48 protein-coding genes, 2 tRNA genes and 1 other RNA gene (1 of these 51 running past the window's edge) are annotated in these 57,671 nt (G+C 30.7%); 42 read left to right on the top strand and 9 right to left on the bottom strand.

All coding sequences use genetic code 11. From position 1 onward, the window contains the following. The 6 genes from ACO6OL_RS04365 to ACO6OL_RS04340 form a co-directional block, all read left to right on the top strand. Positions 1–116 carry the 3' portion of a pyruvate, water dikinase regulatory protein gene (locus tag ACO6OL_RS04365; RefSeq protein ID WP_485502256.1) on the top strand. It extends 694 nt beyond the left edge of the window, so the window shows 116 of its 810 coding nt (coding positions 695–810); its start codon lies beyond the left edge, outside the window; its stop codon occupies positions 114–116. 60 nt (positions 117–176) lie between these two features. Continuing rightward, positions 177–2,813 carry a pyruvate, phosphate dikinase gene (ppdK, locus tag ACO6OL_RS04360; RefSeq protein ID WP_485502255.1) on the top strand — a complete coding sequence of 879 codons (2,637 nt, stop codon included), beginning with the start codon at positions 177–179 and terminating at the stop codon, positions 2,811–2,813. A 462-nt stretch (positions 2,814–3,275) separates the two neighbouring features. Beyond that, positions 3,276–5,777 carry a transglycosylase domain-containing protein gene (locus ACO6OL_RS04355; RefSeq protein WP_485502254.1) on the top strand — a complete coding sequence of 834 codons (2,502 nt, stop codon included), beginning with the start codon at positions 3,276–3,278 and terminating at the stop codon, positions 5,775–5,777. 182 nt (positions 5,778–5,959) lie between these two features. Next, on the top strand, positions 5,960–6,820 hold the full coding sequence (gene rapZ / locus ACO6OL_RS04350) for an RNase adapter RapZ (RefSeq protein WP_485502253.1): 861 nt from the start codon (positions 5,960–5,962) through the stop codon (positions 6,818–6,820). A gap of 4 nt (positions 6,821–6,824) precedes the next feature. After that, complete coding sequence (locus ACO6OL_RS04345; RefSeq protein ID WP_485502252.1) at positions 6,825–7,808, top strand: gluconeogenesis factor YvcK family protein; 984 nt, start codon at positions 6,825–6,827, stop codon at positions 7,806–7,808. Between the two features lie 23 nt (positions 7,809–7,831). Next, complete coding sequence (locus ACO6OL_RS04340; protein ID WP_485502251.1) at positions 7,832–9,181, top strand: glucose-6-phosphate isomerase; 1,350 nt, start codon at positions 7,832–7,834, stop codon at positions 9,179–9,181. A 501-nt stretch (positions 9,182–9,682) separates the two neighbouring features. Here the strand turns inward: ACO6OL_RS04340 and ACO6OL_RS04335 are convergent. After that, positions 9,683–10,390 carry a UTRA domain-containing protein gene (locus ACO6OL_RS04335; RefSeq protein ID WP_485489654.1) on the bottom strand — a complete coding sequence of 236 codons (708 nt, stop codon included), beginning with the start codon at positions 10,388–10,390 and terminating at the stop codon, positions 9,683–9,685. A 236-nt stretch (positions 10,391–10,626) separates the two neighbouring features. Here ACO6OL_RS04335 and malQ point away from each other — a divergent pair, with 236 nt between their 5' ends. Genes malQ through ACO6OL_RS04315 form a run of 4 tightly spaced genes read left to right on the top strand, consistent with a single transcriptional unit; the run spans position 10,627 to position 16,793 of the window. Then, positions 10,627–12,117 carry a 4-alpha-glucanotransferase gene (gene malQ, locus ACO6OL_RS04330; RefSeq protein WP_485502250.1) on the top strand — a complete coding sequence of 497 codons (1,491 nt, stop codon included), beginning with the start codon at positions 10,627–10,629 and terminating at the stop codon, positions 12,115–12,117. 1 nt (position 12,118) lies between these two features. Next, positions 12,119–14,374, top strand: coding sequence for a glycogen/starch/alpha-glucan family phosphorylase (glgP, locus tag ACO6OL_RS04325; protein ID WP_485502249.1), 2,256 nt, complete (start codon positions 12,119–12,121; stop codon positions 14,372–14,374). 19 nt (positions 14,375–14,393) lie between these two features. Next, positions 14,394–15,188 (top strand): endonuclease/exonuclease/phosphatase family protein, encoded by a 795-nt coding sequence (locus tag ACO6OL_RS04320; protein ID WP_485502248.1) that lies wholly within the window; start codon positions 14,394–14,396, stop codon positions 15,186–15,188. 18 nt (positions 15,189–15,206) lie between these two features. Next, on the top strand, positions 15,207–16,793 hold the full coding sequence (locus tag ACO6OL_RS04315; protein WP_485502247.1) for an alpha-glucoside-specific PTS transporter subunit IIBC: 1,587 nt from the start codon (positions 15,207–15,209) through the stop codon (positions 16,791–16,793). Between the two features lie 243 nt (positions 16,794–17,036). On the opposite strand, the gene ACO6OL_RS04310 is transcribed toward ACO6OL_RS04315, so the two are convergent. The 4 genes from ACO6OL_RS04310 to ACO6OL_RS04295 form a co-directional block, all read right to left on the bottom strand. Next, the gene (locus ACO6OL_RS04310; protein ID WP_485502246.1) at positions 17,037–17,870 is read right to left on the bottom strand and encodes a MetQ/NlpA family ABC transporter substrate-binding protein; all 834 of its coding nucleotides are present in this window, start codon (positions 17,868–17,870) and stop codon (positions 17,037–17,039) included. Between the two features lie 93 nt (positions 17,871–17,963). Further along, positions 17,964–18,788 carry a MetQ/NlpA family ABC transporter substrate-binding protein gene (locus tag ACO6OL_RS04305; RefSeq protein WP_314160837.1) on the bottom strand — a complete coding sequence of 275 codons (825 nt, stop codon included), beginning with the start codon at positions 18,786–18,788 and terminating at the stop codon, positions 17,964–17,966. A gap of 4 nt (positions 18,789–18,792) precedes the next feature. Further along, positions 18,793–19,464: a methionine ABC transporter permease gene (locus tag ACO6OL_RS04300; RefSeq protein ID WP_003146663.1), complete on the bottom strand. Its 672-nt coding sequence runs from the start codon at positions 19,462–19,464 to the stop codon at positions 18,793–18,795. Beyond that, entirely contained in the window at positions 19,457–20,191 is a 735-nt protein-coding gene (locus tag ACO6OL_RS04295; protein WP_294683107.1) for an ATP-binding cassette domain-containing protein, read from the bottom strand. Before ACO6OL_RS04295 ends, ACO6OL_RS04300 begins: the two co-directional genes overlap by 8 nt. A 429-nt stretch (positions 20,192–20,620) precedes the next feature. Here ACO6OL_RS04295 and ACO6OL_RS04290 point away from each other — a divergent pair, with 429 nt between their 5' ends. Both ACO6OL_RS04290 and ACO6OL_RS04285 read left to right on the top strand, forming a co-directional pair. Further along, complete coding sequence (locus tag ACO6OL_RS04290; protein ID WP_485502245.1) at positions 20,621–21,625, top strand: LacI family DNA-binding transcriptional regulator; 1,005 nt, start codon at positions 20,621–20,623, stop codon at positions 21,623–21,625. A gap of 2 nt (positions 21,626–21,627) precedes the next feature. Then, a complete protein-coding gene (locus tag ACO6OL_RS04285) occupies positions 21,628–22,425 on the top strand; it encodes a Cof-type HAD-IIB family hydrolase (RefSeq protein ID WP_485502244.1) in 798 nt (265 codons plus the stop codon). Between the two features lie 43 nt (positions 22,426–22,468). Here the strand turns inward: ACO6OL_RS04285 and ACO6OL_RS04280 are convergent, their stop codons facing one another. Then, on the bottom strand, positions 22,469–23,992 hold the full coding sequence (locus ACO6OL_RS04280; protein ID WP_485502243.1) for a ClC family H(+)/Cl(-) exchange transporter: 1,524 nt from the start codon (positions 23,990–23,992) through the stop codon (positions 22,469–22,471). 144 nt (positions 23,993–24,136) lie between these two features. Here ACO6OL_RS04280 and ACO6OL_RS04275 point away from each other — a divergent pair, with 144 nt between their 5' ends. The 4 genes from ACO6OL_RS04275 to ACO6OL_RS04260 all read left to right on the top strand — a co-directional run bounded on the left by ACO6OL_RS04275 (position 24,137) and on the right by ACO6OL_RS04260 (position 30,802). After that, positions 24,137–24,862, top strand: coding sequence for a rhodanese-like domain-containing protein (locus ACO6OL_RS04275; protein WP_485502242.1), 726 nt, complete (start codon positions 24,137–24,139; stop codon positions 24,860–24,862). Between the two features lie 253 nt (positions 24,863–25,115). After that, entirely contained in the window at positions 25,116–26,318 is a 1,203-nt protein-coding gene (locus ACO6OL_RS04270; protein WP_485502241.1) for a glycosyltransferase family 4 protein, read from the top strand. A gap of 228 nt (positions 26,319–26,546) precedes the next feature. Beyond that, complete coding sequence (polA, locus tag ACO6OL_RS04265; RefSeq protein ID WP_485502240.1) at positions 26,547–29,186, top strand: DNA polymerase I; 2,640 nt, start codon at positions 26,547–26,549, stop codon at positions 29,184–29,186. Between the two features lie 356 nt (positions 29,187–29,542). After that, positions 29,543–30,802: a Glu/Leu/Phe/Val family dehydrogenase gene (locus ACO6OL_RS04260; RefSeq protein ID WP_314160644.1), complete on the top strand. Its 1,260-nt coding sequence runs from the start codon at positions 29,543–29,545 to the stop codon at positions 30,800–30,802. Between the two features lie 55 nt (positions 30,803–30,857). Here ACO6OL_RS04260 and ACO6OL_RS04255 read toward each other — a convergent pair whose 3' ends face one another. Beyond that, complete coding sequence (locus ACO6OL_RS04255) at positions 30,858–31,685, bottom strand: acetylxylan esterase (RefSeq protein ID WP_485502239.1); 828 nt, start codon at positions 31,683–31,685, stop codon at positions 30,858–30,860. Positions 31,686–31,694: 9 nt separating this feature from the next. Further along, complete coding sequence (locus ACO6OL_RS04250; RefSeq protein WP_485502238.1) at positions 31,695–32,642, bottom strand: alpha/beta fold hydrolase; 948 nt, start codon at positions 32,640–32,642, stop codon at positions 31,695–31,697. Between the two features lie 176 nt (positions 32,643–32,818). On the opposite strand from ACO6OL_RS04250, the gene ACO6OL_RS04245 reads away from it, so the two are divergent. The 19 genes from ACO6OL_RS04245 (at position 32,819) to ACO6OL_RS04155 (ending at position 52,180) form a co-directional block, all read left to right on the top strand. Next, entirely contained in the window at positions 32,819–34,120 is a 1,302-nt protein-coding gene (locus ACO6OL_RS04245) for a hemolysin family protein (protein WP_485502237.1), read from the top strand. Positions 34,121–34,329: 209 nt separating this feature from the next. Further along, complete coding sequence (purR, locus tag ACO6OL_RS04240) at positions 34,330–35,184, top strand: pur operon repressor (protein ID WP_314160648.1); 855 nt, start codon at positions 34,330–34,332, stop codon at positions 35,182–35,184. Beyond that, the gene (gene glmU / locus ACO6OL_RS04235) at positions 35,177–36,559 is read left to right on the top strand and encodes a bifunctional UDP-N-acetylglucosamine diphosphorylase/glucosamine-1-phosphate N-acetyltransferase GlmU (protein WP_485502236.1); all 1,383 of its coding nucleotides are present in this window, start codon (positions 35,177–35,179) and stop codon (positions 36,557–36,559) included. Before purR ends, glmU begins: the two co-directional genes overlap by 8 nt. A gap of 271 nt (positions 36,560–36,830) precedes the next feature. Beyond that, positions 36,831–38,138, top strand: a complete 1,308-nt coding sequence (locus ACO6OL_RS04230) for a DRTGG domain-containing protein (protein ID WP_314160650.1) — start codon at positions 36,831–36,833, stop codon at positions 38,136–38,138. A 16-nt stretch (positions 38,139–38,154) separates the two neighbouring features. Beyond that, on the top strand, positions 38,155–39,144 hold the full coding sequence (locus ACO6OL_RS04225) for a DHH family phosphoesterase (protein WP_485502235.1): 990 nt from the start codon (positions 38,155–38,157) through the stop codon (positions 39,142–39,144). 358 nt (positions 39,145–39,502) lie between these two features. After that, a complete protein-coding gene (locus ACO6OL_RS04220) occupies positions 39,503–40,516 on the top strand; it encodes a methionine ABC transporter ATP-binding protein (RefSeq protein WP_485502234.1) in 1,014 nt (337 codons plus the stop codon). Beyond that, on the top strand, positions 40,516–41,178 hold the full coding sequence (locus tag ACO6OL_RS04215) for a methionine ABC transporter permease (protein WP_485491310.1): 663 nt from the start codon (positions 40,516–40,518) through the stop codon (positions 41,176–41,178). The genes ACO6OL_RS04220 and ACO6OL_RS04215 overlap by 1 nt, the downstream gene beginning before the upstream one ends. A 387-nt stretch (positions 41,179–41,565) precedes the next feature. Further along, positions 41,566–42,444 (top strand): ribosome biogenesis GTPase YlqF, encoded by an 879-nt coding sequence (ylqF, locus tag ACO6OL_RS04210; RefSeq protein WP_485502233.1) that lies wholly within the window; start codon positions 41,566–41,568, stop codon positions 42,442–42,444. Further along, the gene (locus ACO6OL_RS04205) at positions 42,434–43,210 is read left to right on the top strand and encodes a ribonuclease HII (protein ID WP_485502232.1); all 777 of its coding nucleotides are present in this window, start codon (positions 42,434–42,436) and stop codon (positions 43,208–43,210) included. The genes ylqF and ACO6OL_RS04205 overlap by 11 nt, the downstream gene beginning before the upstream one ends. Beyond that, positions 43,203–45,047 (top strand): ribonuclease J, encoded by a 1,845-nt coding sequence (locus tag ACO6OL_RS04200; RefSeq protein ID WP_314395812.1) that lies wholly within the window; start codon positions 43,203–43,205, stop codon positions 45,045–45,047. Before ACO6OL_RS04205 ends, ACO6OL_RS04200 begins: the two co-directional genes overlap by 8 nt. Before the next feature lie 268 nt (positions 45,048–45,315). Further along, positions 45,316–46,524, top strand: coding sequence for a DNA polymerase IV (locus tag ACO6OL_RS04195; RefSeq protein WP_314160900.1), 1,209 nt, complete (start codon positions 45,316–45,318; stop codon positions 46,522–46,524). Positions 46,525–46,537: 13 nt separating this feature from the next. Then, positions 46,538–47,218 carry a tRNA (adenine(22)-N(1))-methyltransferase gene (locus ACO6OL_RS04190; protein ID WP_314160899.1) on the top strand — a complete coding sequence of 227 codons (681 nt, stop codon included), beginning with the start codon at positions 46,538–46,540 and terminating at the stop codon, positions 47,216–47,218. A gap of 26 nt (positions 47,219–47,244) precedes the next feature. Beyond that, positions 47,245–48,015 carry a threonine/serine exporter family protein gene (locus tag ACO6OL_RS04185; protein WP_485502231.1) on the top strand — a complete coding sequence of 257 codons (771 nt, stop codon included), beginning with the start codon at positions 47,245–47,247 and terminating at the stop codon, positions 48,013–48,015. A 9-nt stretch (positions 48,016–48,024) separates the two neighbouring features. Beyond that, a complete protein-coding gene (locus tag ACO6OL_RS04180) occupies positions 48,025–48,474 on the top strand; it encodes a threonine/serine exporter family protein (protein ID WP_314160897.1) in 450 nt (149 codons plus the stop codon). 47 nt (positions 48,475–48,521) lie between these two features. Beyond that, positions 48,522–48,782, top strand: coding sequence for a hypothetical protein (locus ACO6OL_RS04175; RefSeq protein ID WP_314160896.1), 261 nt, complete (start codon positions 48,522–48,524; stop codon positions 48,780–48,782). Positions 48,783–49,042: 260 nt separating this feature from the next. Beyond that, an RNA gene (gene ffs / locus ACO6OL_RS04170) (signal recognition particle sRNA large type) lies at positions 49,043–49,307 on the top strand. A 91-nt stretch (positions 49,308–49,398) separates the two neighbouring features. Beyond that, positions 49,399–50,760, top strand: a complete 1,362-nt coding sequence (locus ACO6OL_RS04165; protein WP_485502230.1) for an MATE family efflux transporter — start codon at positions 49,399–49,401, stop codon at positions 50,758–50,760. A gap of 129 nt (positions 50,761–50,889) precedes the next feature. Then, the gene (locus ACO6OL_RS04160) at positions 50,890–51,318 is read left to right on the top strand and encodes a DUF1836 domain-containing protein (protein ID WP_314395802.1); all 429 of its coding nucleotides are present in this window, start codon (positions 50,890–50,892) and stop codon (positions 51,316–51,318) included. Positions 51,319–51,337: 19 nt separating this feature from the next. Continuing rightward, complete coding sequence (locus tag ACO6OL_RS04155) at positions 51,338–52,180, top strand: DegV family protein (protein WP_485502229.1); 843 nt, start codon at positions 51,338–51,340, stop codon at positions 52,178–52,180. 81 nt (positions 52,181–52,261) lie between these two features. On the opposite strand, the gene ACO6OL_RS04150 is transcribed toward ACO6OL_RS04155, so the two are convergent. Continuing rightward, positions 52,262–52,621, bottom strand: a complete 360-nt coding sequence (locus ACO6OL_RS04150; protein ID WP_485502228.1) for a hypothetical protein — start codon at positions 52,619–52,621, stop codon at positions 52,262–52,264. Between the two features lie 148 nt (positions 52,622–52,769). Here ACO6OL_RS04150 and fsa point away from each other — a divergent pair, with 148 nt between their 5' ends. The 7 genes from fsa (at position 52,770) to rlmD (ending at position 57,653) form a co-directional block, all read left to right on the top strand. Continuing rightward, entirely contained in the window at positions 52,770–53,423 is a 654-nt protein-coding gene (gene fsa / locus ACO6OL_RS04145; protein WP_314160290.1) for a fructose-6-phosphate aldolase, read from the top strand. Positions 53,424–53,574: 151 nt separating this feature from the next. After that, positions 53,575–53,724, top strand: a complete 150-nt coding sequence (rpmG, locus tag ACO6OL_RS04140; protein WP_003145675.1) for a 50S ribosomal protein L33 — start codon at positions 53,575–53,577, stop codon at positions 53,722–53,724. Between the two features lie 389 nt (positions 53,725–54,113). Further along, positions 54,114–54,187: transfer RNA gene (locus ACO6OL_RS04135), tRNA-Gly, on the top strand. Between the two features lie 20 nt (positions 54,188–54,207). Then, positions 54,208–54,281: transfer RNA gene (locus ACO6OL_RS04130), tRNA-Asn, on the top strand. 179 nt (positions 54,282–54,460) lie between these two features. Then, positions 54,461–55,765 carry a GTPase ObgE gene (gene obgE / locus ACO6OL_RS04125; RefSeq protein ID WP_294683152.1) on the top strand — a complete coding sequence of 435 codons (1,305 nt, stop codon included), beginning with the start codon at positions 54,461–54,463 and terminating at the stop codon, positions 55,763–55,765. 12 nt (positions 55,766–55,777) lie between these two features. Continuing rightward, positions 55,778–56,224: an ACT domain-containing protein gene (locus ACO6OL_RS04120; RefSeq protein ID WP_003144896.1), complete on the top strand. Its 447-nt coding sequence runs from the start codon at positions 55,778–55,780 to the stop codon at positions 56,222–56,224. Positions 56,225–56,315: 91 nt separating this feature from the next. After that, positions 56,316–57,653, top strand: a complete 1,338-nt coding sequence (rlmD, locus tag ACO6OL_RS04115; protein WP_485502227.1) for a 23S rRNA (uracil(1939)-C(5))-methyltransferase RlmD — start codon at positions 56,316–56,318, stop codon at positions 57,651–57,653. The last annotated feature ends 18 nt before the right edge of the window (positions 57,654–57,671 follow it).

The following is a 57,671-nucleotide window of genomic DNA, read 5'->3' as shown; positions in this document are numbered from 1 at the left end:
CTCTAGAGATTATGGAAAAACTTGGATGTCCGATAATAGATGTTCAGAATAAGGCTATAGAAGAAACAGCAGAAGTAATAATTGGGATAATGAAAGAAAAAGGTTTAGAGGTTTAAACAAGAATAATATAAAACGAAATTTTATAGAGTAATAAAATTTTATAGGGGGATTTTAAAATGTTTAAAAAATATGTTTATAATTTCAGTGAAGGAAATAAAGATATGAAATCTTTATTAGGTGGAAAGGGTGCAAACCTTGCGGAAATGAAAGGTTTAGGGATAAATGTTCCACCGGGGTTTACTATTACCACAGAAAGTTGTAATAGTTATTATGAAAATGGGGAAAGAATCAAGCCTGAGATTTTAAAACAGATTAATGAGCAACTTGAAATTTTAGAAGAAAATATTGGGAAAAAATTAGGAAGTATAGATAATCCTTTATTAGTATCTGTTCGTAGTGGTGCAGTATTTTCTATGCCTGGGATGATGGATACAATTTTAAATCTTGGATTAAATGATGAAACTACTATAGCATTAGCTAAGAAGAATAACAATTATCGTTTTGCTTATGATAGTTATAGAAGATTTATTCAAATGTTCTCAGATGTCGTTATGAATGTTGAGAAGTATAAGTTTGAGGAAGTTTTAACAAGAGTTAAAAATGTTAATGGCTACGAGCAAGATAGTGAATTAAATGAAAAAGATTTATTCAATATTGTCGAAGAGTTTAAGGAAATCTATAAAAAAGAAGTAGGTAGAGAGTTTCCTATGAGTGTAAAAGAGCAGCTTATGCTAGCTATTGAAGCTGTTTTTAAATCATGGAATAATAATCGTGCTAAAGTATATAGAAGACTACATAATATTAGTGATAAACTTGGTACTGCTGTAAATATTCAAGCTATGGTGTTTGGTAATATGGGAGATAATTGTGGTACTGGAGTTTCATTTAGTAGAAATCCTGTAACTGGAGAGGATGAACTTTTTGGTGAATATCTAATGAATGCACAAGGGGAAGATGTTGTAGCAGGTATAAGAACTCCTAAAAATATTAGTGTCTTAAAAGATGATATGCCACATTTATATAAAGAGTTTGTTGAAATTTCTAAAAAATTAGAACAACACTATAAAGATATGCAAGATATCGAGTTTACTATTGAAGATGGAAAATTATATATTCTACAAACAAGAAATGCTAAAAGAACACCGAATGCAGTAGTTGAAGTTGCGGTATCACTAGCAGAAGAAGGTGTAATTTCTAAAGAAGAAGCGATTCTAAGAGTGGGAACAGAGGAAATTAATAAACTTCTTCATGCTACATTTGAGGAAAAATCATTAAAAGAAGCTAAACAATTAACTCAAGGATTAGCGGCATCACCTGGAGCAGCAGTGGGAGCAATTTACTTCACAGCGCAAGAAGCTGTAGAAGCGGCGAAAATAAAACCTGTTATTTTAGTAAGAGAAGAAACTTCTCCAGAAGATATTGAAGGAATGATTAGCTCGGAGGCTATTGTAACTTTACGTGGAGGTATGACATCACATGCTGCTGTAGTGGCAAGAGGAATGGGGAAATGTTGTGTCTGTGGTTGCCAAAACATGATTATAAATTATTCTGAAAAAACTCTAAAAATTGCTGGGGTAACATTACATGAAGGTGATACAATCTCAGTTGATGGAAGCAGTGGTAAAGTGTATCTTGGTGAAGTAGATAAAGTTGATGCCAAATTTAGCGATAGATTCAATAAACTTTTAGGATGGGCTGATAAAATTAGAGAACTTAAAGTACTAGCAAATGCAGATAATGAAACTGACGCTAAAGTTGCTTTTGAGTTTGGAGCTGAAGGAATAGGATTATGTAGAACAGAGCATATGTTCTTTGAAGAAGGTAGAATTAGTCTAGTTAGAAAAATGATTTTAGCAAGTGATACTCATGAGAGAATTAGATTTTTAGATAGATTGCAACCTATTCAAAGTGAAGATTTTTATAAAATTTTTAAAGAAGCTCAAGGTAAATCTGTTAATATAAGATTATTAGATCCACCGCTTCATGAATTCTTACCAAAAGACGAAAATACTGTAAAACTTATTGCCGAGGAAATAGGAGTTAGTGCTAATCAACTAGAAGCGAAGATAGTTAGTATTTCAGAATTCAATCCTATGATGGGGCACCGCGGTTGTCGATTAGGTATTACATATCCAGAAATTTATTTAATGCAGGCGAAAGCTATTAGTTCAGCAGCGATTAGAGCTCGTAAGGAAGGTATTGAGGTAAATGTTGAAATTATGATTCCGTTGGTAGGATTAGAGAAAGAACTTTCGGTGCTACGTGAACAAATCGTTGAACTTGTGGAAAAAGAAATTCAATTGTACAATGCAGACTTCAAATATAAAGTAGGAACGATGATTGAAATTCCACGAGCTTGTCTGATTGCTGATAAGATTGCAGAACATGCAGATTTCTTCAGTTTTGGTACGAACGACTTAACTCAATTAACATTTGGTTACTCTAGAGATGATGCAGTTAAATTTATTGATATTTACAAGAAAAAAAATGTGTTAGAATCAGATCCATTTATTCATCTTGATGAAAGTGGAGTATTAGAACTTATGAAACTTGCAGTTGAAAAAGCAAAAGCTACTAAACCAGGTATCAAGCTTGGAATTTGTGGAGAACATGGTGGAGATGAAAAATCAATATTACTATGCTCTAAAATAGGATTAGGATATGTATCATGTTCACCATATAGGGTAATTATTGCTAGAATTGCGGCAGCTAAAGCAGCTATAAAAAATGTTGAAGCGGCACTGACTAAATAAAATATTGACAAGAGGTTCATAAGAAAGCGAACAAATCAAGTTAAAAAAAGAAGCTGACCAAAACTAAACTTTAACAAAGTGTATATGAAAACATACAGATGCAGTGGTTTATTGATATCTAAATTCACTTTATAAAAGCTTTTTAGATATATAATAAAGGGGTGACTCAACAAAATCTTATTTCATAAGAAAACATGATTTTTGAGTCACTCTTTTTTTATATTATAATAAAATTTGAAGAATAATAGTAAATTGTTTTAGTTTAATATTAACTAGTAAGTGTATAATTTTAAAATCTTTGTTTATATTACAATCTTGTTAAATAATAGTTAATATTTACAAAGTAAATTGATTTTTTTTTCAATATACATTAAAATTAGTGTAGTATATTGTAACATTTTATTGCGTAAAATAAATATGAATAAAGAGAAAGTTTAAAAATATATAAAGAGAGGATATGCTATGGCAGAAAATAATAACAATCGGTTATCAAGAAAAGATAGACACTCTCAAGAAAGAAAGAGTGTTATGCCAGGTGGATATATATCTAGAGGAAATACTAATCCAACAAATAATGGGCAACCAAGAAGGCCGTTAACAAATGAAGAAATTATGAGAAGAGGACGACCGAGTGCAAGTCGACCTACTCAACCACAAAGACCTCAAGGTGCAAATAAAAGACAAGGATTACCGCAATTCCAACAAAGGAATCCTCAACAGGGTGCTAACGGTAATGGTACAGGAGGTCCGAGAAGACCGATGGGACCAAAAAGAATAAGTAGTCCAAATTTTAAAAAAGGTAATAAAGAATTGTGGTTGAAGATTTTAAGATATGGATTGTATGTAGCGAGTGTTGCTATTATATCAATATTCTTATTATGTGTGTTCTGGATATACCAAGCACCAGCTTTTGATTCGAAGATTTTAGATAATAATTCAAGAACAATTGTTTATGATACAAATAACAATGAAGTGGCAAAATTAGGTAACCAAATAGGTGAAAACCTAGAAACTGTTGATATACCTGAAAAGATGCAAGATGCTATTTTAGCAACAGAGGATAATAGATTCTTTGAACATGGTGCGGTAGACTTTAGACGTTTAGTGGGAGCTGTTGTGTCAAACTTAACTAGTGGTTTTGGTTCACAAGGGGCATCAACTATTTCTCAACAGTTAATTAAGAGAACATTCCTTGACGATAATAAGAGTGTAAAACGTAAAGTTCAAGAAGCATACCTTGCATATAAACTTGAGCAAAACTATGATAAAGAATCAATATTTACAATGTATGTAAATAGAATCTATTATTCAGATGGAGTTTACGGCTTAAAAACTGCTGCGAAATATTATTATGGGAAAGAATTAAATCAACTTACTCTTCCTCAAATGGCTCTTTTAGCAGGAATGCCACAGCACCCTAATACGTATAATCCTTATGATAATCCAGAGGCTGCTAAGGCACGTCGTGATACGGTATTATACTTAATGCAATATCACGGGAAAATTTCAGAAGCTGATTCACAAGCTGCACAAAAAACTGATGTATTATCAGGAATTATACAGCGTGATGAAAGTGAACGTGTATTATTATCAAGTGAGTTTGATTCAAAATATACTTCTTACATGAACCAAATTGTTAATGAATTGAAGAATAGTAAAGAATATAAGGACTATGAAGGAGACGTCTTAAACTTAGGACTGAAAATTTATACAAACTTTGATTCTAAGATTCAAGATACATTAACAGAAAGTGTTAATGCAAACTATGCAGGAATAAAACAAGCAAGTAATGTGGCTATGGTTGTACTGAATAACGAAAATAGTGGTATAGCCGCTCTTTATGGAGGTAAAAAACAAATATTCCATGGATTTAATATTGCAACGCAGGCTAAGTTACAACCTGGTTCATCAATTAAACCAATACTAGCTTACGGACCAGCGATTGAGTATTTAAATTGGGGTTCTGATCATATAGTTAATGACTCTAAACTTCAAGGTTCACAAATTCAAAACTGGGATAGAAGATTTCATGGTAATATTACTATAAATAATGCATTAATATGGTCATACAATATTCCAGCGATTAAAACATACCAAGAGGTTGGGTTTAATAGAGTAAAACAATATGCAGCTAATGTAGGTATGGAAATCACAGATGATTCTATTACTACGCCAATAGGAGGAAGTGGAGATGGATTTTCGCCATTACAAATGGCAGGAGCATATGTTCCATTTAGTAATGGAGGATACTATGCAACGCCGAAAGCTATTAAAAAGGTCTACGATAGTGAAGGTTCTGAAGTGAAGAGCTTTAGCAAAGATGATAGAAAACGTGTTATTAAAGAATCTACAGCATATATTATGACATCAATGTTAAGAAATGGAGTAAATGGTTTAGCTTCGTTTGCTCGTATTAGTGGAGCTGATATGGCTGTTAAGACAGGTACAACTACATTCGGTGAAGGAGAAGCTCAAAAGTATAATTTTGATATAGATAATTATTCTAAAGATTCTTGGACAATTGGATATACTAGTAATTACACGATGGCTGTATGGCAGGGATTTGATGCAATTGATGGTCCGACGAAGTATATGACTCAAGCTGATACCCAAAGAACGCAAGCATTGTATCGAATTAATATGCAAAATATTGTCCGAATACATCCGCCAAAAGGATTTTCTGTACCAGGGAATGTTGGTTCTATAAATGGAGGAGTTAAAGTTATTACAGAAAGTGAACGTCGTCAAATAGAAGAGCAGAATAAACGTAATCAAGAAGAAAAAGAACGTGAAAATAATAACGACGATAATAATCGTAATAATAATTCTGATGACAATAATAATACAAACAGTAATCAAAATAACTCTTCGAATAATAACCAATCTAGAGGAAATAATAACAATACGAATGTTACAACTCCAGGGGGAAGAAACAATAACAATACGAATAGAAATACTAGATAATTAGTATTTGAACTACTGTAGGATGTATTCTTGCAGTAGTTTTCTTTTTAGAAGTTCAAAAATACTACACAAAAATATAGAAATGGTGTACAATATAGGAATGGAGCAGTTTATTTATTCTTTGTTAAACTGGATATATTATTCCATAAAACGTATATTATTATAAAGATGGATGTGAAACTATGAAGAAGAAATTAGTTATAATTACAGGAATAAGTGGAGCAGGGAAAAATACAGCATTAGAAATTTTTGAAAACCAAGGATACTTTTGTACAGATAATTTACCTGGGTTAGTTGTAGAGGATTTTTTAAGAATAATAGAAGAAAAAGAAATTGATAAAACAGCAATAAGTATTGATATAAGAAGTAAACACATTTTTGTCGATTTAAAAGAATTACTAAAAAAGATACAACATAGTGAATATTTTGATGTTAGAATAATATTTTTAGATAGTGATGATCAAGTACTGGTTAATAGATATAAAGAAACTAGGAAGAATCATCCATTATCATCTGAGTTTAGCTTACTTGAAGGTATATCTCAGGAAAGAAAAGATATGAATGATATTAAAGGCATTGCAAATTATATCTACGATACTACTAATACAACTGTAAAAGATTTGAAACAGAAAATATTAGAAGATTTTGGAATTGAGAAAAAAGATAGTTATCATATTACAATCTCTAGTTTTGGATATAAATATGGAGTGCCAATAGATGCAGATAATATTGTTGATGTTCGTTTTTTAAAAAATCCATTTTATGTTAAGGAACTAAGAGAAAAAACAGGTCAAGACAGTGAAGTATATGATTATGTTTTTGAGGATGAAGTTACTCAGGAATTTTATGATAAGTATTTAGAACTTATGACGTTTATGGTAGATAAGTATCAATATGAGGGTCGCGATAAAGTTGCTATTGCAGTAGGATGTACAGGTGGGAAACACCGCTCTGTAAGTGTAGCTCGAAAATTACATGAAGATATTTCGAAACTAGGATACAGGGTGTATTTAGAACATCGCGATATTAATAAGGGTAGGTAGGAAAATGAGAGCTAAAGTAAAAGTAGTTACTATAGGTGGGGGAACTGGATTGTCAGTCCTTTTGAGAGGATTGAAGAAATATCCTCTAGAGATAACAGCTGTAGTAACGGTAGCAGACGATGGGGGAAGTTCAGGAAAAATCAGAAGTGATATGAATATTCCTTCTCCTGGAGATATAAGAAATGTTATTGCGGCATTATCTGATGTGGAGCCATATTTGGAAAAAATGTTCCAATATCGTTTTGATAGTGGAGAAATTAAAGGACATCCAGTAGGTAATTTAATGATAGCAGCTATGACGGATATTCATGGAGATTTTTCTACAGCTGTAAAAGTGATGAGTAGAATCTTAAATGTCCGTGGAACTGTATTGCCGACAACTAATGATATAGCGACTTTAAATGCGGTGTTATCAACAGGAGAAATTATAAGAGGTGAATCTTCAATTACTGAAGCGGGCGGAGTAATAGATCATGTTTATATAACTCCATCTAGAGTTAAACCTAATGAGGATGTACTTAAAGCAATAGAGGAGGCAGATTATATTATTATGGGACCAGGAAGTCTATATACTTCTATAATTCCTAATCTTGTAATCTCTAAAGTCTCTGAAAAAATAAGAGAAAGTAATGCAAAAAAAATATATGTTTGTAATGTTATGACTCAACATGGGGAAACAGATAATTATTCTGTTTCAGATCATATCGTTGCGATAAACAAACATGTAGAAGAGAATATTTTTGATTTGGTTATTGCTAATTCACGTGAATTTGATGATAGTATTTTATCGAAATATCACAAAGAAAAACAAGAACCGGTCAAAATCGATCAAGAAAAAATAGAGGAATTAGGAATAAAATTAATAAAAAATAATGACGTTGGAATTGTTGATAATAATACGATTAGACATAATGCGGATAAAGTTTCTGAATTAATTTATGATTATATTATAGACGATAAGCCAACAATGATTTATAATAAAAGGTGAGAAAACAAATAAGGAGAACCAAAATGCACTTAAAATTTGATTATTCGAAAGCACTAAACTTCTTTAACGAACAAGAAGTGAAAAATATGGAAGGTTATGTGAAAGTTGCTCATGATCAATTACACAATAAAACTGGAATCGGAAGTGACTTCTTAGGATGGGTTGATTTACCAACTAACTACGATAAAGAAGAATTTGCTAGAATTAAAGAAGCTAGTAAAAAAATTCAAGGTAATTCTGAAGTACTTGTTGTTATCGGAATTGGTGGATCTTACTTAGGAGCTCGTGCAGCAATTGAAATGCTAAATGATAGTTTCTATAACTTTTATGAAAAAGATAGAAAAACTCCTCAAATCTTCTTTGTAGGTCATACTATTTCTTCAAGTTATACTCAAGAATTAGTGAATTACTTAAAAACTACAGGAAAAGATTTCTCTGTAAACGTAATTTCTAAATCTGGTACAACTACTGAACCTGCGATTGCATTCCGTATCTTCAAAGAATTACTTGAAGAAAAATATGGAAAAGAAGGAGCAAGAGAAAGAATCTTCGCTACTACTGATAAAGCTCGTGGAGCATTAAAATCATTAGCTGATGATGAAGGATATGAAACATTTGTAGTACCTGATGATATCGGTGGACGTTTCACAGTTCTTACTGCGGTAGGGTTACTTCCAATTTCTGTAAGTGGAATTGATATTGATAAAATGATGGCTGGAGCTAAATTAGCTCAAGATGAGCTTTCTTCACCAGATTTAAGTACTAATATTGCTTACCAATATGCTGTAATGCGTAATGTATTACAACAAAAAGGTAAATTAATCGAAATTCTTGTTTCTTATGAACCATCAATGGTTTACTTCAATGAATGGTGGAAACAACTTTACGGTGAGTCTGAAGGTAAAGATGGAAAAGCATTATATCCATCAAGTGTGTGCTTCTCAACAGATCTTCACTCTATGGGACAATATGTTCAAGAAGGACGTCGTATTCTAATTGAAACTATCTTAAAAGTTAAATCTCCAAATAAAGATATTGAACTTAAAGAAGCTGAAAATAACTTAGATGGACTTAACTATTTAGCAGGAAAAACTATGGACTTTGTAAATACTAAAGCATTTGAAGGAACTCTTCTTGCTCACACTGATGGTGGAGTACCTAACTTTGTAGTAGAGCTTCCAGATATGAGTGAGTTTACATTTGGATATTTAGTTTACTTCTTCGAAAAAGCTGTAGGTATTTCTGGATACATGCAAGGATTAAATCCATTTGACCAACCAGGAGTAGAAGCGTATAAGAAAAATATGTTTGCTCTTCTTGGAAAACCAGGATTTGAAGACTTAAAAGCAGAATTAGAAGAAAGATTAAAATAATCTAGAATAAAATAAAAACTGATAAAGGAATAATGTTCCTTTATCAGTTTTTTTGTATATTAGATAATTTAATTTTACTATTCAAATATTTTAAGTATGGTGGCGGACGGTTCCATCTAACTTTAATTGTCATTTAGACAATTAAAGTGGATATTACACCTTAAAATTAAGCTTGTAATCTTAATTTTACCGATGGAACTTTTCAAGTTCCATTATCACCATTACAAAATATTTGAGTAAAATTAATTAATTCATTTATTAGTCAAGTTCATATTTTTCTTACTGTTTTGTAGTAGCTGAAGTGAAACACTTTTGTGTTTCACTGCGAGAAAATAAGACTACAGGCTTATTTTCTAACCGGAATATCCTTTTGAGATAACAAAAGATATGGAGGTGTCGCAAGCTACAACTAAAACAGTAAGGTTAGTTTAAAATTAAAAACAAAAAAGAGAACGACTCTATAAATTTGATCTGTATAAAATCGTAATTTATGAATCGTTATTATCTCTTTGCCATAGTTACAAATGTGAATTTGTCAGGTCTATAACTAAGTATTCCGTATTGTAGGATATTACCATTTGATAAATATGTGATACTCTCAACAACAGCCACCATATTATATTCACCTAAGTCCATATGTTGTTTTTCTTCTTCGGTTGCATATCTAAATGAAATCTCTCGTCTTGAGTGGGTGATATTTAAGCCCAATTCTTTTTCTAAATATTTATAAATAGAAGATTCAGCTATTTCTTTATTAATAAATGGAACAAGTTTACGATCGAAATATGATACTTCATACTCTAATCTTTCGCCGTTTATCATTCTACTACGGCTAACTCTATAAAAATCATTGTCTTCATTTGATCCGAAAATATCCATTATCTTTTTATCGCCTTGAATGATATAAAGTGATTCTAAAGAAGTTTTGATTTCATATTTTCCATCGATATTTAATTCAGAAGAAGTTTTTATATTTCCTAGATAGTTATTTTTAATCCTCCCGTGTCCTAAAATTAATGAGTTTTTCCCTTTGATTTTTTGGATATATCCATTAATTTCTAGTAAAGATAAAGCTTTTCTAATAGTATCTTTAGAATAGCCGTATTCCTTAACTAACTCATTTTCACTTGGTAATTCAGTATTACGCTTATAGACACGAGTGTCTATTTTTTCTTTTAAGTCTGTGTAGACTTTTTTGTATTTACTCATTTACTATTATCCTCGCAAAGTTTATCTATTTAATTATAAATGTAGTTAGAACAAAAATCAAGGGATATGTAAATCTCTCTAAGTATTTTCAACATTTACGTATAGGTTACATAACTAGATAAAAAGAATTACATAAATGCATTGACAAAATGTAAGTGTTTTATTATAATAAGTATTGTTAAGTAATGCGAACTTATTTTAAAAAACAAGTTATAAATATAACGGAGGAAAAAGTAATGACAAAACGTTCAAGTGGTGTTTTGATGCATATTACATCATTACCGGGACAATTTGGAATAGGAACATTTGGCAAAAGTGCATACGATTTTGTTGATTTCTTGGAAGAAACAAAACAAACTTACTGGCAAATTTTACCATTAACAACGACTAGTTATGGGGATTCACCTTATCAAAGTTTCTCGGCTGTAGCAGGAAATTTAAATCTTATTGATTTTTCACTTTTAACTGAAGCTGGATTGCTAGAGGAAAGCGATTATTCAAATGTTAATTTTGGTGACAATCCTGAAAAGATAGATTATGCTTTATTATTTGAAGCTAGAAGACCTATCTTAGAAAAGGCAGTTGCCAACACTAGTAAAAATAGCAAAGTATTAGCCGAAATTGAAAAATTTGAAGCAGAGAATTCAAGCTGGTTAGCAGATTATGCTGAGTATATGGCTATAAAAGAAAGTTTTGGATATAAGAGTTTTATTCACTGGGATGAGGATATTAAAAAAGGTGAAGAAGCAGCTCGTGAAAAATATCGTACAGAACTTCAAGATAGTATAAGATACTACACAGTAACTCAATATTTCTTCTTTAAACAATGGCTAGCATTAAAAGAATATGCTAATGGTAAAGGAATTAAAATTATTGGGGATATGCCAATTTATGTAAGTGCTGATAGTGTTGAAATGTGGACAATGCCTGAACTATTCAAAGTCGACGAAAACAATGAACCTCTTTATGTAGCTGGATGTCCTGCAGATGACTTCAGTCCTACTGGACAACTTTGGGGTAATCCAATCTATGATTGGGAAAAACACAAAGAACAAGGATTCTCATGGTGGATTTACCGAGTGCAAGAAAGTTTCAAAATCTATGATGTACTTCGTATAGACCACTTTAAAGGATTCTCTGATTTCTGGCAAATAGATAAAGATGCTGAAAATGCAGTAAATGGTACTTGGGAAGCTGGTCCAGGAATTGAATTGTTCCAAAAAATAAAAGAACAGTTAGGTGATTTACCAATCGTTGCAGAAAATCTAGGATTTATCGATGCTAAAGCAGAAAAATTATTAGATGATTCTGGATATCCAGGAATGAAGATTCTTCAATTTGCTTTCCCTGGAGAAGATAATCTGGATCGTCCACATCATTATACACAAAACAGTGTTGCTTACACAGGAACACATGATAACGATGTAGTTAATGGGTGGTATGAAAAATTAAGTGAATCTGAAAGAGAACTAGTTTCTGAATACCTAAACCGTCGTGATGATGAAAAAATCACTGAAGCTATGATTAGAGGAATTTACTCTTCAGTAAGTGATTATGCAATTGTAACAATGCAAGATTTATTAGATAAAGATGCAACAAGCAGAATGAACGTTCCATCAACAGTTGGAGGAAACTGGGAGTGGAGAATGCTTGCAGAAGATTTAACAGAAGAAAGAAAAGAATTTTTAAGAAATATTACAGTAAGATATTCAAGAGAGAGGGTATAAAATGTCATTTAGTAAATATGTATTAGATAATACAAGTAAAGAACTAAGTACTTTAGAGAACAAAGAGATATATATACAATTATTAAACTATGTAAAAGAAGAAGCTGATAAAAAAGCTTTAAACTCTGATAAAAAGAAAGTTTACTACATTTCAGCAGAATTTTTAATTGGTAAACTATTATCAAATAACCTAATTAACTTAGGAATCTACGAAGAAATCGAAAAAGAATTAAACGCAGCTAACAAACGTCTTAGCGATGTTGAGGAAGCAGAATTAGAACCATCACTTGGTAATGGTGGTCTTGGACGTTTAGCATCTTGTTTCATCGATTCTATCTCATCATTGGGAATCAATGGTGATGGGGTTGGATTAAACTACCACTGTGGATTATTCAGACAAGTATTTGTTAAAAATGAACAACACGCAGAGCCGAACTTCTGGATTGAAGATTCTTCATGGTTAAGAGATACTGATGTTAAATACACAGTACCATTCAAAAACTTCAACCTAACTTCAACTCTAAAAAGAATTGACGTATTAGGATACAAAAAAGATACTAAAAACTACCTAAACTTATTCGATATTGAATCAGTAGATAGCAGTATCATTGAAGATGGTATTAGTTTTGATAAAACTGAAATCGAGAAAAACTTAACATTATTCTTATATCCAGATGATAGTGATAAAAATGGTGAATTATTACGTATTTACCAACAATACTTCATGGTATCAAATGCAGCTCAATTGATTTTAGATGAAGCTATTGCTAAAGGAAGTAATGTTCACGATCTATACGAATATGCATATGTTCAAATCAACGATACTCACCCAAGTATGGTAATTCCTGAATTAATTCGTTTATTAACTGAAAAACACGGAATTGAATTTGAAGAAGCATACACAATCGTTCAAAAAATGACTGGTTACACAAACCACACTATCTTAGCTGAGGCGTTAGAAAAATGGCCGTTAGCATATTTAGAAGAAGTGGTACCACACTTAGTAACAATCATTAAACAATTAGATGCAGTTATTAGAGAAAAATATGAAGGTGAAGATATTCAAATCATCGATAAAGATGATAGAGTACACATGGCAAACATGGATATTCACTTCTCTAACAGTGTAAACGGGGTTGCTTACCTACACACTGAAATTCTTAAAAACTCTGAGTTAAAACACTTCTATGAATTATATCCAGAGAAATTTAACAACAAAACTAACGGTATTACATTCAGACGTTGGTTAGAGTTTTCTAACAGACCGTTAGCAGCATACTTAAAAGACCTAATCGGTGATGAGTACTTAACAGATGCAACTAAATTAGAAAAACTATTAGCATTTGTAGATAGTAAAGAAGTAGCAGCTAAATTAGAAGAAATCAAACACGAGAACAAACTGGTTCTTAAAGAATACCTAAAAGAAACTCAAGGTATTGAACTCGATGAAAATAGTATTATTGATACTCAAATCAAGAGATTCCACGAATATAAACGTCAACAAATGAACGCTTTATATGTAATCAAAAAATACTTAGATATTAAAAATGGAAAATTACCAGAAAGAAAAATCACAGTATTCTTCGGTGGTAAAGCAGCACCAGCTTATATTATAGCTCAAGATATCATTCACTTAATTCTATGTCTATCAGAATTAATTAACAATGATCCAGAAGTAAACAAATACTTAAACGTATTCTTAGTTGAAAACTATAACGTAAGTGTAGCTGAAAAATTAATACCAGCAACTGATATTTCAGAGCAAATTTCATTAGCTTCTAAAGAAGCAAGTGGAACTGGTAATATGAAATTTATGTTAAACGGAGCTTTAACTCTAGGAACTCTAGACGGAGCTAACGTGGAAATTGATGAACTAGTTGGTCGTGAAAATATCTACATCTTCGGTAAAGAAAGTGATGAAATCATTAAACTTTACGAAACTGCTGGATATGTTTCTAAAGAATACTATAAAAAAGACGGTGTTAAAGAAGTTGTTGACTTCATAGTTTCTAAAGATTTAGTTAAACTTGGAAACAAAGAAAGACTAGAAAGATTATACAACGAACTTCTTAACAAAGACTGGTTCATGACACTTATTGATTTTGAGGAATATTACGCTAAGAAAGAAGAAATGTTAGCAGATTACGAAAACCGTGAATTATGGATGAAGAAAGTTATCGCGAACATTGCAAAAGCAGGATTCTTCTCATCTGACCGTACAATTGCTCAATACAATGAAGATATTTGGAATAAATAAAAGAAGAGGGGAACATTAAATGAGACTATTAACGATTAATGTACACAGTTGGTTAGAAGAAAATCAGCTTGAAAAATTAGATATTTTAGCAAAGGTAATTGTAGAAAAAGGTTATGACGTAGTTGCCATGCAAGAAGTAAATCAATTGATTAATAGCAAAGATGTTCACGATGGAATTAAAGAAGATAATTTTGGGGAATTATTACTTAATAAAATTGAAGAATATGGAGAAGAAGGTTACAGCTATTATTGGACTTATTCTCACATAGGATTTGATAAATTCGAAGAAGGATTAGCGATACTAGCTAAAGGTGAAGTTGTTGCCGTAGAGGATTTTTACTGTACGGCACAACAAACCGTGACTTCTATCGAATCGAGAAAAATTTTAAAAGTCGATCTTAAAGTAAATAATGAGATCGTAGAATTTTACAGTTGTCATATGAATTTGCCAACTTGTAAAGGGGAAGACATAGATCAAAATCTTAGCAACCTAATTAATTATACAGATAACAAAAATCTTAAAGTTTTCATGGGAGATTTCAATACGGATTATTTCCATCAAGTAGATGATTATAAAAGAATACTTGATAAAGGATTATATGATACTTATGAATTAGCCGAGAAAAAAGATGGGGGAGTTACCGTATATAAAAATATAAGTGGTTGGGAAGATTCTATGTGTCAGAAAAAATTGGATTATGTTTTTATTAATAGAAAATTAGATGTAAAAGAAAGTTTTGTTATATTTAATGATGATAATTATCCAATAATTTCTGATCATAATGGCTTAGAAGTAACATTAGCAGAAAAATAAAAAAAGGAGGAAAATGTTATGTTACAAAAAATTCAGCGCTTTGGTGGCGCTATGTTAATGCCATCTATTATATTCGCATTCTTCGGATTAGTAGTAGGATTAACTTCAATCTTTAAAAACCCTAACTTAGTAGGGAGCATCGCGACAGAGGGTACTCTTTGGTATAACTTCTGGTTCGTAGTTGAACAAGGAGGATGGACAATCTTCAACCAAATGCCAGTAGTATTCGCACTTGGTATTCCAATCGGTCTTGCTAAAAAAGCAAACGGTCGTGCAGCATTAGAAGCGTTCTTAATCTACATGGTTTTCAACTACTTCATCAACGGATTTTTAACTCAATTCAAATTCTTTGGAGTAGATGTAACACCAGCTCTTAAATTACCTACAGGTATTACAAGAATCGCTGGAGCAATCACATTAGATACTTCAATCATCGGTTCTATCGTTATTGCATCTATCTCAGTATGGATCCACAATAAATACTTTGATAAAAAATTACCTGAATTATTAGGAATTTTCCAAGGATCAACATTTGTTATCTTAGTTGGTTTCCTTATCATGATCCCAGCTGCATTCTTAACAGCTTTATTATGGCCAAAAGTTCAATTAGGAATCGCTGCATTACAAGGATTCTTAAAAGTTTCTGGTGTTGCAGGGGTATTCACTTACACATTCCTAGAAAGAATTTTAATCCCAACAGGATTACACCACTTTATCTATGGACCATTCATGTTTGGACCAGCAGTAGTAGAAAATGGAATCACAGCTTACTGGGTACAACACATTCAAGAGTTCTCTCAAAGCTCAACTCCATTAAAAGAGTTATTCCCTCAAGGTGGATTCTCATTACACGGTAACTCAAAAGTATTTGGTTTACCAGCAGCAGCTTTAGCTATGTATGTAACAGCTAAAGACAGTAAGAAAAAAGTTGTAGCAGGGTTATTAATCCCAGCAGCACTTACTGGTTTCTTAACAGGAATCACTGAACCAATCGAGTTCACATTCTTATTCGCAGCACCAATGTTATTTGCTACTCACGCTGTATTAGGTGCGTTAATGTCAGCAACTATGTACCAATTTGGAGTTGTAGGTAACTTCGGAAGTGGATTAATCGACTTCTTAGCTCTTAACTGGTTACCAATGTTCAAAAACCACTCATCTCAAGTATTCGTTCAAATCGCAATTGGATTAGTATTCTCAGTAATCTACTTCTTCGTATTTAGATTCTTAATCCTTAAATTCCAATTAAACACACCTGGACGTGAAGCAGATGATGCTGAAACAAAACTTTACTCTAAACAAGAGTACCGTGAAAAAGGTAAAGAAGCAGCTAAACCAGAAGTTAAAGATGATGCAGCTACTCACGATGATCAAGCTCTTATCATTTTAGAAGGTTTAGGTGGAAAAGATAACGTCGTAGATGTTACTAACTGTGTAACAAGATTACGTGTTAACGTTAAAGATGAAAGCTTAGTTAAAGATGATGAATTCTTAAAACGTTCTGGAGCTCTAGGAGTTGCTCGTAACGGTAAAGCTATCCAAGTAATCATCGGATTCTCAGTAGGACAAGTTAGAGAAGCTTTCGAAAAAGAATTACATAAATAAGATAATTAATAAAAAGGAACTGATGTAAAAATCAGTTTCTTTTTTTTATGAATATCTATATATAGATACTAGTACGTTATTAAATAGTGTTCTCCTTTACATTCACAAGGGTGCCAGCAGGTATAATATATGTTTTAATGATAAATAGAACATTTTTAAAAAGAGAATTAAGGTAACTTATAGATGCACAGTAAGATAAAAAAATACTTGGTAAACAATGTCTACCAAGTATTTTAATTTATATTAGAACGCTGGAGTAGCGTGTCCTTTTGATTTAAGTTCTTTGTTAATATAATCTTTAACTTTTTCACTAGCTAATGCTTTTTTAACTGCTTGAACTTTAGCATCATCTTTGTTGTCTTCACGTGCTACAAGTGAGATAGCGAATGTTAAATCTCCTTCTTTTTCAAAAGCTAGACCGTTTTTATCTGGAGTTAATCCTAATTTAGAGATGTAAGTTGGGTAGTTAAATACTAAATCTTTTTCGTTATAAGCTTCGTTTAGGTTAAGTAAGCTTACTTTAGTAAATTTAAGGTGTTTTGGATTATCTTTGATATCTGCTTCTGTTACTGTAAAGCTATTTGGATCTTTAAGAGTAATAACTTTAGCGTGATCTAATAAACGTAAAGCACGAGCTAAGTTTGTTGGATCTGAAGGGATAGCTACATCAGCACCATCTTTAAGATCTTTAATATCTTTAAGAGTTTTTGAGTAGAATGATACAGTCGCGTTGTAAATTGGTTGAATAGCTACAAGATGAGCATTATTTTTTTGGTTAAATTGTTCCATGAATGGTCTGTGTTGGAAGAAGTTAGCATCAACTTCTTTATTGTTTAATGCAACGTTAGCTTGAACGTTATCAGAAACTTTAACGATTTCTAAGTTGTAACCTTCTTTTTTAAGATCGTCTTTGATCATTTCTAACATGTCTGTCATTGGAGAAGTGTGAGAAGCTACTTTTACAGTAACTGGTTCTTTCTTCTCTTCTTTTTTAGGTGCTTCAGTTTTGCTTGAACATGCTGTTAAAACTAATAATAATGCAGCTAAGCTAGCTATAAATGAAATTATTTTCTTCATTATATTTTCTCCTATTAAGTATATTTTTTATTTAGAGGTAAGGTTGTTGATTGTATATATTATAGATTTTGAATTAGTAATAATAAATATTAATTAGAAAGCTGCAGTAGCTTTACCATCATAATTTTTTTGTAGGAAATCTTTAACTTTTTGGCTTGTTAAAGCTTTTTTCAATGCTTGGATTTTTGCATCGTCTTTGTTGTCTTCACGAGCTGCAAGAACACCAGCATATGTAAAGTCAGCTTTATCTTCCATTAGAAGTCCATCTTTCATTGGTGTAAGGTTTAATTTAGCAATGTAAGTAGGGTAGTTGAATACTAAATCTTTTTCTGCATATGCATCACTTAAGTTTAAAAGACTAACTTCTGTAAATTTAAGATGTTTTGGATTATCTTTAATGTCTTTTACAGTAACGTTATAGCTGTTAGGATCGTTTAATGTAATTAACCCACCGTGAGCTAATAATCTTAATGCACGAGCTAGATTTGAAGCATCAGATGGAATAGCTACATCAGCACCATCTTTAAGATCTTTAATGTTTTTGATATTTTTAGAGTAGAATGCTGGGATTGAGTTATAAACTTTTGCAACAGCTACTAAGTTTGTTTTATTTTTTTCGTTATACTGTTTCATGAATGGTTCATGTTGGAAAAAGTTAGCATCGATTTCTTTGTTTGCTAAAGCAACGTTAGCTTGAACATTATCAGATACTTTTACAATTTCAAGAGTATATCCTTCTTTTTGTAAATCCTCTTTAACTAATTCTAACATGTCAGTAAATGGTGGGACATGAGCAGCAACTTTAATTGTTTTGTTTTCTTTTTTTTCTTCTTTTTTATCGCTAGTTTTGCTTGAACATGCTGTTAATACAAGCACAAGAGCTAAAAGACTAGCAACAATAGATAATACTTTTTTCATTAATCTATTTCTCCTTCTTGTTTGTGAAACGTTTAGCTAATCCATAACCTATAGATTGAATAATAAATACATATATAATAAATATTATTACTATTAAATACATTAGATCATAATTGTACTCTTGATATCCGTATCTGAATGCAAATTCACCAAGACCACCTGCTCCGATTACACCCATTACAGTAGTATACGCTAGTAAACTAATAGTAGTATAGGTGAATGACAAGATTAAGTTATCCATTGTAGCAGGTAATAAGAAGTATCTAATAATTTGAATTTTTGTAGCTCCCATACTTATAGCCCTATCTACAATCTTTTTAGGAACGTTTATTAATGCTTGCTCAACAAAACGTGCATAGATACTTACACCAACTAGTGTAAGAGGCAAGATTGCTGCAATATTCCCAAAAGATGTTTTAAATAGAAATCTATTTACAGGAATTAATATGAATACAAAAATTAGAAATGGAACACTACGTAGGGCATTAAGAGAAATGCTAAGTCCTTCATAAACTGCTCTATTTTTTAATAAATAATCACGACTGAAAGCAAAAAGCATAATACCTAATGGTAGGGAAATGAAAAATACTGTTAACATAGAGTAAATCATCATATAGTTAGTTTCCCAAAATGCTTTCATGATACCATCGTAATTGGCTTTAAATAAATCAATCATTTAGTAAAAACTCCTTTACGTAGTTATAGTAATTACTGTCGTAATCGTCTTTTGCATTTTTATTAGGTACGACAATATCTTTTATAGTAGAATCATCGATAACTACCACTCGATCACAGAAGTTCTTCAGTAATGAAAGGCTGTGAGAAATCATAACAATTGAAATGTCAGTTGTAGTTCGCAGTTTATTTAATAGTGCAAAGATTTCTTTTTCACTATTGGTATCTAATGCAGAACTGATTTCATCACAAAGTAGAACTTCGGGTTCTTGTAGTAGTGCCATAGCGATAGCTACTTTTTGTTGTTCACCACCACTTAAGCTACCACAAAGACTGTTTTTTAGTCTTGTAATATTCATGAATTCAAGAATATCATCTATTTTCTTTTTATCAACAGAAACCTTATTTAATTTGTATACTAAACTTAAATGATAATATACTGTTTTATTATCAATAAGATTAGAGTGTTGGAATATATATGCTAGATTTTTTCTAGTATTTCTAAGGGTACTTGCATCCATACCTTTGATAGAAGAGTTTTTATATAGTATATCTCCGCTATCGTATGAAACAATCCCATTGATCATTTTAAGAATAGTACTTTTTCCGGTACCATTTCTACCGATAATTCCAATAACTTCTTTCTTATTAATATCAAACGATATATTTTCTAATTTGAAGTTAGCATCTTTATATTGTTTTGATACGTTTTTTAATTGAACTATCATAATATACCTCCAAGCTAAACTATACCACTTTCGGAAAATGATTTCAAGAGTTTTGTTTAATTTTTTTAAATTATTTGTTCATATTGTTCTATGCCTGTTTGATAGTGTTTAGACATCTGTTGTGCGATTTTTTCCAATTTGTACTGATACAGTTTGTAGTTGTAGATTGAAAGTAGTTTTAAAAATATAACAAAAATAGTAAAGATTACTATTATTATAACGATTTGTATTACTCTTAATTAGAAGATATAAAATGAATTGTATTAGAATAAAAATCAAAAGTGGATTATTTTTTTGTATTACAGGATGAAAAATTAAAGTATTTAACAAAAAAATTAGTGTTTATATTTTCTAAAAATGTTCTCATATAATTCTTTATTTATTTCCTTTAATCGTTTATAATTAAGGATGTGATTAAGGAGGTAATCTATGAAAAAATTGACAATAGTAGATATAGCAAAAATGGCTGGAGTAGGAACTACTACTGTCTCTAGGTATTTTAATGGTGGAAATTTAAAAAAAGAAACACACGAGAGAATTAAAGAAATAGTAGATAAGTATAATTACACGCCGAATACTTTTGCTAAGGCATTAAAAAGTACAGATAGTAAAATTATTGGAGTTATAGTTCCATGTCTTCATTCTTTTGTTAGTGGGAATACTTTAAAATATCTTGATAAAGAATTAAAAGATAATAATTATGAGACATTGATAATGAATGCTAATTTTGATGAAAATAAGCAGGTAGAGTATATAAAAAAATTAGCGAGAATGAATGTAGATGGAATAATCTTATTACCAACAACTATGACTAAAACTTACGAGAGTACTATAAAATCTGTGGATGTTCCTGTTGTTATGTTGGGGCAAGAGGGAGAGTATACATATAGTGTTGAGTATAATGACTTTAATGCAGCAAGAGATTTAACTAATTACATATTAGCAAGTGGTCATAAAAAAATAGCTTATTTAGGGGTTAGTGAGGATGATGTTGCAGTAGGATATTATAGAAAATTAGGAGTAATAAGGGCTTTAGAGAAGTATAATCTAGAACTTGAGAATATTTTAATTACTAATTTTGGTATGGAAGAAGGATATGAAATAGTAAGAGAGAATATTGAAAAGTTGAAAGAAGATAGTTGTTTAATTTGTGCTACGGATAATTTGGCTTATGGAGCGATAAAAGCTCTAGAAGAATCTGGTTTAAGTGTTGGAGAAAATTATTCGGTTGCTGCCTTTGGAGATTATACATCATCAGCACTATTAAAATCACCGTTAACAACGATAAAGTTTGATTTGAAGGATGCTGCCAAGCAGACTGTAGAGATGTTATTGAATATAATAAAAAAAGAAGAGACAGCTATGAAATTATTAATTGGTTATGAATTAAAAACAAGGGATAGTGTAGTTGACTTAAATAATTATGGAGAATAAAGATGACGAAGATAAAGGCAATTTTTTTTGATATTGATGGAACGATTAGAAGTTTTAAAACAAAAACAATTCCGGAGAATACTGCAAATACATTAAGAAAGTTAAAGGAACAAGGTGTTAAGATATTTATTGCTACAGGAAGAGCACCATTTCATACTACATTTTTAAATGATTTATTAGATTTTAAATTTGATGGCTATATTACGATAAATGGTCAATATTGCTATTTAGAAAATGGTGAAGTTTTAAATGATAAGATATTATCTCAAGAAGATATAAAAAATGTTCTTCCTTATTTTAAGGAGAATAAGATTGCGTGTGACTTTGCTTTATTAGATGGTGCATTTATGAATTTGAAAAATTCAAGGGTAAAATGGTTAGAAGATGAGCTAGGAGATTCAGAGCGTTTTAAAGAAGATGTGTTAGCATATGATAAAGCAATTAGTGAGAAAATCTATCAGCTTAATGTCTTTGTATCAGAAGAGGAAGAGGCAGACTTTTTAGCATATATGCCTAATTCAAAAGCGGCTCGTTGGACTACTCATTTTACAGATGTTATCCCGAAAGATGGTGGGAAAAATACCGGAATTGATGCGGTTATCGCATACTTTGGTATTAAATTAGAGGAAACTATGGCATTTGGTGATGGTGGTAATGACATAGATATGCTTAAACACGCTGGTATAGGCGTAGCAATGGGAAATGCTGGGGAGAATATTAAAGAGATTGCAGATTATATCACGACAAGCGTAGATGATGATGGGATTACAAATGCTTTAAAACATTTTAATGTAATATAAAAACAGAGACTAGAAGAATTTTAATAAATCTTCTAGTCTTTAACTATTTACTAAATTTTTCTAAGAATTTATCAACACTTTCTTTTGGCATTATGACGGTGAGTTTGTCATTAGCTTCTAGAATAGTATCGCCCTTTGGCACTATTTCACGTCCGGAGCGTTCAATATGAGAGATTAGTGTATTTTTAGTCCATTCTATTTCTTTTATTGATTTTCCAACTAAGAAACTATCGTTTGAAACTGTTGTAAGGATTTCTACTTCCATTTCAACTTCATCATCGTCTAGTTTATTACTCGATAGAATTCGATCTAATAGATATTCATAAACAGGTTTTGTTCCTAGTATGTTCGCTGTTATATACGCAAATAGGCAACAAAGTGCTATTGGAAGGAAATAGTTAAGTTTTTGTGTCATTTCAAATAATAATATTATTGAGGTGATAGGACTTCTTACAATTGCTGTTAAATATCCAGACATTGATAATATAACAAATAAAGCAGTATATTTGGGATCAAAAAAGTTACTAAATAATGTACCGAGTACAGCACCTTGAATTAAAATAGGTAGGAATATACCACCAGCAACTCCTGATGTAAATGATATAAGTGAGAATAAAGTCTTTATAAAATATAATGTTAATAAAAACATAAAGCTAAATTTATTCTCAATCAAAAATTCTACTAAACTATGTCCACTTCCTAGAACTATAGGATAAAAAATAAATAGGACAAATGAAATGAAAAAAGCTACTTGGGGTCTAAAAACTATATTTAATTTGAAATATTCATAAATTTTGAATAGTATTTTTATAGTAACATTATAAAATGTTCCGAATATCCCTAATAAAATACCTAATAAAGCAACCCAAGGATATATAGTAACTTCCACATAAGGTACATCAGGGAATTTAAATATTGCTGTAAGTCCGAAAATATATTGTCCAACAATATTGGCAACCACAGCAGCACTAAAGCAGCAAATTACGATTTTTTTTGTGATTTGTTTGTGTACTTCCTCTATAGAAAATAAGACACCTGCAAGAGGCGCTCCAAAGGCAATAGAGAGACCGGCACTAGCACCACAAGTAATAAGATATTTTTCTTTAATACTATCCTTTTTTAAAATTCTTGATACAAGTTTTCCACTCATGGCCCCGAGTTGAATGGATGGACCCTCTCTACCTAAAGATAGGCCGCCTAAACTAGCTGTTAATCCTCCAATGATTTTATAAATAAGTACACGTAATGGATTTGAATTAAGTCTACCTGTTATTTCTGCTGATACTTGAGGAATTCCACTTCCACTCGCCATTGGTTCTCGTTTAAGTAAGAAACCTGAAAATAAGGCTAGTAATATTAAGATGGCTAATAATAAAATTTTATATATCAAACCGTTTTTAATAAAATCAGCCGTATAATGAACAAGTTTTTCACTATATCCAATAAGTAATCTATAGCTCGCGCCTACTATTCCTGCAGCAAGTCCAACTAAGATTCCATCAAAAAGTAATGAAGATTCAAGTTTTAAATTTTTGTTATCTATTTTACTAATTTTGGAAATTTTCATTTAAATCTCCTTTCTAAAAAATGTCTATAACATAATTTTACTCTTAAATAGGAAAAAAATCAAAAAAATTTTTAAATATCATTTATTATTAAAAATATAAAATGTGTGATATAATATAATTATGTTAAGAAAGGAGTAAACAGGATGAATATATTAGTAGTTATTGGTATAATAGTGTTAATTATCTTACTAGGACTTTATGCATTTTGGCTTAAATTGTTAAAAGGTAAGCCAGGGAGAATTACTGGAGCTGAAGTAGAGAAAAAATCTTTTGAAGAAGCACTTGTTGTAGATGTCCGCTGGAGAAAAGAGTATGCTAGAGGACACGCAATTAATGCCGTAAACTTACCGATTAAACTTTTTAAAAATAATAGTGACGTGTTAGACGATTATAAAGATAAGGATATAATTCTATATTGTGTAGTTGATGTAACGTCTCGTAACACTGAAAAATTATTAAGAGAGCGTGGATTTACAAAACTTCATATTGGAGATGGAATTAAACAATATGATTATGGTAAGGCAATATACAGCAATGCATTATTATCTGAATTCAAATACCGTATCTCAGTAAGTAAAAATAAGCAGTTTTTAAACTTAGGTAGTGAAATTTTAAATGATGAAGAAATCAAAGTTTCTTCTAATGAAATAGATAGTATTTTAGATAAGTTAAATAAAGATTCAGAAATTTTTGTTTACAATGATAAACCAGAAGAAAGTAAAGCTGTGTGTAAAAAACTTGGTTTAGATGGTTACACAATTATTAATTTAATTGAACCATTTAATACAACTAAATATCGAAATGCTTTTTATAATAAAAATGATTATATAGAAACCCAAGCTGATTTAGAAGCTTCTCCTTGCGGTTGAGCGTAGAAATTAAAATAAACGATAGGTTATCGTTTAAAATTAATGTTAATAAAAGAATGATATTTTCATTATAAGTGGAGGAATCCTTTGTATGATGAAAACAAATTTTGGGAAATTCACATAGAGTAGGATTACTAGATGTGAGTTTCTTTTTTGTATAACTAACATAAAGATTTAATACGTTTACTATAAAAAAATGTTAAATTAGGTTATAATATAAGTGACGGAAAATATGAAATAGAGGAAGATAATTATGAAAATTTTACACGTATTAGCACAATTACCTATTAAGACAGGAAGTGGTGTATATTTTACTAATGTTATTGAAGGGCTTAAACAGTTTGAAGTTGAACAAGCTGCGGTTTATGCAACAACGCCGGAATATGATTTTAATTTTTTAGATGAGAAATTTGAAGTTGAGTTTCAAGGCAAGGATATTAGTTTTCCTATCGTAGGTATGAGCGATATTATGCCTTATGAAAATACTTTGTATAAAAATATGACTGCTGAGATGTTGGAAACTTGGCAAGAAGTATTCCGTAAAAAATTAGAAAAAGCTAAAAAAGAATTTAAGCCAGATGTTGTAATCACACATCACTTATGGATTTTAAGTTCTATAGTTTGTGATGTATTTGAAGGTGAAAAAGTAATTGGAGTTTGTCATAATACGGATATAAGACAAGCTGAAAAGAACCCAGCAATGAAAGATAAATATGTCGAAAGTCTTGATAAATTAGATAAGATATTAGCACTTAGTAGTGGTGTTATAGAAGGAATTTCTAATATTTATAGCTACCCTGAGGATAAAATTATAAATATTGGTGCTGGATATAATGAGAAGATTTTTTATCCTGCTGAAAAATACGAAAAACAGGATAATGTAAAAATTCTATACGCAGGGAAATTTGATGAATCAAAAGGTTTTTATGAGTTGATAAAGGCATTTAGATTATTAGAGAAAAAAGACGCTAATGTAGAATTAGAATTAATAGGGAACTTGAAAGAAGAGGATAGACCTAGGGTCGAAGCCTTAGTTGGTGATTCTAAGAAAATAAAAATTTATAACGCCGTAGATCAAGCACATTTAGGGAAAATAATGAGGCATAAAGATATTTTTATACTACCATCTTATTTTGAAGGGTTAGGTCTTATTGCGGTGGAAGCTTTAGGAAGTGGACTAAGAGTAGTTGCTACTGAGATAGAAGGGCTTATAGAATTTCTTGGGGACAAAATAAATAATTCTGAGATAATAGAATATATAGCAATGCCAATTATTTATGACACTGATAAGGCTGTTGAAGAAGAAAAACCAGCATTTGTAAATAGAATAGTAGGTGCTTTAGAACTTATGATAGAAAGAACAAGAGAACAACGTGAGATTCCTGCTGAGTTACTAGAAGAAATTGAACACCACTCTTGGAAGAGAAAAATAGAAATTATTTATAAATTATTGTAAAATAATACTTAGTGATTATTTGCTAACGATGGATTAAACAAAAGATTACAAATTCATCAATTTAAAATATGTAGATATAAAGTTTTAATGTATTATTGATAAACTTTACGGTTGAGCTTTAATATTAAATAAATTGTACGGGAGTGACTAGAAAAAATCGCTTTGTAAAAATAAGATTTTTGAGTTGCTCCCATTTACAGTTTTTTTAAGAATTATTAGGAGAAGAAAATGGATAAGATAATATTAATAGATGGTAATAGTTTGAGTTATCGTGCTTTTTACGCTATGCCAGCTTTAAAAAATAAAAAAGGACTTTATACAAATAGTGTATATGGTTTTACATTGATGCTAGAAAAAATCTTGGCGGATACTAATCCAAAGTATGCGTTAGTTGCCTTTGATAAAGGTAAACAAACTTTTAGACACCAAAGTTATGAAGCATACAAAGGTACTAGGGATAAAACTCCTAGTGAGTTAGTAGAACAATTTGGGTATGTTAGAGAACTTCTTGATTCATATGGAATAAAGTATGAAGAGCATTTTGATTATGAAGCGGATGATATTATTGGAAGTTATGCTAAAATTGCTGAAAAAGAAGGTTTAGAAGTAATAATAGTGACTGGAGATAAAGACTTAACTCAACTAGCTAGTGAAAATATAACAATTTACTACACTAAGCGTGGTGTTACAGATATAGATTATTATACGCCTGAGTTTATTGCTGAAAAATATGGATTAACTCCAGAACAAATCGTTGACATGAAAGGGCTTATGGGAGATAAGAGCGATAATATCCCAGGAATTGCTGGAGTTGGTGAAAAAACGGCGATAAAATTATTGACTGAATATAAAACTGTAGAAAATGTACTAGAAAATATTGATAATATTAGTGGTAAAAAACTAAAAGAGCGTCTAACAGAAGGACGAGAAGATGCTCTATTAAGTAAAAAACTAGCAACTATTTATACTGAAGTTCCAGTTGACAATAAGTTAGAAGATTTAACATATAGTGAGAATGTAGAACTAAAAAGAGAGTTATTTGAAAAGCTTGAGTTTGTTTCGTTTTTAAGAAAATTATCTCAAGAAACTTCTACTGAAGAGGTGGGCGTAACTGCTGAAGAGGCTGTTGCTCCTAAAAAAGAAATTAATATTGTTTTAGCAGATAAAAATACGAAAATAGATTTTACCGACAGTGCTTTGCATGTTGAGTGTTATACAGAAGATTATCATAACTCAGATGTAGTTGGAATAGTAGTCTATAAAGAAGGAACTGCTTATATTTTTAGTGAAGAACAATTTTTCACTAATGAGTTTGTAGTAGATTATCTTCAAAGTGAAATTTCTAAAACTGTTTATGATTTTAAAAAGATTTTATTTATAGCGAAGAGAAATGGAGTAGATATTAACGGAGAAGTTTTCGATGTGAAAATTGTATCTTATCTCCTTGATGTTAATGCAAAAACTGAAATTGATAAAATCGTCTTTAACTATCTTGGAAAAATAATGTGTAGTGATGAAGAAATATATGGTAAGGGGGCAAAACGAACTTTACCAGTTCAAGAAGTTATTAATCCGTATATAGCTGAAATTGCAGAGAGTATTGCATTGATGAAACCATTGATGGAAGAAAAACTTGCAGAAGAGAATATGACGGACTTGTATAAAGATATAGAGATTAAAGTGGCTAAAGTACTAGCTAATATGGAATTTGAAGGAATACATGTTAGTAAAAAAGCTCTTGAAGAAATGAGTGCAGAATTTGATGAAAGAATTAAAACTTTAGAAGCTAGCATATATACTTTAGCTGGTTCTGAATTCAATATAGCTTCACCTAAACAGTTAGGAGTGGTACTATTTGAAGATTTAGGCTTACCACCGATTAAGAAAACAAAAACTGGTTATTCTACAGCTGTAGAGGTACTAGAACAACTACAACATAGTCATGAAATTATTCCATTGATTATGGAATATAGAACTATTACAAAATTAAACTCGACTTATGCAAAAGGGTTAGTAAAAGATATTACTCGTGAAGGAAAAATTCATACGCGTTATGAGCAAACATTAGCTCAAACAGGGCGCTTATCGTCAGTGAATCCAAATCTTCAAAATATTCCAACGAGAATTGAAGAAGGGAAAAAAATCAGAAAAGCATTTGTTCCAGCCTCTGATGATAGAGTAATCTTATCTATTGACTATTCGCAAATAGAGCTTAGAGTATTAGCTCATATCGCACAGGACGCAGGAATGATAGATGCCTTTAAACATGATGTAGATATTCATACTAAAACAGCTAGTGATGTTAACGGAGTCAGTCTTGATGAGGTGACTTCTTCAATGCGTCGAGAAGCTAAAGCTGTTAACTTTGGTATTGTTTATGGAATTTCTGATTTTGGTCTATCTAATAACCTTGGGATTACTAGAAAACGTGCGAAAGAATTTATCGATAAATATTTAGAAACATTCAAAGGTGTTGATAAGTATATGACTGATATCGTAGATTTCGCTAAAGAACACGGTTATGTAGAAACTTTATTCAACAGAAGAAGAGCTTTACCTGATATTAATGCGAAGAATAAGATTGTGGCTAACCTAAATGCACGTATAGCGATGAATTCACCAATTCAAGGAACTGCTGCAGATATTATAAAAATAGCTATGGTTAATGTATTTGAATATTTAGAAAAAACAAATGTAGATGCAAAATTATTATTACAAGTACATGATGAATTAATATTTGATGTAAATAAAGATATCGAAGAAGAGTTTACAAAAGAAATGATTAAAATCATGGAAAAAGCGGCTAATTTAGATGTTCAACTGAAAGCCGAGGCTAGTAGTGGAGTGTCATGGTATGATGCTAAGTAAAAAATGTAATATTACAAATCTAATATTCTGAAAATTAATTTTAAAAGACAGATAAAAAGCTGGAGTTTTCTTTTAAAATGAAATATATTACAACTTAAAAAACTTATAAAAATATCATAGATAACTTGAGGATTTTTAGAGGTGATTTTTATTGTGCTAACTTATAATTACTATTATAATTGTAAGTTAGCCTTTTTTTATTTATATAAAATACTTTAAAAGTTTGCATAATAAAATATAATAATCTAAAAAAGTTCTTAAAAATAAAAGTTTACAAACTGCCTTGATATTTGATATAATTAATAAAAACAATATTACATGTCAAATGTAAAATAACATTCTGAGGAGATGTGGTTATGAATAACAATCCATTAGTTAACGCAAGAGAGCAAATTAAAGGTGCTTGTGAAGTTTTAGGTTATAAAGAAGAAGTGTATGAATCTTTAAAAGATCCGCAAAGATTTATTGAGATTTCTATTCCTGTTAGAATGGATAATGGTGAGGTGAAATACTTTAAAGGATTCCGTTCTCAGCATAATGATGCAATTGGTCCTACAAAAGGTGGATTAAGATTTCATCCACTTGTAACAGCTGATGAAGTTAAGGCGTTATCAATTTGGATGACATTTAAATGTGCTGTTGCTAATCTACCATATGGTGGAGGTAAAGGTGGTATTATCGTAGATCCAAAAGATCTATCAAAAGGTGAATTAGAAAGATTATCACGTGGATATATTCGCGGGTTGTACAAATATCTGGGTGAAAAACAAGATGTTCCTGCACCAGATGTTAATACTAATGGACAAATCATGTCTTGGATGATTGATGAGTTTAATGTTCTTACTGGAGAACAAGGTATAGGAACTTTAACTGGGAAACCATTAGAATTAGGTGGTTCTTTAGGTAGAACTCAAGCGACTGGATACGGTGTAGCACTTGCTGCAAAATTGGCACTAGAGAAATTAGGGAAATCTACAGAAGGTGCGAAATTTGCTGTTCAAGGTTTCGGTAACGTAGGTAGTTATACTGTTGATACAGCCGTGAAATTTGGTGCTACTGTAGTTGCTGTAACTGAGCGTGACGATGATGGTGTTCAGTATGCTGTTTATCGTGAAGAAGGATTATCATATGCAGAGTTGCAAGAATGTAAAGATAAGAGAGTTAGATTCCATACATTACCAAATACAAAACGTTTAACTTTAGATGAATTTTGGGCTTTAGATGTGGATGTAGTGTGCCCTTGCGCATTAGAGAATGCTATCGATGAAAAAGAAGCTAATTTAATAAAAGCTACTGTTGTCTCAGAAGGAGCTAATGGACCAGCAACTTTAGCTGGAGATAAAACTCTACAAGAAAGAGGAGTCGTGGTAATTCCTGATATTCTTGCGAACAGTGGTGGTGTTACTGTATCTTACTTTGAATGGGTACAAAACTTACAAGGTTACTACTGGACAGAAGAAGAAGTTGTAGAAAAACAAGCGAGAGTTATGACAAAAGCATTTAATGATATTTGGGAAGTGAAAGAAAGATTTGCTATTCCTATGAGAAAAGCTGCTTATGTAAACTCTATAGAAAAAATTGTTAAAAACATGAAGCTAAAAGGTAAATTAAGCTAATTATAATTTAAAAGGTGAATCACTAGGAGAAATGATTTCTAGTGATTCACCTTTGCTATTTATTCGAAAGGACTTCGAGTATATAATCATCGAATTGATGTTGGAATATTTTTTTATAATCTAAAAATTTGTAATGTTGAATTTCTACATTTTGTAGAGTATCTAGAAGTTTGAGTTGAGTTTCAATTGGAGTTTTAGGATCTAGGTATGAAAGTGCATAATGTACTTTTTGAGTTATAGAATTACTGAAATTTAGTACATCTATTGAATTTAGTGTGTCATATAGATAATCTATCTTGTCAGAAAAATCACTTTCAAACTTATAAATATTTTTGAAAAAAGGATTCTTTTTATTTTTGATATATGTGTTTTTAATATCGCAAAGTGAACAATCTGAGATGAATATCTCTTTAATAGAATTGTAATAACTTGCACAAACTATGCTAATAGCAGCCCCTTGACCTAGTCCAGTTACTAGAATTTCTTTATTCGGAAAGAGCTTTTCTATAATACTTATAGTATCTAGTGCATCTTGATAAGCTAGATTAAAATACAATGTGGATGAAGAACTATCTAAAAATGGGAAATGAGAACAAGGTGTCTTATTCTCGCTATTACCTGCTTGCCCTCGAATATGTAGTGAGGCTAAAACGTAGTCTAGCATACTGTATTTCGTTAAATTCAAATAATCTTTATTTTTCACCTTGTATTCAGGGAAGTCGACGATAACTCCTTTAATGTTTGACTTAGGTATAGCTAAATCTATTTCTATTTGTGAATTATCTGTTCCTTGAAAAATTATTTTTTTATATTGAACAAATGGGTGTGGTATATCAATTATATTTTCTTTATATACTAGTTTTCTATTTTTTTCTAAATTCATAATGCACTCCTATTCAACTTCTAATAAAAACTTAACTATTTCATCATTGAAGTTTGGAATATTTTCGTGATAATATTTTTTATATAAGTACAGTTTTTTCTGATTTTTGATACTATCATATATTTTTTCTTGGGTTTCTTTAGGGCAATCTTCGTCTAAATTTGAAATACCGAATAATACTTTACACTTTAAAAGTTTAGCAAAGTTTAATGTATCAAGGTAGTAAAGGTTATTCAAGAAAGTATCGGTATTTTGTCCACTTGTATTAAACCATCTTGCGTGATGAGTGAATTCTGAATATGCATTATTTCTATTGTCTTTTTCATAATTATTTTGAAAGTCTGCTAAGAATGGATATAAACTTATGCATTTCGTTACATTTTTATTTAATGCTGAAAATATTATAGAATATGCTCCGCCTTGAGATGCTCCATAGGTAACTATATTTTTTGAATCTACTTCATCAAATGAGCCAACTATTTTAGAAAGAATGAGTGTATCTAGAATATTTTTATAAAAAATCATATTTTCTATATTTTCATCAAGTCCTACTGTTAGATGTCCAAAAACTGAGGGTGAAGAACTACCTGAATCTTTACTTTTACCGCCTTGATTTCTAAAATCTATTGCGACGACATCATAGCCAAGAGAAGCAAATGTAGATTTTTCTAACCAGTTTCTACTTGATGCAGGATATCCATGAAAATAAAAAAGTACGGGTATATCTTTATTCGGATATAATTTTCTATACTGCATATTTTTTATGTATTTTGCATAAATATTAGAATTATCATAGCTAGTGAAAGTTAAATCATAAAATTTTATATTCTCAAATTTAGAAAATGGAGTTTTCTTTAGGGTGTATTGGGGCTGAATAGTTTTTATTAATTTAAGCTTTTCTGTCCAAAATTTTTGAAAATTTTCCATGGTGCACCTCGATTTAACGTTTTCATTCATTTATATACTATCATTCGTATTAAAAAAATTCCAATATTTTGAATTGTAATATTTATTAGTTTTTCTAATCTGAAAAATCGAAGGATACTATAATAATTGAAAAAAAAGTTTATATGTAGTAAAATTATTTATTAATGACTAAAAAATTATAAGGAAAGAGGTTAAATTAAAACCATATGGATCTCAGTATCTTAATTAAAATATTAATAATTGTATTATTACTTATTGCCTCGGCAATATTTGTAATGTTTGAATTTGCACTTGTTAAACTTAGACCAACAAGGGTGAATGAATTAGTGGAATCAGGAAATAAAACTGCAAAAATATTAGTTACGATGGTAGAACAATTAGATCACTACTTATCTGCGACACAGCTAGGTATTACAATTGTTTCTCTTGGATTAGGTTGGATAGGGGAATCAACATTCCATTCTCTATTTAATCCTATTTTTGAATTGTTAAACTTAAATGAAACTGTTACGCATACCATTTCATTAGTGGTGTCATTCGGATTTATGACATTATTACATGTGGTTTTAGGGGAATTAGTTCCTAAAACTATAGCGATTCAATCTGCAGAAAAAACGTGTTTACGAGTGGCTTGGCCAATGTATATGTTCGATAAAGTTATGAGACCGCTAGTGTGGTTACTTAACTCATTAGCTAATCTTATAGCGAAAATGTTTGGATTCGAACCTGCTTCTGAACATGATGATATTCATAGTGAACAAGAACTTAGAACGATTATGAAATCTTCAAGACTACACGGTCAAATTAATGATGTAGAATACCGCTATGTAGAAAGAGTGTTTGAGTTTGATAATAAAATTGCTAAAGAAATTATGACGCCTAGAACAGAGGTTGAGGCAATTGATATGAGTGATTCTCTAGGGATAATAATGAGACAATTAAAACAAGAAGAATACACAAGATATCCAGTAATTGAAGATGGAGATAAAGACCAAATACTAGGGATTTTGAATGTTAAGAAATTATTATTCACAGATAAACCTATAGAAACTACTAAAGATTTAGAAGAATATATTACACCAGCTATAAAAATCTTTGAACATACGCCTATTTCTCAAGTTTTAGCAACTATTAAGCAAAATAGAGAACATATGATTGTTATAACAGATGAATATGGAGGAACTAGTGGTGTAGTTACACTTGAGGATATAGTTGAGGAGATTACTGGAGAAATTCGAGATGAGTTCGATGAAGATGAACAGAGTTTAGTTAAAAAATTAAAAAATGGACATTATCTAATTGATGGTTGGGTCCCAATTCAAGATGTAAATGCACTGTTTCATGTACATCTACCTCATGAAGAAGTGGATACTATTGGGGCTTATGTATATTTAGAAAAATACGAAGCAAAAGTGGGAGCAGTTTATTCTATAGATAAACTAACGTTTGTAGTTAGAAAAGTAGAAGAAAATCAAATACGAACTTTAGAAGTTTGGAAAGAAAAATAAGAGGAATTAGAAGAAATGGTGGTGAAACGCTATTTCTTCTTTTTATATATGATGCAATAAATTACTGTTGTAGCTAAAATGAACTTAAAAATTGCTAGTTTATCTTTACTATTCCGAACAATAGTGGTATTATATACATATAATATACGAATAAAATATGTTGAGTGTATATAGTGAAGAGAAAGCTATATGCATGTAAGGAGTATAAAATGAAGTTAAAGAGAAGTGAAAGAATAGTTGTAATGACGGAGTATTTATTAAATAATCCTAATAAATTAATTCCGTTGACGTATTTCGTTTCAAAATTCAATCAAGCTAAGTCTTCTATAAGTGAAGATATACACATAATAAAAAATGGTTTTAAAGAAGAAAATATTGGAGAGGTTAAAACGCTAGCAGGAGTGAGTGGTGGTGTAATCTTTATACCTACTTTAGTGGAAGAAGATGCTAAAGCTATTCTTAATGATTTTATGACTAAAATAAATGGTGGAAATCGCCTATTAGCGGGTGGATATATCTTTATGTCTGATATAATAGGGGATCCTAGTTTGATGAATAAGCTAGGACGCGTGGTTGCTACAGTTTATAAAAATAAAGAGATAGATGCTGTAGTTACAGTTGCTACAAAAGGTATTCCGGTTGCTTATGCAATAGCGTCAATATTGAATAAACCAGTAATCATTATAAGACGAGATAATAAAGTAACTGAGGGAACTACTGTTGCAATTAACTATGTTTCAGGTTCTACTAAGAAAATAGAAACGATGATTCTTTCTAAAAGAAGTTTAAATACAGGATCAAAAGTACTACTAGTGGATGATTTCATGCGTGGAGGAGGGGTCCTAACAGGTATGGAAAGCTTAATGAGTGAATTTGATGTTGATGTTGTTGGAAAAGTTATAATTACACAGTGTTTTGATTCGCCAAGAGAACATGAAGATGATTATTTATACTTGTCTAAGATAGAAAATATCGACGAATTTAATGGAACATTTGATGTTAAATTAGGGAATGTTTTAGAAAAATTACGCCAAGTAGAAAAAGAGGATATTGGAAATGAGTAATAATAGATATGCAGTTATATTAGCGGCTGGAAAAGGAACTAGAATGCAGTCGAAGTTATATAAGGTATTACACAAAGTTTGTGACAGAACAATGGTTGAACTAGTATTAGATAGCCTTAGTGATTTAGAGATGCAAGAAGTAATTACCGTAGTTGGTCACGGAGCAGAAAGAGTTAAAGAAGTCTTAGGAGATAGAACTAAGTTTGTTCTACAGGCAGAACAACTAGGAACAGCTCATGCTGTTAAAGTTGCTAAAGATGAACTTAAAGATAAAGAAGGTACGACTATAGTAATGTATGGAGATACTCCACTAATTCGTCCTGAAACTATCAATAGTATGCTAGATCACCACGAGAACACAAATGCTAAAGCTACGGTATTGACAGCAATAGCTGATGACCCATTTGCATATGGTCGTATAATTCGTGATGTTAATGGGAAATTAGTGAAGATAGTTGAAGAAAAAGATGCAACAGAACAAGAGAAAAAAATCAAAGAAATTAACTCTGGAATCTACTGTTTCGATAATAAACTTTTATTTGAAATGTTAGAAAAAGTTAAAAACGATAACAAACAAGGTGAGTATTATTTACCAGATGTACTTGGTTTGATTCGTGAACAAAAAGAAATAATTGAGACATATTTATGTGAAGATTTCGATGAAACTTTTGGGGTCAATGACAGAGTGGCGTTAGCTTATGCCGAAAATGTTATGAGAAACAGAATTAATACTAAACATATGCTAGCAGGAGTAACATTGGTAGATCCAACTAATACATATATTGCACCAAATGCAATTATTGGTCGTGATACGACAATTTATCCAAATGTTACTATAAAATCAAACACGGTAATCGGCGAAGATTGTCAAATTAAACCAAACTCATATTTAGAAAATGTGAAAATAGGGAACGGTGTTAAAGTATTGTCTTCAACAATTAGTGATTCAAAAATAGGAGATTTTACTAGTGTAGGTCCATATGCGCATATTAGAAATAACTGTGAGTTAGGTGAACATGTTAGAGTTGGGAATTTTGTAGAGTTGAAAAATACAACTTATGGAGATGGTTCTAAAACTGCACATTTAAGTTATTTAGGTGATACAGAAGTAGGAAATAATACAAACATTGGATGTGGAACAATCACAGTAAACTATGATGGTAAAAATAAATATCGTACAAAAATAGGAAATGATGCATTTATAGGATGTAACTCTAATTTAATAGCTCCTTTAGAAATTGGAGACGGTGCGGTAGTTGCAGCTGGAACGACAGTTACAGAAAATGCGCCAGATGATACATTAGTAATAGCTCGAGTAAAACAAGAAAATAAAATGGGTTATGCTAAAAAAATGCCAGCAGGTAGAAAATCGTAAAATATTATAGTTAGATTTAGAGATTGTTGTTATAGTAAAAATAATGAAATTTAACTGTACTAGTCGGATATTAAAAAAATTTTTAATTTTATACAATATCGAGAAAATATATGAATAATACTGAAGGAAGCATGAAAGATGGTTTAAATAACTTGTCTTTCATGTTTTTTTATCTTGAAATAGTTTTCTAAAAAGTATATAATTACATATGAAAAGGATGTGTTACAAATATAGTGTTTGTATTATAATAAAAATGTAAGGAGGAAAAATCATGAAATCAAAACACCAAAAAATATTAGAATATATTAAAAGTCTACCAATCGGAAGCAAAATATCAGTTCGTCAAGTGGCTAAAGAGCTAAAAGTAAGTGAAGGGACAGCTTATCGAGCTATAAAAGAGTCGGAAAATCGTGGTTTTGTTTCTTCTATTGAACGAGTAGGTACGGTAAGGATTCAGAAGAAAGAACGAGATAATGTGGAAAAATTATCATATTCTGAGATTGTAAATATAGTTAGTGGACAGTTGATTGCAGGTCGTGGAGGAGTTCACGAGATAGTTCAAGATTTTGCGATTGGAGCTATGGATTCTGAACAAGTTGGGCAACATATTAGAAAAGGTACATTATTAATAATAGGAAATCGTCCAAAAATCATAGAAATGTCATTGGAAAAAGGATGTGCAATCTTAGTAACGGGTGGTTATGTTCCAAATGATTCAATTAGAGCATTGGCGGATAGTAAGAACTTACCTTTAATTATTACACCACATGACACTTTCTCGGTTACTCATTTAATAAATAGGGTAACAAACGACCAAATAATTAAAAGAGATATAATTACTGTTGAAAGTATTTATATAAAAACTGAAAAATTATATACTATTAATTTAAATAATACGGTAAAAGATTGGTATGACCTTCAATTAGAAGTAGGACACACTAGATATCCTGTTGTTAATGAATATGGAAAATTAGTTGGTATAATTGCAGCATGTGATGTATTTTTACAAGATAAAGATGCGTTAATTAAAGAAGTCATGGAAAGAAAAGTTGCGACTACTACTTTAGATACTCCAATATCTTCTGTAGCGAATACTATGCTATCAGAAGGTTATGAGCTTATGCCTGTAATTGATTCTAAAAATACATTATTAGGAATAGTAACAAGAAAAATTGTTATAAATTCACTATTAACTAATAATAGATTCCAAGATGGAAATAATAATGATACATTCGATGAAATTATGCGTAAAGGAATAGTACCTAGAGCAGATGGACTGCAGGTTAAAGTTATACCTCAAATGTTAGATCAATTTGGTACTTTTTCTAGTTCGGCACTATTGAGTATTATTGATGAATCTATTCATATTACAAGTTATAACTACAATAGAAGTGAGGTTCTAATGCAAAATGTATCTCTTTATTTCTTAAAATCAGTTCCTTTGGATAGAACAATAACTACAAAAGTAAATATCTTGGATATTGGTCGAAAAACTGCTAAATTTGATGTAGAAGTTTATGATAAGACGGAATTAGTGGCAAAAGCTATGGTAACATGTCAAGTATTCCAGAGAAATTAGAGAAAGAAGAAGTTAAATGGATATATACGAAAATTTATATGAGGAAATTTTTCAAAAAATAAAAGAAAATGATAAAATTATAATTCATAGACATGAAAGACCTGATCCAGATGCTTACGGATCTCAGGGCGCTATGTATCAACTTATCACAGAAAATTTCCCGGAAAAAACAGTAATAACAGTAGGTAAAGACTCACCATCCTTAGATTTTTTATTTAAAAATTCAGAAGTAACAGAAGAAGACTATAAAGATGCCCTTGTTATAGTAACTGATACAGCAAACTTCCCTAGAATAGATGGAAAACTATTTACTAAAAACAACTTTCTTATAAAAATAGATCATCATCCGCCTTTAGATAATTATGGAGGAATTAATTTAGTTAACACTGATGTTTCATCTTGTAGTGAATTGATATATAATTTTTATGAGTATTTAAATAAAAATTATGGTATTAAATTAAATGATGAAGCTGCTAAATTATTATACCTTGGTATAGTAGGAGATACTGGAAGATTTTTATTCCCGAATACTTCTAACGACACACTAAGAGTTGCATCAGAATTAATAAAATATGATTTTAATATGAGTGCGCTATTAGATAAGATGGAGATAATTAGTGAAAACATTATGCGTTTTAGAGCATTTATTTTTGAAAATTATGATGTCTATCAAGATGGTGTTGCATATCTAAAAATTACCAAAGAAGATATGGATAAATATGGAGTAGATCCTGGTGAAGTTTCTACAGGGGTCAATTTACTTAGAAGTTTAAAAGATTTATATGCATGGTGTTTCGCTATCGATGAAGGTAATAAAGTGCGTGTGCGTATACGTTCTAAAGGCCCTGTAATCAATACTCTTGCTGAAAAATATGCAGGTGGAGGTCATCCGTTAGCGAGTGGAGCAACGGTGAAAAACTGGGAAGAATTAGATGATTTATTAGATGATATGGCTCGAGTAGTGGCAGAATATCTTAGAGAAAATAATATCAAAATAGAAAATTAATATTATATTTTCGGAATTTTTTCTAAAATATTGTTAATAATTTTCCTTGACAAGTCTAACGCTATAGTGATATACTTATTAGAAATTAATAAAAACCAATACTCGTATAAGTAATAGGCGGAATATTTAAAGAGAGTACCGTGGCTGAGAAGGTATATTAGGAAGTTTATGAAGATGGTTCGAGTGGTTAATAAGGTAAACATAAATTGTAAACTTTGTTCGGTGGTCCACGTTATAGGATAGACTATGTTAGTAGTTGTAATAAGTAAAATGTAAGGTGGTACCGCGTATGACGCCCTTATTCTGAAATTCAGAGTAAGGGTGTTTTTTTATTTTCAAAAAGAGAAAGGAGATAGACATGATTGAATTAAAAAAAGTTAATAAGATATATAATAATAAAGTTCATGCTCTAAAAGATATTAATTTAAAGGTTGAAAAAGGTGACATTTATGGAATAATCGGTTATTCTGGAGCTGGTAAAAGTACGTTAGTAAGGCTGTTAAATGGACTTGAAGTAGCAACAGATGGAGAGGTAATCATCGATGGTGATGATTTCAACAAAATAACTGAAGAACAACGTCGTTTAAAACGACAAAGAATAGGGATGATTTTCCAACACTTTAACTTACTGTGGAGTAGAACAGTTGCAGAGAACATTGCATTCCCATTAGAAATTCTAGGAAAGTCAAAAGCTGAAATTAAAGAAAGAGTAGAAGAATTAGCTAAATTAGTAGGTTTAGAAGATAGATTAAATGCTTATCCATCTCAACTTTCTGGTGGTCAAAAGCAAAGGGTAGGTATTGCTCGTGCGTTAGCTGGGAATCCTTCAATCTTACTTTGTGATGAGGCTACAAGTGCTCTTGACCCAGAGACAACTGCGGAAGTTTTAAATTTAATTAAAGAAATTCACAGAAAAACTAATATCACAGTTGTTCTTATCACTCACGAAATGAATGTTATTAAGACGATTTGTACAAAAGTTGCTGTTATAGATGGTGGAACAATTGCAGAAGATGGATTAGTTTCAGAAGTATTCTATCATCCAACTCAAGAAGTTACTAAGAAATTCTTAGCTCAAACTTCATTTGCTTCAGAGTTTGAAGAGAGAGAGAATATTGAGGAGTGGAAAAAAATATTCACAGAAGGAGTTATTATTAAATTTACATTTGATAATAATACATCGAAAAAACCGATTCTTAGCACTTTAGTACGAGAAATAGATTTTGATTTTACAATAATTAATGGACATATCGATAAAACTGCAAATGCCAATATTGGTACACTATTTGTTCAGTTAATTGGAACTAAAGAAAATACAGATAAAGCAATATCTAGATTAAATGAACTAGGTATTTTAACGGAGGTGTTATAATGTTTGATTTTTCAAGAGTTAATTGGGATAAAGTACAAGACAAAACAATAGAAACACTTATTATGACTTTTGAGTCACTTATTGCAGTGTTTTTAATTGGTTTGTTTTTAGGGTTATTATTATACTTAACATCTAATAGTGAGAGTGCGTTTGGACGTGGATTTTACGCTGTTGTTACTGCAATAGTTAATATTTTCCGTGCGATTCCATTTATTATCTTAATTGTATTATTAATTCCGTTTACTAAGTTTTTAATTGGTACAATTATTGGTGTTCAAGCAGCAATTCCAGCACTTATTATTTCAGCGGCACCATTCTACGCTCGTTTAGTAGAAATTGGTCTTCGTGAAGTAGATAAAGGTGTAATTGAAGCAGCTCGCGCAATGGGAGCTAAAAATTCGACTATTATCTTAAAAGTTTTAATTCCAGAAAGTTTACCAGCGATAATTTCAGGATTAACTGTTACTGCAATTGCTTTAGTTGGGTCAACAGCTATGGCGGGTGTTATCGGAGCTGGGGGATTAGGTAACTTAGCATACTTAGACGGATTCCAACGTAACAACAGTACTTTAACATTTGTTGCAACAGTATTAATCTTAATTATCGTATTCGCTGTGCAAATTCTTGGTGATACAATTGTTAAGAAAGTTGATAAAAGATAAATATGAAGAAGGGGCTGACCCAAAAGTCCTAAATTTTAACAAAGTGTATATGATAATTCATAGACGCAGTGGTTTATTGACATCTAAATTCGCTTTATAAAAGCTTTTTAGATATCTAATAAACTGTGCGGGGGTGACTCTAAAAAATCGATTTCTCCGAAATCACGATTTTTGAGTCACTCCCTTTTTTGTTTATAAATAAAAAAACATGATCATAAACAAATAATGGACGATTTTATAAATTATTATGTCTGGAAATTATAAAATATTAATGTTTTACGAATAATTGACACCAAAATAGGTTAAAAAAACTTGAAAATGTGGTAAAATAATAAAGACTGTTTAAATCAAGAAATTTATAAAATAAAAAGATAAGGAGTTAAATTTATGGTTATTCAATGGTTTCCAGGTCATATGGCCAAGGCGACAAGAGAAGTAAAAGAAAAGCTAAAACTGGTAGATATAGTTTTCGAATTAGTAGATGCACGTTGCCCACTTTCTTCACATAATATGTACCTAGATGAAGTTGTTAAAGATAAGAAGAAAATAATTATATTTAATAAAATTGATCTATGTGATAGAGCTGAGACAGCAAAGTGGAAAAGTTATTTTGAAAATAAAGGATATACAGTAGTTTATACTGATGCAAAAAATAGTAATAATTTGAATAAAGTAATAGATAAGGCGAAAGAAGAACTTGCAGAAAAAATTGCACGTCAAGTAGCTAAAGGAATTAAACCAAGAGCAATTAGATCTATGGTAATAGGTGTTCCGAACGTTGGAAAATCTACATTTATTAATAAACTTATTAAGAAAAATGTCGCTAATACAGCTAATAAACCAGGTGTTACTAAGAAACAACAATGGTTGAAATTAAATAAAGACATAGAATTATTAGATACACCGGGAATTCTTATGCCCAAGTTCGATAATCAAGAGATTGGTAAGAAGTTAAGTCTAATTGGATCAATAAAGGATGATATTACGCCACTAGATGATGTAAGTTTATATTTAATAGAACTTTTAAAACAAAGTTATTTGGAGAATTTAAATAATCTTTATAAAATAAATGTTACAAGTGAAGATGAAAATGCGTTCATTATGGAAAAAGTAGCTGAAAAGAGATTTAAAAAAATCGGCGGAGACTATAATTACGATTCGACAATTAAGTTGTTAATTCAAGATTTTAGAACACAAAGATTTGGGCTTATTACATTAGATAATTATAGTGATTTATTAGAAAATGAGGAACAAAATGAAAATTAGTGAGATAAAAGAACTCTTAAATCAAGAAAATATTTCCGAAGAAATATTAGATGAATTAAAAAAAGATGAGAGAAGCGGAGTTCAGAAATTACTTATAAGTTATGCTAAAAAGCAAGAAAAAAAACTTTTTTATAAAAAAGAGTATGAAAAAAAATCATTTTACGAAAATAAATGTTATAATAATGGATGTAAGTATATTTGTGGAATAGATGAAGTAGGAAGAGGCCCGCTTGCTGGACCAGTAGTTGCTGCAGCGGTAATTTTAAAGAAAGATAGCTATTTCGAAGGATTAAATGACTCAAAAAAATTATCAGAAAAAAAACGTGAAGAATTATATGAACAGATAAAAAAAGAGGCTGTTGCGTATGCCATTTGTGAAGTGGATAACATTGAGATTGAAAAATATAATATTTATAATGCGGCTCGTATAGCAATGCAAAGAGCAGTAGAGAAATTGAAAGTTAAGCCGGATTTCTTACTAATAGATGCTATGCCATTTGAAAATTATCCGATTCCTAACTTTAGTATGGTTAAAGGTGATGAGAAGAGTGTATCCATTGCAGCTGCTTCTGTAATTGCAAAAGTTTATCGTGATAATTTAATGAAAGAATATGCGAAGAAATATCCACATTATGATTTTGAGAATAATGCGGGATATGGTACAAAAAAACATTTAGAAGGTTTAAAAGAATATGGAATAACACCAATTCACAGAAGAGACTTTGAACCTATAAAATCAATGATACAAGGAGGAAAACATGAGTAACAATAGTGGAATAAGTATTTCGAAAAATTTACAGAAAAATAACAACAATAAGAAAAATAATATTAATAATCGTACAAGCAATAATATACTAGCTGCAAAAGAGCAAAACAACAACAATACTAAGCAAGTAGTTAAGAAAATCACGAATAAAGTTAAATCTCAGAAAAATAAATCTAAGAAATTGCCTAAAATTAGCATAACTCCATTAGGAGGAGTAGAAGAAGTAGCTAAAAATATGTATATGGTGGAGATTGGGGATGAGATTTATGTTCTTGATGCAGGATTAATGTTCCCAGAAACAGAGATGATTGGTATCGATGCAGTTATACCAGATATAAGTTATTTAGTACGTAATAAACAAAAAATTAAAGGGATTTTCTTATCGAATGGTCACGTAAGTTCTATGGGAGCTGTACCATATATTATTGATAAATTAAAATGTCCAGTTTATGGTTCTAAATTAACAATAGATTTATTAAAAAATCATCTTAAACAATTAGGTATTAAAAGAAGAATTAAGTTTTATTATGTAAAAGATAATAATAAGTATGACTTTAATAATGCAAGTATAACATTTTTCAAAACTACATATTCAATGCCAGATTCTTTAGGTATTTGTATAGAAACTAGTCAAGGAAATATTGTTTATACTGGTGAGTTTAAATTTGATCAATCAGTAAGTAAAGAATATAAATCTGATATCGTGAAGATTAGTACATTAGGTCAAAAAGGTGTTCTAGCTTTATTAAGTGATTCAAGTAATGCTAATGTTAAGGGATATAATGTTCCTGAGAATGAAGCTGCTGAGCAAATTGATAATGCATTTTACCAAGCCAATAAACGTATTATTGTAACGTGTTATGCTTCTAACTTCCTAACAATTTCTCATATTGTAAGAGCAGCATTAGCGCAAAATAGAAAGATTTTACTTCTAGGTCAAGCTATTGAAGCATCTATCAATACTGCAAGAAATATGAATTATTTACAAATTGAAGATAGTAACTTAATTAAAGTTGAAGAATTAAAAGACTATCCACAAAATGAAGTATGTATCCTTTCTTCAGGTGACCAAGGGGAACCAATAGAGGCTATGAAGAATATTGCTGAGAAAAAAATTGATGGAATTCAAATTGAATCTGGTGATACAATCATGATCGCAGCTACGCCTTCACCAAATATGGAAGTTATGTTATTCCAAACTTTAAACCTATTAGTTAAACTTGGAGCAAATGTTGTGACAGCTTCTAAGCGTCTTCACGCTGCTAGCCATGCAACTAAAGAAGAGCTGAAAATGATGTTAAATATGCTTATGCCAAAACACTTCATCCCTGTTCAAGGAGAATTTAGAAATCTACGTAAACATGCTGAAATCGCAGCTGAAACTGGAGTTGCAGCAGAAAATATTCATATTTTAGCTAAAGGTACGACTTTAGAATTAAGCGGAAACAAATCTAAAACATTATTAAACAACGTTTCTGTGGGGAATATTCTTGTCGATGGTCGAGGAATCGGAGATGTAGAAGATAGCGTATTAAAAGATAGAAAACTATTATCAAATGATGGAATCTTCGTCGCTTCATATGCTATTAGTAAAAAAGAGAAAACTCTAGTAGGAAGACCGGTTATTCAAACTAAAGGGTTTGTCTATGTTAAGAAGAGTATGGAGTTAATCAAGGAAGCAGAAGAAAAAGTGATTGAGTACTTAGAAAATAATCCAATTAAGAGTATTAGAGAATGTGCAGCTGTGAAAGCTGAGATTAGAAGTATGCTTTCAAGTTTACTATATGATAATACTAAGAGAAAACCAATAATAATAATTAACTTTTCATTAGTTTAGTAATGAAATATAACGGGAAATCGGAGGGAACAACAAAGAGGGGCCGACTCAAAAGTCCTGAATTTTAACAAAGTGTATATGATAACTCATAGACGCAGTGGTTTATTAAGATCTAAATTCGCTTTATAAAAGTTTTTTAGATATCTAATAAACTGTGCGGGGGTGACTCGACAAAATCGATTTCTTCAAAATCGTGATTTTGAGTCACTCCCGTTTTGAATTGCTCCTTATTGTTCCCGTTTTTAGTCTATGTAAATGAGGTGAAAAAATGTCAAAAGTTATTGCTCATATCGACATGAATTGCTTTTATGCAAGTGTAGAAGAAAAGTATAATCCTGAGTTAAAAGGAAAACCTTTAGCAATTGCAGGAGAAGTGAAAACTAGACATGGTATAATAGTAACCTCTAATTATGAGGCGAGAGAGTTAGGAATTAAAACTACTATGCGGGTTGGAGATGCAAGGAAAATATGTCCTAATATAAAAATACTTCGTCCGGATATGGCTAAGTATCAACAAGAGTCTAAGTTGATTTTTGATTTAGTTCGTGAATATACAGACAAGATTGAGATAGTTTCTGTTGATGAAGCATATATAGATTTAAGTGATTTTTCTGAACCAATAAAGGTGATAGCTACAATTCAACGTAGAATCTATAAGCAACTCGGAATGCCGTCATCAGTAGGCGTTTCTTTTAACAAGTTTTTTGCTAAAATGGGATCAAATTTGAAAAAGCCTCTTGGTTTTTCAATTATTAATAAGAAAAACTATAAAGATATACTATGGAATCTGGATATAGGAGAGATGCATGGTTGTGGGAAGGCTTCTACAAAAAAATTGAAAAAAATTGGTATAAATACAATTGGTGATGTTGCTAGTGCGAATGAGGTTATTCTACATAGTCTTCTAGGTGTTCAAGGTCTGAGATTAAAAAATAAGGCTAATGGAGAAGGTAACGCGGAATTAAAATATACAGTTGATAGAAAGTCTATAGGTAATTCCAAAACATTTATTAACGATTTAATAGATGAAGATGATATTTTGAAAGAAATTAAAAAATTAAGTGAGAAGGTTAGTTCTAGGGTTAAATCTCGCAATTATGTAGGAAACAATGTTTCGATAATGGTGAGATTTAGTGATTTTAAGACAATTACTAGATCTAAGAAGATACCTGAATATATTTCTAACGCGAATGATATTTTTAATTATGCATGGGAATTGTTGGTTGAACATTATGATTTCACACAAGGAGTAAGATTACTAGGTGTATCGTTAAATGATATTAAAAAAGCAAAAGAATTAAAAATTCAGCTTGATATTTTTGATAAAAAAGATTATAAAGAAGAAGAGAGACTTAGAAAACTTTCTAAGAAATTAAAAGCAGAGTTTGGTGATACAATAATAACCGATTTTGAAAATTTTGATAAAAAAGATAAGTCGATTATAACGACAAGTTTTAGTAAAGATTTTTTAGATTAATAAAGGAGATAGAATGTTAGCAATAAACAAGAGATTACAATTAGTAGCTGAATATGTAGAAAATAGAAGGTTAGCTGATATTGGAAGTGATCATGCCTATTTGCCAATTTATTTAGCTAAGAATAATAAAATTGATTATGCTGTAGCGGGAGAAATTGTTGAAGGACCACATAAAGTTTCTATAAAAAATGTTAGAGAAGAAGGCTTAGTTGGAACTATTGATTGTCGTAAAGCTGCAGGTTTGGATGCTATTGAGTTAAGTGATAATATTGAAGTAATAACAATTTGTGGTATGGGTGGAAAGCTAATAGCAGATATACTAGAAAAAGGTAAAGAAAAATTAGCGAATAAACCAAATTTAGTACTTCAGCCAAACGTTGGAGAAAATTTTGTTAGAGAAAAATTACAAGAATTAGGTTATGAGATAACAGCAGAAAACATTATTGAAGAAGATGGTCATATTTATGAGATTATCGTTGCAAAACCAGGTGTTATGGAATTAACAGAAGATGAGATTAATTTTGGTAAGTATTTATTAGTAGATAAAAATGAATTGTTTGTGAAGAAACAAAAACAAGAACTTTCAAAAATTGAATATATTTTAAGTCAATTAGAAAAAGCAAGTGAAATTCAAGAAAATAAAGTAGCTGAATTTAAAAATAAATATAAAAAAATATTAGAAATTATTTCTTAAAATTTTTATAATAAGGAGGGAAAGGTATGTTGCAATCTTTACATGATGAAAGAGAAGCTAAAAAGTTATTGAATTTTAGCGTAAAAATTGCTAAAAGCATGTTGTCATACGGAGCAGAAGTATACAGGGTTGAAGATACAGTAAATAGAATTTATAAGTCATTTGACAATATTAAAGCGGCGAATAGTTTAGTTACTTATAATTTTGTTATTGTATCTTTTACATATAATGACAATACTTATACGACGATGAGAAGGGTTGTTTTGGGAGATCGTGATTTAGAGAAGATTGCACTTCTAAATGATATATCTAGAAAAATGGTAATGGGTGGTTGTACGCTAGATTATGCATTTAAAAAAATGAAAGAGGTAAAGGCGAAAAAAAGATATTCTACTACTTCGGTTATAGTTGCTCTAACTTTATCAGCTCCATTTTTTGCGATAATGTTTGGAGGGACCTTTAAAGATAGTTTGATTGCATTTTTAATAATGGCTATACAGGCTGCGTTTATAACATTTACTTCAAAATATAAACTGACATTATTTGTAAGTAATTTCTTGGGAGCATTTATTACAACTATATTGGTAATGTTATTAAATAAGATTTTCTTAATACATAATCCATTTAGTATTATTATTATGAGTTTGATGCCTCTTGTTCCTGGAGTTCAGGTCACAAATGCTGTTCGTGATTTTATGGCTGGGGATTATCTGTCTGGAATGATAGGAATACAAGCTGCAATCTTTGTATCTACAGCTATTGCGCTTGGTGTTGTTATGGGATTAAAATTGGTGTAAGGAGAAACTATGGAGAATAATATTTTTATACAATTTATAGCTGGCTTTGTGGTTAGTGCATCTTTTGGTATTTTCTTTAATGCACCTAAGAAATCCATATTTACTTGTGGGTTAATTGGTGCCATCGGTTGGTTAGTTCACGTAGTGACTAATTTGCTATTAGCAGATGTTGTAGTAAGTAGTTTTCTTGGAGCAGTTTGTGTAGGTGTTCTTTCTACTAACGCATCTAGAATATTAAAATTGCCAGCAACTATATTTATTTATACAGGGATGGTACCTCTAGTTCCAGGTTATGGTATGTATAATACTATGCAAAATATTGTAACGAAGAATTATGGAGTAGCTTCTCAAGTTGGGATTGAGACTATTCTTCAAGCAGGGGCGATAGCAATGGGAATATTATTAGCGTCTGTGTTTTCATCGTCAATTCAGAGGGTAAAGATACAAAGAAAACGATAAAAGTGATATAATAGTGGTAGTGAGTTTACAAAGGAGTCGAGTATATAATGGAATATATTTTATATTTTGCAGAAAGCTGTCCGGACACAGCACCGTTTAAAGAAAAATTATCAGAATTAGGGATTATATATAAAGAAGTAGAAGTAATGTCTTCTTTAAGAAATTTTAAAGAATTTCTATATGTTAGAGATACATATTCACAGTTCGAAGGAATAAGAGGTAATATGAAAATTGGTATTCCTTGTTTAGTTATTAATGAAAATGAATGTATCCTAGAACCTAATGAATTAGATAAATTAAAAAAATAGTTTTAGGTTAAGAGAATGATTCAAAAATCATGATTTCCGGTGAAATTGATTTTGTTGAGACCGTTTCACAAAATTTATTAGATATCTAAAAGCTCCTATAAAGCGAATTTAGATATCAACAAATCATGGTGTCTATAAATTTTTTTAAAAATTAGAATTTTTAAGGCAATCCCTTACTTTGGGAATTAACTACAGAAATTAACATTGTTTTTAATTTTATTAATTCCTTGCTTTTTATTTTTAAATTTGATATAATTAAGAAATGCTAGGTGGGGAGTTAGCGGTGCCCTGTACTTGCAATCCGCTTTAGCAAGACCGAATACCGAGATGCGGGTAGAATAGGGAATGTCGAGTTTAACACGTAATGTTGAGACTAAGGCACCTTACGACGCAATACTTATGAACCATGTCAGGTCCGGAAGGAAGCAGCATTAAGTAAGTCTATTGTGGGTGTGAGTTTTTGTCGAGGTTGAGTTGTCGATTAGACTAACGGTTTTTTAATCTATTCAAGTCTCGGTTGCATATAGTATAAATCGATGATATCTAAAAGTAAATTCGCTTTTGGATTTTTTTTGTGTTTTGAAAAAATAAAATTATGTAAATCATAGGAGGGGTTATGTATCAAGGGAAAAACTTTTCTGAACGTGCAAGTATTTTTATTAAATTGCTATTGCCAGTTTTAGTTTATCAAGTAATTTCATATTCATCTGGTATGATTGGAACGTTTATGGCGGGACATTATAGTCCTACAGATTTAGCAGGTGTAAGTATGGGTGTTAACATTTGGAATCCAATTATGTATACACTAAATGCAATTGTGTTAGCGTTGATTCCGATTGTATCGCAATTAATCGGAAAAAATAAAGAAGAAGAGATTCCTACGGTAGTTAGACAATTTCTGTACATAGCTGTTATTATCAGTGTTGTCTTAATTATTGGACTAAATACTTTAGCAACACCAATAGTAGATCGATTAGGTATGGATAGTAATATTGCAAAAATAACTAAGAACTATCTATTTTATGAAAGTTTTGGAGTACTATCTATCTTCTTATATGTAGTTTTACGTGCGTTTATAGACAGTTTAGGATTAACAAGATTATCGATGATAATGATGATAGTATCTGTACCTGTAAATGTATTCTTTGCCTATAGTTTCATTTTTGGAAAATTTGGTATGCCTGAGCTTGGGGGTGCAGGAAATGCAGTAGCTGTCTCAGTGACGTATACTGTGCTATTTTTTATAGCGTTATTTATAGTATTAATAAATCCTAAAATTAATAAGTATAAAATATTTGAAAAAGAAAAAGTAAAATTCGAAAAGTGGGGAGAAATTTTTAAATTAGGAATTCCTATAGCTCTAGCTACAGCACTTGAGACGGTTGTCTTTTCAACGTTATCTTTAATGGTTTCACGTTTTGATACGACAATCATTGCTTCTCATCAGGCTGCGTTAAATTTCTCTGGATTTTTATATACTTTACCAGTCAGTGTTGCAAACACTGCAACAATTATAATAGCATTCCATGTAGGAGCTAAAGATTATAAACAGGCAACAGAGTATACAAAACTAACGGTAATAATGGGGATGATACTTTCGAGTATAGCAGGATTAATCGTCCTGTTATTTGATACAAAAATTCCATATCTATATACTAATGATAGTGGAGTAATCACATTAACAGCAGAGTTATTATTATTTGCAATTGGTTTTGCTATTTGTGATTCATTTGCCTCATCATTAGCAGGAGTACTACGTGGATACAAAAAAGTAGTACCAATATGTGTTGTAATGTTTATTGGGTATTATTTAGTAGGAATTCCTACAGCATATTATTTTGTATTTAAACAAGGGATTGGTATAGAAGGTCTATGGATAGGATGGATAATTGGACTAGCTGCTTATGCCTTAGGTGTATTATTCTATTATCTATACATGAGAAGAGGAATTAGCAAAAAAATTAAATTAGCTAAATAATAAAAAGATTTTGTAGTAAATGTAAATACTACAAAATCTTTTTTATTTTCACTTGTATAATCACTTGACTAAAATTTTGAAAAACTATATAATGTGATTATCAAAACTAGATAAAAAGGAGGTAAAAATTTGAACAAAGTATATCCAAAATGGTCTGAATTGCCAAATCTAGACTTGTATTTAGATCAAGTGTTATTATACGTAAATCAATTAGATAGCTCCTCGATTGTCGATAATGACAAAGGTTTAACATCCGCAATGATAAATAATTATGTTAAAAATGGTCATCTGGATAAACCGATTAAGAAAAAATATAATCGAAAACAATTAGCAAGATTAATAGTTATCACATGCTTAAAAAATGTATTTTCAATTCAAGAAATTAGTAAGACAATAAATAGCCTAACTTCAGACGGTAGTTCTGAAGAAATGTATGATAACTTTGTTATGTGTATGAATGGAGAAAAGAGAGATGGATTAGCAGATGTAATAGTTGCAGCTTGTGACACTGTAAGATTATATAAAAAAACACATGATTTAGTAGAAAAATTAAAATAAATATACTTGGAGGTAAATGATGGAGTGGAAGATTGTAGTTGATACTGCATGCGATTTTAGAGAAATTCCTAATAAAGCTGAGAATGTTACTTATGAGAGAGTGCCATTTTCATTGCAGATAGAGGATAAGGTATATGTAGATACTTTAGATCTAGATATTGATGAAATGATGAGAGAGATGTATGCTAGTTCAGAAGCAGCAAGATCAGCTTGCCCAAGTCCAGAGGCATATCTATCAGCATATAGAGGTGCAGAAAATGTAATAGTTTTAACTTTAACTGGTGGAATGTCAGGAAGTTATAATAGTGCAGTAATTGGCGAAAAAATGTTAAAAGAAGAAAATGAGAATGTCAATATTCATATTGTAAATACTCTTTCAGCAGGAGGGCAAAATGACTTATTTCTTCTTAAGATAAATGAACTAATTAAAGAAGGATTATCTTTCGATGAAGTAGTCTCAAAAATGAATGAGTATCAGAAAAATACAAAACTTATTTTTTCTCTAGAGAAAGTAGATAATTTAGTGAAAAATGGACGTTTATCTAAGCTTGCAGCAGCCGTTGTAGGTTTGTTACATATGCGCATGGTAGGAGAGGCAAGTAATGAAGGGACTCTACACTTACTACATAAAGTTCGTGGAGAAAAAAAAGCTATTTCAACAGTAGTTGATGAGATGATTAAAGCTGGATATAAAGGTGGAAGAGCTGTAATAACTCATAGAAATAACGAAAATATATGTAAAAAAATAGAAGAAAAATTAAAAGAAAAATTTTCTGATGTAGACTTTATAGCTGTACCTACTTCTGGAATTTGTAGTTTCTATGGAGAAGAAGGCGGAATGCTTTTAGGATATGAAATATAGAATATATATTTAAATAAAATAATAAAAAAGGAAAAGTGATTACTCTGTGTAAAACACTTCTCCTTTTTTTATTGTATTTAACTAACTCTGTTTAGCTCTTTTTTTATTTCTATGAAGCTTTCCAATTAAAAATCCAGTTCCTTGCCCACAAAGGCTGAAGAATATATATCCTAAACCATATATAAGAATATCGAAGTTTAAAATAATTAAACAAGATATAATGTAAAAAATTCCTATAATAAATGAGAAAATATAGCTGAAGTCTTCTTTATTATATGCATATAGAAACGATATTAGAAAACTTATAACAGGATATAGGATAATTAAAAGCAGTATTATCATACCTGATTTATTCGATATAAAGTAAGAACACAGAGGGAGTATTATAAATAAAAAGAAAGAAAAAATTAAATATGGTACTTTTTCTAAAAATTTTTTCATCAATCTGCCTCCTAATTATAGTGTTATTCTATCATATATTTTGTTAAAAAACAATAATCAAATATAAGCATAGAATTCATAAATATTGTAACCGTTTTGCAAATGTGTTATTATTAACTTAATATTAAATGAGAGGGGAACAATAATAATGAAATTTTTTATTGATACAGCCAATGTAGAAGACATTAAAAATGCTAATGAATTAGGGGTAGTTTGTGGAGTTACTACTAATCCATCTTTAATCGCTAAAGAAGGACGCGACTTCAAAGAAGTAATTAAAGAGATTGCATCTATCGTAGATGGACCAATTAGTGGAGAAGTAAAAGCAACTACTACTGACTGGAAAGATATGGTAGAAGAGGCTAGAGAAATCGCTAAAATTCATCCTAATATGGTAGTTAAGATTCCAATGACAGAAGATGGTCTTAAAGCAGTAAATGTACTGAAAAAAGAGGGGATTAAAACTAATGTTACGTTAATCTTTAGCCCGACTCAAGCTTTACTAGCGGCAAGAGCAGGAGCAACATACGTATCTCCATTTTTAGGTAGATTAGACGATATTGCTCACAATGGACTATTATTAATTGAAGAAATAGTAGAAATTTTTGCGAATAATGATATTGATACACAGATTATTGCAGCAAGTGTTAGAAATCCAATTCATGTTACAGAATGTGCTAAACTAGGATGTGATATTGCTACTGTTCCATATAATGTAATTAAACAAATGGTTAAACATCCTTTAACTGATATCGGTATTGAAAAATTCAAACAAGATTATTATAAAGTATTTGGTGAATAATCTGTAGAAAACTTTTACGTTAAAAATATTTTTCTTCAAAAAAATTTAAAAATTTTGTATTTTATACTAGAAATATTTATAAAGTAATGTTATAATATACTTTGTTGTATGAAAAAGTTGTTAAGATTAAATTTTATAGGAGGTTATATTAATGCGCGTAAATGTAACATTAGCTTGTACAGAATGTGGTGACAGAAACTACATTACTAAAAAGAACAAAAGAAATAATCCAGACCGTATTGAACTTAAAAAATACTGTCCAAGATTAAAAAAAGTGACTTTACACAGAGAAACTAAATAATAAAGTTTAAAAAGCCTTAATTTATCAGTGTTTAAGGCTTTTTGTTTTGTCTTTTGACTTTCTTTTTTTCACAAAATTATAAAATTGGAGAATTTATCTGTGCAAAGAATATGAAATCTCATTCCCTAAGTATAAGAAAAATCGAAAGTAGAAAATAATTATGGAAAAAAAGTCCTTTACTTTTTACAGAAAAAATATTATACTATATATATTATTCAATGAAAATAATGTTGATTTTTCTACAGATATTCCTTGATTTTCAAAAGAATTCTTTAGTAAAGTTAACAAAATTACAAATTTCAAAAAAAATAAGAAAAAATTAAAAAAGTTGTTGACAAACAATAATATCTATTATATAATTAATACATAAGTTAATAACAAATATTTATGCGGGTGTAGTTTAGTGGTAAAACCTCAGTCTTCCAAACTGATGTTGTGAGTTCGATTCTCATCACCCGCTCCATTTTTTTATTTAGAGATTTTTCCACAGTAGCTCAGTTGGTAGTAGCATCTGACTGTTAATCAGAGGGTCGCAGGTTCGAGTCCTGCCTGTGGAGTAAAGTACGGGTGTGTATGCAGCCGTATATTTTTTTGTTTGAAATCTCGCTAAATATTATTATCGTAGGAAAAATTATGTTATAATAGTTCATGGTATATGAACTATTATCGAGTTGAATTTTATATAGTTTAAAAGTTGAAGTTTAAGAAAATAAAGAGAATTTTATAGGAGAATTTTATGTTTTTAGATGAGGTAAAAATATTCGTCCGATCAGGTGATGGTGGGAATGGATTAGTAGCATTTAGAAGAGAGAAGTATGTTCCAAAAGGTGGACCAGCTGGAGGAGACGGTGGACGTGGAGCCAATGTAGTATTTATAGTTGATGAAGGACTAAGAACTTTCATGGATTACCGTTATCAGAAGAAATTCGTAGCACCTAATGGTGAGAACGGAATGAGTAAAGGTATGCACGGTAGAAAATCTAAAGATTTATACTTAAAAGTACCACCAGGAACAGTAATTCGTGATACTGATACTGGAGAAGTATTAGCAGACTTAGTAGAACATGAGCAAGAAGTAGTAGTAGCTCGTGGAGGACGTGGAGGACGTGGAAACTGTCGTTTCGCAACACCTTCGAACCCAGCGCCAGAAATTGCTGAGAATGGTGAACCAGGAGAAGAAAGAAATCTTACATTAGAATTAAAACTTATGGCTGATGTAGGTCTTGTTGGATTCCCTTCTGTTGGTAAATCAACATTATTATCAATAACATCAAAAGCAAAACCAAAAATTGCTGATTACCACTTTACAACATTAGCACCAAATCTTGGAGTAGTAGAAACAAAAGACCACAGAAGTTTTGTTATGGCTGACCTTCCAGGATTAATAGAAGGAGCTAGCCAAGGTGTAGGTCTTGGACACCAGTTCTTACGTCATATTGAAAGAACGAAAGTTATTGTTCACGTAGTAGATATGTCAGCAACTGATGGTCGTGATCCATATGAAGATTATAAAATTATTAATCAAGAATTAGCTGAGTACAATATGAGACTTTTAGAAAGACCTCAAGTAGTAGTAGCTAATAAGATGGATATTCCAGTAGCTAGTGACAATCTTAAAGAGTTTAAAAAACACTTAGAAAACGATGGTGAAGAAGTTGATATAGTTGAAATTTCTGCATTTACACGTAGTAATATTGATAACTTACTTTATAAAATAAGTGATATACTTGATAATACAGATCCAAATATGTTATATGAACTTGATACTGAAGAAGAAAGTATGGAAAATAGAGTTCTTTATAAACATAAACCTAAGGATGAAACATTCAAGATTACTCGTGATGATACAGGAGCTTATGTAGTAAGTGGACCTGGTATCGAACGTGCATTCTTAATGACTGACTTCAACCGTGATGCTTCTGTTAGACGTTTTGCTCAACAAATGCGTTCTATGGGTGTAGATGATGCTTTACGTGAAAGAGGATGTAAAAACGGTGATACTGTTAAGATCCTTAAAGGTGAGTTTGAATTCGTAGAGTAGGAGATAACCACTGTGGATAAAGAAAAAGTTTATTATATAATTAGAGAAGACGTATTGCCAGAAGCTGTAAAGAAGACATTAGCGATGAAAAAAGCTTTAGAAGAAGATTCTAAATTATCAATTTTAGAAGCTTCTAAAAGATTTGATTTAAGTAGAAGTGCATTTTATAAATATAAAGATACAATATTTCCGATTCAAGATGTGAAAAGACAATCAATTCTATCATTGTCTATCGATGTTGATGATATCCCTGGAATATTAGGGAAAATTTTATCGGTTGTTAATGAAGAAAAGTGTAGTGTACTTACTATTCACCAAACGGTGCCGATTAATGCAAAAGCTACGATAATTATTTCTTTAGAGCTAAGTTCAGGTGATATAAATATTGAAAAATTAAATAAACGAATTAAAGATCTTGAGTTTGTTAATTCAATTAAAGTAATTGGTTTAAGCATGTAGAGATAGTTTAATAAATATTAAATGTAGGAGAACAGAGTAGGGAAGTCAGTTTCCTATAGCTGTTCTCCTTTTTATTTTAGAAAGGTGAATTATGCAGAAAAATGATATATTCGAAGGGAAGGTTATAGATTATACACATGATGGTCTTGGTGTAGTTAAAATTGATAATTTTCCGATTTTTATTGAAGATGTTATAGAAGGTGAAGTAATCAAATTTAAGATAATTAAATTAAAGAAAAATCTTGGTTACGGAAAAGTTCTTAATATTATTGAAAGTTCTAAAAATAGAGTAGATGGAATTCCGAAGACTTCAGGAGCAAATTTAGTTCATATGAACTATGAAGAGCAATTGAAGTTTAAAAAGAGAAAAGTTCAAAATGTTATGGATAAAGCTCTTGGAAAAGATTATATCGAAGTATTAGATACGCTAGGAATGGAAGACGGATATCATTACCGTAATAAGTCTGTGATTCCAGTACAAAAAGTTAATGGCGAAGTTAAGATGGGGTATTATAAACCACGAAGCCATGATGTTGTTAATATAGAGAAATGTTTTATTCAATATGATGAACACAATGTATTAATGAACAAATTACGTAGTCTAATTTCAGAACTTAACTTATCTATCTATGATGAAAATAACCACTCAGGTGCTATTAGACATATTATGTTCAGAACAAATACCCTGAAAAGTGAAATCATGGTAGGTATTGTAGCGAAGGAGAAGTTTAATAAACTAGATGAATTCGTTGAAAAAATATCTAAATTAGATGATAGAATTGTTAGCATTATGCTAAATATTAACGATAAGAAGACAAATGTAATCTTTGGTGATAAAACTGAAAATCTTTTTGGTAAGGATTATATAACCGACACATTAGACGGAATAGAATTTAAGATTTCACTTCGTTCATTTTATCAAGTAAATCCAGTTCAAACAGAGGTATTATATAGTAAAGCGTTGGAACTTGCAGAATTAAAAGAAACTGATACGATAATCGATGCTTACTGTGGTATTGGAACAATCAGTCTATTCGCAGCGAAGAAAGTTAAGAAAGTATATGGTATTGAAATAGTAGAAGCGGCTGTTTTAGATGCTCGCGAAAATGCGAAAAATAATAATATAACTAATGCAGAGTTTTTACTAGGTAAAAGTGAAGATGTAATTAAAAAATTAATCTCGCAAAATGTGAAATTAGATGCAGTTATTGTGGATCCACCACGTAAAGGTTGTGAGGAAAGTTTCTTATGTGATTTAGCTTTAATGGGAATAGAAAAGATAGTTTATGTTAGCTGTAATCCAGCAACATTAGCTAGAGATATGGAAATCATGAGAGGTCTAGGTTATAAACTAGGTGCAGTGCAACCTGTAGATATGTTCCCAGGAACGTACCATGTTGAGGCGGTAAGTTTGCTAGTCAAGGAGTAAAACGACGAAGATTAGCAT

The organism is Gemella sp. (genome assembly GCF_057272915.1).
Note: the sequence above shows the minus strand (reverse complement) of the source record. Positions and strands in the feature narration are given on the sequence as shown.

Coding starts and splice junctions, on each gene's coding strand:
- ppdK (WP_485502255.1), top strand. CDS start 177: ATGTTTAAAAAATATGTTTATAATTTCAGTGAAGGAAATAAAGATATG.
- ACO6OL_RS04355 (WP_485502254.1), top strand. CDS start 3,276: ATGGCAGAAAATAATAACAATCGGTTATCAAGAAAAGATAGACACTCT.
- rapZ (WP_485502253.1), top strand. CDS start 5,960: ATGAAGAAGAAATTAGTTATAATTACAGGAATAAGTGGAGCAGGGAAA.
- ACO6OL_RS04345 (WP_485502252.1), top strand. CDS start 6,825: ATGAGAGCTAAAGTAAAAGTAGTTACTATAGGTGGGGGAACTGGATTG.
- ACO6OL_RS04340 (WP_485502251.1), top strand. CDS start 7,832: ATGCACTTAAAATTTGATTATTCGAAAGCACTAAACTTCTTTAACGAA.
- ACO6OL_RS04335 (WP_485489654.1), bottom strand. CDS start 10,390: ATGAGTAAATACAAAAAAGTCTACACAGACTTAAAAGAAAAAATAGAC.
- malQ (WP_485502250.1), top strand. CDS start 10,627: ATGACAAAACGTTCAAGTGGTGTTTTGATGCATATTACATCATTACCG.
- glgP (WP_485502249.1), top strand. CDS start 12,119: ATGTCATTTAGTAAATATGTATTAGATAATACAAGTAAAGAACTAAGT.
- ACO6OL_RS04320 (WP_485502248.1), top strand. CDS start 14,394: ATGAGACTATTAACGATTAATGTACACAGTTGGTTAGAAGAAAATCAG.
- ACO6OL_RS04315 (WP_485502247.1), top strand. CDS start 15,207: ATGTTACAAAAAATTCAGCGCTTTGGTGGCGCTATGTTAATGCCATCT.
- ACO6OL_RS04310 (WP_485502246.1), bottom strand. CDS start 17,870: ATGAAGAAAATAATTTCATTTATAGCTAGCTTAGCTGCATTATTATTA.
- ACO6OL_RS04305 (WP_314160837.1), bottom strand. CDS start 18,788: ATGAAAAAAGTATTATCTATTGTTGCTAGTCTTTTAGCTCTTGTGCTT.
- ACO6OL_RS04300 (WP_003146663.1), bottom strand. CDS start 19,464: ATGATTGATTTATTTAAAGCCAATTACGATGGTATCATGAAAGCATTT.
- ACO6OL_RS04295 (WP_294683107.1), bottom strand. CDS start 20,191: ATGATAGTTCAATTAAAAAACGTATCAAAACAATATAAAGATGCTAAC.
- ACO6OL_RS04290 (WP_485502245.1), top strand. CDS start 20,621: ATGAAAAAATTGACAATAGTAGATATAGCAAAAATGGCTGGAGTAGGA.
- ACO6OL_RS04285 (WP_485502244.1), top strand. CDS start 21,628: ATGACGAAGATAAAGGCAATTTTTTTTGATATTGATGGAACGATTAGA.
- ACO6OL_RS04280 (WP_485502243.1), bottom strand. CDS start 23,992: ATGAAAATTTCCAAAATTAGTAAAATAGATAACAAAAATTTAAAACTT.
- ACO6OL_RS04275 (WP_485502242.1), top strand. CDS start 24,137: ATGAATATATTAGTAGTTATTGGTATAATAGTGTTAATTATCTTACTA.
- ACO6OL_RS04270 (WP_485502241.1), top strand. CDS start 25,116: ATGAAAATTTTACACGTATTAGCACAATTACCTATTAAGACAGGAAGT.
- polA (WP_485502240.1), top strand. CDS start 26,547: ATGGATAAGATAATATTAATAGATGGTAATAGTTTGAGTTATCGTGCT.
- ACO6OL_RS04260 (WP_314160644.1), top strand. CDS start 29,543: ATGAATAACAATCCATTAGTTAACGCAAGAGAGCAAATTAAAGGTGCT.
- ACO6OL_RS04255 (WP_485502239.1), bottom strand. CDS start 31,685: ATGAATTTAGAAAAAAATAGAAAACTAGTATATAAAGAAAATATAATT.
- ACO6OL_RS04250 (WP_485502238.1), bottom strand. CDS start 32,642: ATGAATGAAAACGTTAAATCGAGGTGCACCATGGAAAATTTTCAAAAA.
- ACO6OL_RS04245 (WP_485502237.1), top strand. CDS start 32,819: ATGGATCTCAGTATCTTAATTAAAATATTAATAATTGTATTATTACTT.
- purR (WP_314160648.1), top strand. CDS start 34,330: ATGAAGTTAAAGAGAAGTGAAAGAATAGTTGTAATGACGGAGTATTTA.
- glmU (WP_485502236.1), top strand. CDS start 35,177: ATGAGTAATAATAGATATGCAGTTATATTAGCGGCTGGAAAAGGAACT.
- ACO6OL_RS04230 (WP_314160650.1), top strand. CDS start 36,831: ATGAAATCAAAACACCAAAAAATATTAGAATATATTAAAAGTCTACCA.
- ACO6OL_RS04225 (WP_485502235.1), top strand. CDS start 38,155: ATGGATATATACGAAAATTTATATGAGGAAATTTTTCAAAAAATAAAA.
- ACO6OL_RS04220 (WP_485502234.1), top strand. CDS start 39,503: ATGATTGAATTAAAAAAAGTTAATAAGATATATAATAATAAAGTTCAT.
- ACO6OL_RS04215 (WP_485491310.1), top strand. CDS start 40,516: ATGTTTGATTTTTCAAGAGTTAATTGGGATAAAGTACAAGACAAAACA.
- ylqF (WP_485502233.1), top strand. CDS start 41,566: ATGGTTATTCAATGGTTTCCAGGTCATATGGCCAAGGCGACAAGAGAA.
- ACO6OL_RS04205 (WP_485502232.1), top strand. CDS start 42,434: ATGAAAATTAGTGAGATAAAAGAACTCTTAAATCAAGAAAATATTTCC.
- ACO6OL_RS04200 (WP_314395812.1), top strand. CDS start 43,203: ATGAGTAACAATAGTGGAATAAGTATTTCGAAAAATTTACAGAAAAAT.
- ACO6OL_RS04195 (WP_314160900.1), top strand. CDS start 45,316: ATGTCAAAAGTTATTGCTCATATCGACATGAATTGCTTTTATGCAAGT.
- ACO6OL_RS04190 (WP_314160899.1), top strand. CDS start 46,538: ATGTTAGCAATAAACAAGAGATTACAATTAGTAGCTGAATATGTAGAA.
- ACO6OL_RS04185 (WP_485502231.1), top strand. CDS start 47,245: ATGTTGCAATCTTTACATGATGAAAGAGAAGCTAAAAAGTTATTGAAT.
- ACO6OL_RS04180 (WP_314160897.1), top strand. CDS start 48,025: ATGGAGAATAATATTTTTATACAATTTATAGCTGGCTTTGTGGTTAGT.
- ACO6OL_RS04175 (WP_314160896.1), top strand. CDS start 48,522: ATGGAATATATTTTATATTTTGCAGAAAGCTGTCCGGACACAGCACCG.
- ACO6OL_RS04165 (WP_485502230.1), top strand. CDS start 49,399: ATGTATCAAGGGAAAAACTTTTCTGAACGTGCAAGTATTTTTATTAAA.
- ACO6OL_RS04155 (WP_485502229.1), top strand. CDS start 51,338: ATGGAGTGGAAGATTGTAGTTGATACTGCATGCGATTTTAGAGAAATT.
- ACO6OL_RS04150 (WP_485502228.1), bottom strand. CDS start 52,621: ATGAAAAAATTTTTAGAAAAAGTACCATATTTAATTTTTTCTTTCTTT.
- fsa (WP_314160290.1), top strand. CDS start 52,770: ATGAAATTTTTTATTGATACAGCCAATGTAGAAGACATTAAAAATGCT.
- rpmG (WP_003145675.1), top strand. CDS start 53,575: ATGCGCGTAAATGTAACATTAGCTTGTACAGAATGTGGTGACAGAAAC.
- obgE (WP_294683152.1), top strand. CDS start 54,461: ATGTTTTTAGATGAGGTAAAAATATTCGTCCGATCAGGTGATGGTGGG.
- rlmD (WP_485502227.1), top strand. CDS start 56,316: ATGCAGAAAAATGATATATTCGAAGGGAAGGTTATAGATTATACACAT.